The organism is Persicobacter psychrovividus, assembly GCF_036492425.1.
Taxonomy (GTDB): domain Bacteria; phylum Bacteroidota; class Bacteroidia; order Cytophagales; family Cyclobacteriaceae; genus Persicobacter; species Persicobacter psychrovividus.
This window is the reverse complement of the sequence record NZ_AP025294.1, coordinates 115,343-173,013: the sequence shown is the minus strand read 5'-3', so window position 1 is coordinate 173,013 and position 57,671 is coordinate 115,343. Positions and strand designations below refer to the sequence as shown.

29 protein-coding genes (1 of these 29 cut by a window edge) are annotated in these 57,671 nt (G+C 41.7%); 12 read left to right on the top strand and 17 right to left on the bottom strand.

Annotated features, from left to right (window positions below; genetic code table 11):
• Positions 1-273: 273 nt before the first annotated feature.
• On the bottom strand, positions 274-879 hold the full coding sequence (locus AABK40_RS17885; RefSeq protein ID WP_338398842.1) for a hypothetical protein: 606 nt from the start codon (positions 877-879) through the stop codon (positions 274-276).
• A gap of 206 nt (positions 880-1,085) precedes the next feature.
• Positions 1,086-1,661, bottom strand: coding sequence for a hypothetical protein (locus AABK40_RS17880; RefSeq protein ID WP_338398841.1), 576 nt, complete (start codon positions 1,659-1,661; stop codon positions 1,086-1,088).
• 634 nt (positions 1,662-2,295) lie between these two features.
• Here AABK40_RS17880 and AABK40_RS17875 point away from each other — a divergent pair.
• From AABK40_RS17875 to AABK40_RS17840, 8 genes are all read left to right on the top strand, one after another.
• On the top strand, positions 2,296-4,989 hold the full coding sequence (locus tag AABK40_RS17875; protein WP_338398840.1) for a GH116 family glycosyl hydrolase: 2,694 nt from the start codon (positions 2,296-2,298) through the stop codon (positions 4,987-4,989).
• 6 nt (positions 4,990-4,995) lie between these two features.
• Positions 4,996-6,369 carry a glycosyl hydrolase family 28 protein gene (locus tag AABK40_RS17870; RefSeq protein ID WP_338398839.1) on the top strand — a complete coding sequence of 458 codons (1,374 nt, stop codon included), beginning with the start codon at positions 4,996-4,998 and terminating at the stop codon, positions 6,367-6,369.
• Entirely contained in the window at positions 6,353-7,663 is a 1,311-nt protein-coding gene (locus AABK40_RS17865) for a glycosyl hydrolase family 28 protein (protein WP_338398838.1), read from the top strand. Before AABK40_RS17870 ends, AABK40_RS17865 begins: the two co-directional genes overlap by 17 nt.
• A gap of 261 nt (positions 7,664-7,924) precedes the next feature.
• Positions 7,925-12,823 (top strand): hybrid sensor histidine kinase/response regulator, encoded by a 4,899-nt coding sequence (locus AABK40_RS17860; RefSeq protein WP_338398837.1) that lies wholly within the window; start codon positions 7,925-7,927, stop codon positions 12,821-12,823.
• Positions 12,824-13,274: 451 nt separating this feature from the next.
• Positions 13,275-14,729 carry a glycoside hydrolase family 28 protein gene (locus tag AABK40_RS17855; RefSeq protein WP_338398836.1) on the top strand — a complete coding sequence of 485 codons (1,455 nt, stop codon included), beginning with the start codon at positions 13,275-13,277 and terminating at the stop codon, positions 14,727-14,729.
• Between the two features lie 26 nt (positions 14,730-14,755).
• Positions 14,756-16,126 (top strand): MFS transporter, encoded by a 1,371-nt coding sequence (locus AABK40_RS17850; RefSeq protein ID WP_338398835.1) that lies wholly within the window; start codon positions 14,756-14,758, stop codon positions 16,124-16,126.
• 203 nt (positions 16,127-16,329) lie between these two features.
• A complete protein-coding gene (bglX, locus tag AABK40_RS17845) occupies positions 16,330-18,564 on the top strand; it encodes a beta-glucosidase BglX (protein WP_338398834.1) in 2,235 nt (744 codons plus the stop codon).
• Positions 18,561-20,939: a hypothetical protein gene (locus AABK40_RS17840; RefSeq protein WP_338398833.1), complete on the top strand. Its 2,379-nt coding sequence runs from the start codon at positions 18,561-18,563 to the stop codon at positions 20,937-20,939. The genes bglX and AABK40_RS17840 overlap by 4 nt, the downstream gene beginning before the upstream one ends.
• A 505-nt stretch (positions 20,940-21,444) precedes the next feature.
• Here AABK40_RS17840 and AABK40_RS17835 read toward each other — a convergent pair.
• From AABK40_RS17835 to AABK40_RS17805, 7 genes are all read right to left on the bottom strand, one after another.
• Complete coding sequence (locus tag AABK40_RS17835; RefSeq protein WP_338398832.1) at positions 21,445-24,258, bottom strand: M14-type cytosolic carboxypeptidase; 2,814 nt, start codon at positions 24,256-24,258, stop codon at positions 21,445-21,447.
• 98 nt (positions 24,259-24,356) lie between these two features.
• Positions 24,357-26,402, bottom strand: a complete 2,046-nt coding sequence (locus tag AABK40_RS17830; protein ID WP_338398858.1) for a beta-galactosidase — start codon at positions 26,400-26,402, stop codon at positions 24,357-24,359.
• Between the two features lie 298 nt (positions 26,403-26,700).
• Positions 26,701-28,518, bottom strand: coding sequence for a glycoside hydrolase family 36 protein (locus AABK40_RS17825; RefSeq protein ID WP_338398831.1), 1,818 nt, complete (start codon positions 28,516-28,518; stop codon positions 26,701-26,703).
• Between the two features lie 111 nt (positions 28,519-28,629).
• A complete protein-coding gene (locus AABK40_RS17820) occupies positions 28,630-29,937 on the bottom strand; it encodes a glycoside hydrolase family 140 protein (RefSeq protein WP_338398830.1) in 1,308 nt (435 codons plus the stop codon).
• 4 nt (positions 29,938-29,941) lie between these two features.
• Entirely contained in the window at positions 29,942-31,564 is a 1,623-nt protein-coding gene (locus AABK40_RS17815; RefSeq protein WP_338398829.1) for a GH39 family glycosyl hydrolase, read from the bottom strand.
• A 647-nt stretch (positions 31,565-32,211) separates the two neighbouring features.
• Complete coding sequence (locus AABK40_RS17810) at positions 32,212-34,875, bottom strand: glycoside hydrolase family 2 TIM barrel-domain containing protein (protein ID WP_338398828.1); 2,664 nt, start codon at positions 34,873-34,875, stop codon at positions 32,212-32,214.
• 13 nt (positions 34,876-34,888) lie between these two features.
• Complete coding sequence (locus AABK40_RS17805) at positions 34,889-36,658, bottom strand: heparinase II/III domain-containing protein (RefSeq protein ID WP_338398827.1); 1,770 nt, start codon at positions 36,656-36,658, stop codon at positions 34,889-34,891.
• 503 nt (positions 36,659-37,161) lie between these two features.
• On the opposite strand from AABK40_RS17805, the gene AABK40_RS17800 reads away from it, so the two are divergent.
• The gene (locus tag AABK40_RS17800) at positions 37,162-37,863 is read left to right on the top strand and encodes a hypothetical protein (RefSeq protein WP_338398826.1); all 702 of its coding nucleotides are present in this window, start codon (positions 37,162-37,164) and stop codon (positions 37,861-37,863) included.
• A gap of 161 nt (positions 37,864-38,024) precedes the next feature.
• Here AABK40_RS17800 and AABK40_RS17795 read toward each other — a convergent pair whose 3' ends face one another.
• On the bottom strand, positions 38,025-42,575 hold the full coding sequence (locus AABK40_RS17795) for an Ig-like domain-containing protein (RefSeq protein ID WP_338398825.1): 4,551 nt from the start codon (positions 42,573-42,575) through the stop codon (positions 38,025-38,027).
• Between the two features lie 649 nt (positions 42,576-43,224).
• The gene (locus AABK40_RS17790; protein WP_338398824.1) at positions 43,225-43,929 is read right to left on the bottom strand and encodes a GntR family transcriptional regulator; all 705 of its coding nucleotides are present in this window, start codon (positions 43,927-43,929) and stop codon (positions 43,225-43,227) included.
• A gap of 146 nt (positions 43,930-44,075) precedes the next feature.
• On the opposite strand from AABK40_RS17790, the gene AABK40_RS17785 reads away from it, so the two are divergent.
• Genes AABK40_RS17785 through AABK40_RS17775 form a run of 3 tightly spaced genes read left to right on the top strand, consistent with a single transcriptional unit; the run spans position 44,076 to position 46,514 of the window.
• Entirely contained in the window at positions 44,076-44,936 is an 861-nt protein-coding gene (locus AABK40_RS17785) for a ketose 1,6-bisphosphate aldolase (protein ID WP_338398823.1), read from the top strand.
• Between the two features lie 5 nt (positions 44,937-44,941).
• Entirely contained in the window at positions 44,942-45,508 is a 567-nt protein-coding gene (locus AABK40_RS17780; RefSeq protein ID WP_332921739.1) for a D-lyxose/D-mannose family sugar isomerase, read from the top strand.
• 1 nt (position 45,509) lies between these two features.
• Positions 45,510-46,514 carry a carbohydrate kinase family protein gene (locus AABK40_RS17775; RefSeq protein WP_338398822.1) on the top strand — a complete coding sequence of 335 codons (1,005 nt, stop codon included), beginning with the start codon at positions 45,510-45,512 and terminating at the stop codon, positions 46,512-46,514.
• A gap of 239 nt (positions 46,515-46,753) precedes the next feature.
• Here AABK40_RS17775 and AABK40_RS17770 read toward each other — a convergent pair whose 3' ends face one another.
• From AABK40_RS17770 to AABK40_RS17745, 6 genes are all read right to left on the bottom strand, one after another.
• Positions 46,754-47,863 carry an alginate lyase family protein gene (locus tag AABK40_RS17770; protein ID WP_338398821.1) on the bottom strand — a complete coding sequence of 370 codons (1,110 nt, stop codon included), beginning with the start codon at positions 47,861-47,863 and terminating at the stop codon, positions 46,754-46,756.
• A gap of 63 nt (positions 47,864-47,926) precedes the next feature.
• Entirely contained in the window at positions 47,927-49,477 is a 1,551-nt protein-coding gene (locus AABK40_RS17765; protein WP_338398820.1) for a RagB/SusD family nutrient uptake outer membrane protein, read from the bottom strand.
• Positions 49,478-49,500: 23 nt separating this feature from the next.
• Positions 49,501-52,491 carry a SusC/RagA family TonB-linked outer membrane protein gene (locus AABK40_RS17760; protein WP_332921735.1) on the bottom strand — a complete coding sequence of 997 codons (2,991 nt, stop codon included), beginning with the start codon at positions 52,489-52,491 and terminating at the stop codon, positions 49,501-49,503.
• Between the two features lie 229 nt (positions 52,492-52,720).
• Positions 52,721-53,743, bottom strand: coding sequence for a hypothetical protein (locus AABK40_RS17755; RefSeq protein ID WP_338398819.1), 1,023 nt, complete (start codon positions 53,741-53,743; stop codon positions 52,721-52,723).
• Positions 53,744-54,315: 572 nt separating this feature from the next.
• A complete protein-coding gene (locus tag AABK40_RS17750; protein WP_338398818.1) occupies positions 54,316-56,517 on the bottom strand; it encodes a glycoside hydrolase family 2 protein in 2,202 nt (733 codons plus the stop codon).
• A gap of 145 nt (positions 56,518-56,662) precedes the next feature.
• Positions 56,663-57,671 carry the 3' end of a GH36-type glycosyl hydrolase domain-containing protein gene (locus AABK40_RS17745; protein WP_338398817.1) on the bottom strand. Its footprint extends 1,160 nt past the window's final position, so the window shows 1,009 of its 2,169 coding nt (coding positions 1,161-2,169); the start codon falls outside the window, past its right edge; the stop codon is at positions 56,663-56,665.

Genomic DNA, 57,671 nt, shown 5'->3' with positions numbered 1-57,671 from the left:
GGTAGATTTAACCTTGCATTGATCAGAACCCCACATTTCACCCGAAATAAATCATGGGGAATTTTGGGCTTAAATAAATAGCCTTACTCAAAAGAAGGTCATCGAGTGAAGGTAATCATCTCTGCAAATGGTGGCAATTGATCCACTCTTGAATGCCCGATAATAATACTTTTAATGGTAATTTGCCATGTTGTTTGATGTCGTTATGGCCTACAAGAATTTATTTCAAAAAGACCTATGAACGTTAGGCGACAATAAGTCGCTATTTTGGCCTTATTTTGTGATTCTAAAGGTAAGCCCTGCACAACAAGCCACCTCTTTAAGGTTTCTGAAATTCAATTGTGTATTGATTCCGAATTTGGGCGTAATAAACCAACGTGCTCCCAAATCCACATCACCATACCAAGACCCTCCATCGTATTTTGCGCTGAACACTTTCCAAAAACCTTTGGAGGCGTCCATACTAAATTGCATTAAATAACCTGCACCACCCCCTGCATATAAGTCAATGCTTTTGGGTAAATTTAAAAATTTTGAAAAGTGAATATTCAAACCAATATTGGTCGCCAGCTCGTGGTGGCGTACCCATTTGCTGTCAGATACTTTGCCGACCTTTTGTCCATTGAGTAATTTGAGAATTTGGGTGCCAAGCTCAACATCTTTATTAAGGAGGTCGTGCGTTTTATAGGTGTTATATTCTGTTTCGAGCGTTATGGATAGCCAATCATTCAAAAAATAGTCGTCTCCAAGATAAACAGGCATCAGGCTTTTATTGACCGCAATTCCTAAATTAAAATTATGATTTTTAATGAGTTGCGCATTCGCTACACCTCCTAAACAGCTTACGAATAAGCAAATGGTGATTAATGTTTTTTTCATGGTGTGATAAGTATAAATTATTGAATATTTAATTTGTGGGTGGCTTTTCAATATCTATACCATGAAAAAATGATGTATATAAACTTATGCGGAAATGATAAAAATTCAAATAAAAACACTATTAAGAATAAATGAGTTTCCTTTTGGCGCAGAAAAAGCACCACCCAAAGGGTAGTGCTTAAAATTATAAATGTTAAATAGCGATTTTATAAAGGACTGTGTTTTACATGCCACTTCAGCGTTCCTTTATAAGCTGTCGGATAGGTCAAGTTTGATTTTCTGCTTTCACTATAAACCATCTCACCATTCGACTTATAAATATTGTATTCTACCACCGTAGCGTATTTTATCCTTGTTTCAGAACTTTGAGTTTTTGTCTTAATATCATCCCCAGAGATAATGCCCTTGGATGTTGAAGTATTGGAGGTATTATTGGTCTGTGCGCCTTCCTGATCCATCATTATATTGGCATATACCACATAATCAACCCCTAAAATTTCTGCCAATCGCTCAGGTTCCACCTCAGCTACAGTCCTGTAATCTATATCATTTTCTTTCAGCTTTTTTTTGATCTCCATTGTGGAGCTGTACTGAAAGACTGTGGATTTCTTCTTGTATAAAGCCACAATCTCTTTTTGAACTTGTTCGGCTTTCATTTTAGGCGCTAACTGCCCATCAATGTAGAATACAGAAGGCAACACGGCCACCTTTTGCGCTTTGGTTGTCAGCACAATGCAAAATAGGATCAAAACTAATCCAACAAAAAAAACGGTCTTTTTCATACTTATCTCCTCTTTAATGATTTGTTCAACGGCTATAAATTCATTTTACAACACATTGACAAGACCTTAAGAAGCAAAAGGTGCATCCAATTGTTTTCCACAATTAATTACCAGACAAATCATCCGATTAACTACTGAGCATAAATGGTATCAGACGGATTCCCAAACTCATGCAGATGCCCTAACAAATCAATGCCCTATCGAAAATGCCTCTTTTAGAAAAACTCGCTATGTAATGGTAATATATCTCAAAGGCCCTACCAATTCCCTTTTTGCTGTTGTCTCTGTTGGCTTTCGGCAACACCTGTTCCTGTTCCACCGAATTATGGCACATTGCACTGGCGACGATTGACAACCTACTACCAAAATACTTCGGCATGCCATTCACCACTTCCTCAGATCGTCGATAGTCGACCAAGGCCTGCCTATTTATCGGGTAATAGGTGTACAACTCACGGAGAATCCCCCTGTAATAAGAGGATAAATGATCAATAAAGAGGACAAATTATCCGGCAGGGATGGTCGCGTGATAAAACTCCACTTCTTACAGTCATTATTGAACAAATAGCCTAAATGAGTGATCTAAATTTGAATCATCGATTTTTTAAGTACTCGATCCAAAAAATTGTCAAGTATGAAAAGTATGCATTTTTTTAACAAATATATCGCCATAGGCTTGTGTGCGCTGATAGGTTACTCGCAAGATTCCGTAGCTCAAAAATCGCCTATTGTGGAAAAACATTCCGTACAGAACCAGGTAAAAAGTGGCCTAACCCTTGGGGGAATCGGTGCTGGTGGTGTGGAAATCCGAAAAGATGGTCAGTTTTACAATTGGTCCATCCTTAATAATTATCCAAATGGATCGGCTCCTATCCTGCAGTTTCCCAGTCGGCCAAATTCCGGGGAAGAAAATGCCTATATGTTCTTCATGGTCAGGTATCAAATTGAGGGGCAACAGCCAAAAATCAAAGTCCTGCAGCTCAACAACGATATTGCTTATGGAGGTTTGTTAAATGAAGCACCTATCTATTACTTTCCATGGATGAGTTCAGTGGATAACATTACTTACAGTGCCCGTTTTCCTTTTGCAGACCTAACTTTTTCGGATGAGGACATGCCTTTTGAAGTCATTCTTGAAAGCTTCTCCCCATTTATTCCCCACGATGTCAAGAATTCATCCTTACCAGCGATTGATTTTAATTTTAAGATCACCTCAAAAATCGATCAGCCGGTAGATGTCAGTATTATTGCAACGCAAAGGAATCTGGTGGCCTATGATGAAGTACACAAATATTTCACCGCCTCTATTGTAGAAAAGGAAGGTGTCAAGTATTTCAAACAAAGTGTGGGTAATGTTTCTAAGCAACATGACACCTACGGGCAAATGGGGCTAGGGGCTATTGGCGGAGAAGAGGTAAGTTATTATCTGGGCTGGGCACATCGCCACCCGTTCATGGAGCGCTTGCTGACACACAAAGATTTAGGGAATATCGATGACAGCAAAAACCGAAATAAAACCAATACCGATGGCGAGAAAATCGCATGGACCGGAGGGCTCGATAATAACCAAATGTTTAAAAGCAGTATTGCGATATCCCAACGATTGGAGGGTACTCAACAGATGAAAGCTCACTTTTTTATGAACTGGTATTTCCCAAATGCGATGGGCTGGGTATCAGGGAAAAAAGAAAAAAATCGGGATGGTTTGATCACCGACCCCAAGGGATATCAGCTTCCTATCAGAAAAACATCGCGTGTGGGGCACTACTATGAGAACTATTTTGCCAATTATGATGAGGTGGCTGACTATTTTGTGAATAATGTGGAACATCTGAAAGCACGTTCCAAAGCCTTTGTTGATAACATGTACAGGTCCGATGTAGAGCAGTACCTGCTCGATCAGGTGAACTCACAACTCAATACCTTTATCACTTCATCTCAGCTTGATAAACAAGGACGTTTCGCCATTCGTGAAGGATTGACCAGTAATCAGGCGTGGGGGCCTTTTGCCACAAGCGATGTATCCTTATATGGATCAGCTTCCATTATCGCCCTTTTCCCTGAGTTGCAAAAGAACATGATGCGCTGCCATGCCCATGCGCAAACCACCGAAGGGGAGATTAACCATGGTTTAGGGGCCGATTTAGGGTTGAATCAGAATGGTACTTTCGGAGTATATGAGCGAGTAGACCTTGCGCCTAATTTTATTCAGTTGGTGCTTCGCGATTATTTGTTTACCAATGATAAAGCCTATATCGAGGAGATGTGGCCGGCGGTCAAAAAAGCGATTGATTATGTCTTGAATGAAAAAGACCTTGATGGTGATCAGATGCCCGACATGGAAGGTATTATGTGTAGTTATGATAACTTCCCAATGTACGGGTTGGCCTCCTACATTACTACACAATGGATTACCGCAATGGAAATGGCCTCGGTAGTGGCTCAGGACATGGGAGAAAAGAAGAATGCCAAGAAATACAAAAAGATTGCAGACAAAGGAGTTCAGTTAATGGACAAGCACCTGTGGAATGGAAAATATTATCGATTGGCAAATGATTACCAGGGTAAACATGGTAAAGATGAAGGCTGTCTGACTGATCAACTTTTTGGGCAATGGGTGGCGCATGAGGCCGGTATGGGACGCCTGTTTGAGAAAGAAAAGATACATGCTGCCTTGGAAAGTGTTTTAGCTTATTCGTATATCGACAATACCTACCTGAGAAATTGCACTTGGCCTGAGCACAAAGATTTCTTTCCAATGGCTGAAACAGACCTGTGGGTGGATCAGGCAAATACCCCTTGGACGGGTGTTGAGCTCGCATTTGCCTCTTTCCTGATTCGTGAAGGAATGGTGGCAGAAGGCAAACAGATTGTAAAGTCTATTGATGATCGATATCGAAAAGCAGGATTATATTGGGATCATCAGGAATTCGGAGGTCACTATTATCGTCCCATGTCAGCATGGTCAGTGTTAAACGCGCTGGCAGGATATAACCTGGTGAAGGATCAGTATTCCTTTGCTCCTAAAAATGAGTCAAATAGCTTTCAACTTTTCTTCAGTGCAAATCATGGAACAGGTACATTTCTCCGAGATCATCAAACCGTAAATATCGTCGCAAATACCGGACATTTGCGGGTAGCTGCACTTTGCCTTCCACAAGAATATTGGGACAAAAAATCCAATCTGATCAGCATAAATGATGGAGCGGTGAAGGTGAAACAATGGGAACAGAAAGACGGCATGAAAACGGCGATCTTCGAACAAGCCGTCGTGCTGAATAAAGGAGAAAGCCTCATGATAAACCCTGTGGCCATGACGCTAAAATAAAAACTTATGAAATATACATTCATTATCATGCTGGTATTGGTGGGAATGGTTTCAACCTCCCTCGCTAATGATTTGCAGTTATATCATTATCCCAAGAATACGCCTGAGCATAAAGGCTATCAGGTCAAGGTGGACCATCAGGCATGTTTTGTCTATCAGACGCCTGTAGCCGGAATCGTTTCTTTTGCTACCACGCAGGGAGAATTGGTAACCGTAGTTCCTGATTTTGAATTCAAAGCCGTGAAAATAAGGCCGTCAAATCTGAATATCAAAACAAAACGAAGTGGTAACAGCATCTCTTTTATCATGCCTGTTGATAAAAAGATAAGTTTGGAATTTGACGATAGAATTTATGATCCGCTATTCATTTTCTCTCAGAGACCTGCAAAAAAAAATCAGTCTGCAGATATTATCTATAAAGCGGGCGTTCATTATAAAATTGGGATGAAACGCGTGAAGTCTAACCAGAAAATTTGGATTCAGGGTGGAGCGGTTGTTGAAGGGAGTTTCATCATGGAAGGGGTCGAGAATGTTCACCTCTTTGGACACGGAGTAGTCGATAACCGAAATTTAGACCGTCAGCAAGGCTATTACGGCTTTGGTTGGTTTGGCGCTAAAAATTCAATCTTTGAAAACATTACCCTGATCGGGAACCCACGATGGAGTACCTCCTATTTTGGTTGCAAAAACATCACCGCCAACGATGTGCGAATTATCGGTTGGAGAAGATCCGACGATGGTATTGATATTGTTGGTTCGGAGGACATCACCATCAAGAATGCTTTTGTACGCACCAAAGATGATTGTATCGCCATCAAGTCCTCGACCTTCTGGTACAAAAAGCCTGCGCCAGAAAATATTAATTTTACCACCCCGACGGACATTGGCTGTAAACGCACCAAAAACATTGTGATTGACGGCGGCGTGTTCTGGAATGCCGACTGGGGCAATGCGATTGAAATCGGATTTGAAACCCGTGCAGATGTCATGGAGGACATTACGATTAAGAATGCCAATATCATTCGCGTAGAGGGCAATGGCGGTGTTTTCAGTATTCATAATGGCGACCGCGCGGTGGTTCAGAATGTCGTTTACAAAAATATTCACATCGAAGAGGCATACGGCTATTTATGCCATTTTCAGATTCTGCATTCGCATTATTCAAAAGACGCTGTGCGTGGTAGCGGTAAAGGGATTTACTTAGAAAATATTCAGGTGAAACAAACATTACCTTTGAATTCATTGATTACGGGCCTGAATAAAAACCACACTTATGATGGCGTGCATTTTGATAACCTGCAGATCAATGGCAGAAAGGTGATGAACTTAAAAGATGGTGGGATTTATACTGAATTTGCAGACAATGTTACATTTAAATAAAAAACTTGGGGTAGCAACACTGCTACTTTTCCTATGCCTGGGTTGCAAAATTAAGCCTAACCTATCTTTATACAGTGATCACCCAGAAATTCTGACAGACTATTACCAGGTTAGTAGTAATGGTATGCAGCTACCGGTATTCTATGGCCGGCCAGGAGGATTAATTCTTGGCCAAATAGAAGATCAAAACACCGAATTTATCATTGATTACCAAGCTGAAATTCATTCCTTTGAAACCATTCCTGAAGGGTCTGTGAGTCAAATCGATATCGATGGACAACAGGCAAGCTTTCAAGTGGACAGACCTGTAAATTTCTTCATTAGAATTAACGGTAACTATGTCTATCCTTTAATGGTCTCGGTCTCCAAGCCTGAAAAGGTCCAGCCGACCACAAATATGATCACCTTTGAAGCAGGTATTCATGATGCAGGTGTCATTACACTAAAAGACAATCAAACCTTATTCCTTAAAAAAGGAGCTTATGTCAATGGAACGATTTTGGTTGATGGAGTTGAAAATGTAAAGATCTGCGGTGAGGGCATATTGACAGGAAAAAGCTATAAAGAAGGTAGCCACCCGGCAGGAATCTTTCTGAACCATTGTCAGAATATAGAAATCACAGGGATCAGTATAATCGATGCTCCAGCGTGCGCAGTTGTCATTAATAGTGCAGAGAAGGTGTATTTGAATAACCTGAAAATTCTCGGTAACCGTGAACAACGCATGGGCGATGATGCGTTCAATATTTTCAATGCACAGCACATTACGATCAATAATGTGATGGCCAATACCCGTAATAATTCAGTGGCTTTAATGAATAATAGTGGTCAGGCCAATGAAGATATCACGGTAAAAAATGCGACCTTTTGGAAAGGGGATTATGGAAATGTCATAGAAATTGGATATAAGGCTGAAAATATGTTTTTGAAAAATTGCACCTTCAAACATATAACAATTGCCCATATTGATGCCGGTTCAATAATTAATATTACTGGTAAAAATAATATTATTGAGGATCTTTCTTATGTTGATTTTCAAACCTTCGATTGCCGATTTATGCTGTATAATGTAAAGCTGGATTCGCTAAGCAAGGTGAAAAATGTCCATTTTGAACAATTAAACTATTCAGGGCTGGTTCCTGCTTATTCGGATTTTATATTTGGAACCGCTGAAAATGCGAAAGCTTTCTGGTTTAACCATCTTCAATACAAAGGCCTAAAAGTAAAAAATATGTCTGATTTAAATGTTAAATCGACGGACTATATACCTAAAATCAATGCATTATTACCTTAAATCTTTGCTTCTCAAAATGAGAACAAAAGGATTATAGACATGGAAACAACTTCTTATCTTTTCCAATTGTACTTTTCCAATCAAGAACCCCTCTGAAGCAAAATCAAGGGCCATTCAATTTTTTGAACGGACAGAAAGTTACTTCGTGGTCTATAAAATGATTTTTCCTATTTAATTAATAATTGATATTCTTATTAGAGTTTTGTAAATTATACTACTTTTTAAAATTTCGATCTTCTTACTTTCTCCTAATTTTTTGATATGACGAAGCGATACCTATTGATTCTTTTAGCGCTCTTTCATACACTGTTAGTGTTGGCCAACAGCAATCAGTTTACCACCCTAAGCCGTAAAGACGGGCTCTCCCACTCTGTGATCAATAGTATCATCCAGGACAACACAGGATTCATGTGGTTTGGTACTCAGGATGGACTCATTCGTTATGACGGATACAAAATGAAGGTTTTTCGCCCTGACCCAAAAGATCCACATTCTATTTATGATTCATGGCTGACATCCACCTTCGTGGATTCCAAGAACCGTGTTTGGGTAAGGTTTGAAAGTGGGGGAATAAGTGTGTACGACCCGATTACGGAGAATTTTCATACGCTCATCCATAACGAAAACGACCCCTCAAGTATAAGTAATGATTTGAGTCCTAATTTGGATATTTCTGGTTTCAAAAATAGTATCGCTGAAGATTCCGACGGTTATATTTGGGTGGCAACGGTCAATGGTTTGAATAGAATTAATCCAGAAACTTTTGAAACAAAGCATTTTTTTGAGGGTAATGAGCAGGAACATGGCCTGAACTCCAGCTATGTTACCACGCTTTATTTTGATTCATCCACCAACCTGTTGTGGGTAGGCACCAATAACGGAGTTACGGCATTGAACACAAAAAATTTGAGGACTCATCAATACCAGAATGAAGGGATGAAAAATCGCTATGTCCGCGTGATCGAGAAAGACGAGTTCAATACCTTTTGGTTTGGAACCCGCTCGAACGGACTGTTGAGGTGTCAGTTTAACAGCGATGGAAAATTAGTCAGTAGCATGAGTATCCTCAATCGTATTGACCTTCCAGAAAACATCAGAGCACAAAATGTTTACGATATCAAAGTAGCCAAAACGGGTGAAATCTGGTTGGCCATGACACAAGGTTTGTTCCGTTTGAGTCAAACAGGGCAAATCATTGATATTTATTTAAATGACCAAAAAAATCCCTCTATTTCCTGCCTCGCCGAAGACAAAAATGGTGACATTTGGGCAGGTGGCGCCTCTACGAATAATGGTTTGATAAAATACAATTATTCAAATAGCGAGTTCAGGGAATTTTCTCAAAAAGACATCAAAACCAATGGCTATTCAAATAACATCATATATGATTTATTTGTCGATAAAACGGGGGTCTTGTGGGTAGGTACAGGCAAAGGCGGGGTTATCAAGCACAATACCCAGTCTAAACCTTTTTCCTCTTTTAATGGGGCAAGTTTCAACGCCAAGCGGAAGTCTGATGAGGAGGTGTACTCTATCCTTAATCATCAGGGCAGTACTTTTATAGGGACTAAAACCTCCCTTTTTGAATTCAATGAAAAAGATCAGCTAATCCGAAAATTCCCTAAGCAAAACAACAATAGTCCTTCGACGATTTCCTCAAATGTGGTGGGCTCTTTGACTCCTTCCAAAGACGGAAAATATATATGGATTGGCTATTTTGAAGGGAAGATTTCAAAATACAATTTAGCCACCCATCGTTTTATACATTATGCCAAACACGACCCTTCAGATCCTCATCTTTTCCCGGGCTGGTCGCTGCGGGCAATTTTGGTGGCAGATGATGGTACGGTCTATTTTGGCCCCATGAGTGGTGGACTACATTATCAGCTACCTAACAGTGATATTTTCGAGAATATTTCCCAAAAGATCATTGGTGAGCATGAAAAAATTGGCGCTGTGCTTTCCTTGATGCAGGATGAAACTGGAAAAATATGGATTGGTACAACAAGCCAGGGAGTATTTATTCTTGACCCTGCTACGGGTAAACTGAATCGCTTGAAAAAAGAAAGCAATGGACTGAGCCATAATGAAGTACGTACGATCACCGAGGCAAAAGACGGCACTATTTGGATAGGCACCCGTTATGGCCTTAATGCTTACTATCCTGAGCAGGAAAAAATCGACCATTTTTTTACCAAAAACGGCTTGCCATCAAATATCATTCATGGTATCCTTGAAGATGACAGAGGTAATATTTGGATGAGTACAAATAATGGCATCAGTCGTTTAAATCCGGAAGCGGCAACATTCACAAGTTTTACAGAAGAGGACGGTTTGCTCTCCAATGAATACAATGAATGTGCATTCTTCAAAGACGAAAAGGGTGTGATCTATTTCGGTGGGCCAAATGGGTTTACCAAATTTGACCCCGCTAATATTCAGATTGATAATTCTCAGCCCAATGTATACCTGTCAAAATTAAAGATTACCCCATCTAAAAGTGCCAATTCCGATGGGCAGAATGAGTATGCATTACAGGATTATGACATCAATGAGATCAAGCAATTGCAACTCCCCCACTCCTTTAATAATTTCGATATTTCATTTTCGACGCTGGACTTTCGGGTGCCCAAAAAAATTAAATATCGTTACCGCCTAAAAGGGTACGATGCGCAGTGGAATTTCACCAATTTCAATGAAACTTCTATCAATTATTCCATGGTTTCACCAGGAGTTTATGAACTTGAAATCCAAGCTACAAATCCTGACGGGAGATGGTCATCCAATATCAAGAAATTAGAAATTTCCATTATGCCTCCATGGTGGGAGACCGCTTGGTTTAAGTCATTGATAATTATGGCTATGGGTATTGTATTCCTGACAATGCTGCTTTGGTATATTAATGACTTGAAAAAACGTAAAAAAGAATTGATCCAGACGGTTGAGGAAAAAACAAGGGAACTGATTATCGTAAATCAAAACCTGCAAAGCCAAAAGGCAATGATTCTTGATCAAAATACGGAATTGCAGCAACAGCAAAGTCTGTTAAAGAAGCACCAAAAAAATATTGAGGCACTGGGCCAGATGGGGCAGAAAATCACTTCTAACGTGGAGTTGTCCTCGGTTTTCAATCAAATATTTGATTCGGTCAAGCAATTGATGATTGTCGATGAATTGATGATTGGGCAAACCTACGAAAATCATCTCAACCTCTGGGGGGTTTGTTCTAACAGCGATCAAATTTCCCGTGATCAGTTACAGCTTGATAAACAGGACCGATTATCTGCTTATGTGATCAAAACGGGTAAGATTATTCTGAGTAATGATTTGCCAAAAAGTGCACATCAGTTACTAAAATCACCCAACGCAAAATATACGAATACTGGACCTCAGGCGGGCATTTACATACCATTATATGAAACCAACAGCACAAAGGTAAAAGGGGTTTTGGTGGCCATTAGCTACCGTAAAAATGCCTATGATGAAACACATCAAGCCATTTTGAGTTCTCTTGCTTCATACATTTCCATCGCCATGGATAATGCAAATGCCTATGAGAAAATCCGTTTGCAGACGGAACAATTAATGCAGGTTGATCAAATAAAAAGTGACTTTTATACCAATGTATCCCATGAATTCAGAACACCATTGACCCTTATTCAGGGACCGATCAGTGAACTTAAACAGATTAATAAAAAAAATGGAGATGAAAAAGAGTTGCTTAATATCGTTTCCCGAAATGCGCAGCTTTTACTGGATTTGGTGGAACAAATCATGGAGCTCTCCAGAATTGATGGTGGGGCTATTCGACTGAAGATTCAGCGGCACGCCCTGTTTACACATTATAAAAGCATCCGCACCTCTTTTGAGCATTTGGCAATTCAGAAATCCATTACCTTGCATAGTTCTGAAAATATTGGGATGGTGATGGCTGACTATGACTATGACCTCATTAACAAGATCACCTATAATCTGCTCAATAATGCCATAAAATATACGCCACAAGGCGGGACGGTGGCATTCGACATGGGGGTTGAGGACCAGCAACTTAAAATAACAATCTCCGATAATGGGGAAGGTATTTCTGCCGAACAGCTCCCGTATATTTTTGATAGGTTTTACCGAATGGATACGCATGAGGAAATGGCTGTTGGTACAGGAATAGGCTTATCGTTGGTAAAGCAGCTTGTTGATTTGGCAAATGGCCAGATCAGTGTGGACAGTGTTACCAAGGTAGATAATCCCGACCATCATGGAACAACTTTCAATATTAGTATACCATTGATCAATATTCAAGAGGAGGAACAGGAAAAGCAAGAAGCACTGGCCGCAACCGATCAGGTAGTAACCAAGTCGATTGAAAAAACCGAAAAACTTGAAAAATTACTTAAAACAAAGATTTTGGTTGTGGAAGATAATGAGGACCTACGAACTTTTATTGTCAGTAGGCTCAAGCATCATTACCAAGTATTAAGTGCTGAAAATGGCCAACAGGCACTGGAAATTGCTTTACAGGAACAGCCGCATATTATTCTTTCAGATATTATGATGCCAGTGATGAATGGAATAATGATGTGTGAAAAACTGAAGCAGAATATCAGCACCAGCCACATCCCCATAATATTAATTACGGCCAAAGATGCGGAGCACGATCGTCTTGAAGGGCTGAAAGCTGGGGCTTCAGATTACATCACCAAACCATTCAAGTTTGAAGAACTGCATTGGAAGGTGGAAAATATTTTACGCCAGCGGCTTGATTTAATCGAACAGTTTAAATCCGATATATGGACTGGAATACAGGAGGTTGGTGATACAATTAGCCCTCAGGATCAGGAGTTTTTGGAACAGATTAAAAGTATCATTGAAGAGGAAATTGAAAACCCATACCTGGATATTGGATTTTTCTGCTCCAACCTTGGGGTGAGTCGCACATGGCTTTACAATAAAATGAAAGCTTTACTTGATATGTCTATGAATGAATTCATTCGAAGTTGTAGACTAAAACATGGCGCTAAGCTATTGGTAACAGAGAAAATATCTGTTTCTCAGGCAGCTTATGCGGTCGGTTTCAATGACCCTAAATATTTCACGCGCTGCTTTAAAAAAGAATTTGGGATTGGTCCTAAAGCCTATGCTAACCAACAGGAAGTAAAAGTCTGATACTAAATATATTTCTGCAATTTATAGCCCGCTATTCAAGTAAACACACTTGGCTTCGGGCTATTTGTATATCATCATTTATTCACTGAGCCGTACTTATGGATAAGATAGTAAATTCCTCCATTGGAAAATTGAATAGTCATTTAGTTCGCTGAGCGTAAATTTAAAAAGTCCGACAGCAAAAGATATAAGGCTCCTTCAATATTTGTTATCCATGGTGAGCATCCCCTTGGCCGTCGATATTTATGGCCATCTGTTAGTTACAGGCGGAAGACTCGAGAAAGGTTACGGTCACTTTAGGCGGAATAATCATCCCTTAAAGTTCAAAAATATTCAATGAAGTTTAAAAGGGTTGTCGCGTATTTTTAGAACAATTAAGAAAGATCATCCCCATGATTATGGGCAAAATATGGGATCTTGAGCTCAATATTTTTTAGCAAAAACTTTAATTATGAAATATCTTTTTTATCTGTTGATGGGAATTTTCCTGCCATTGAATGTGATGGCGCAGGCATTGAATGTTACTGACTTTGGTGCCGTAGGCGATGGTAAAACCGACAACACCGAAGCCGTTCAAAAGGCGATCGATGAAGCGAGCCGAAAAAACACCACCCTTGTTTTCCCGACAGGAACATTCATGACGGGCATGATTCACCTGAAAAGCAATGTAACCATAGAACTGCAATCAGGTAGTGTGTGGCAAGCAGTTCCTGATCTAAAATTGTTCCCTGAAATCCCTTCGAATGCGGATTTGAGCCAATCAGGTGGTTACACCATGTCACGTCGTGCGTTTATTTTTGGTGACAATTTGGAGAATGTTACTCTGACTGGCGACGGTACCATCTACCCTTCTGGCGATCACCATGAAGCCTTTCCGATGCATGAAAAAAATGGAAGCAAGCGCCCTTATGGTATTTATTTCAGAAATTGTCAGAACATCACCGTTCGCGATTTGACACTGACCAATTCCGCTTTCTGGATGCTGAGAACTTACCTTTGTGATAACGTTCGCATCCATAACATTGAGCTGTTCAACCATGCCAACACCAACAATGATGGGATGGACATTGTGGATTGTCATCGCGTGCACATCTCTGATTGTACCGTGGACTCTGCTGATGATGGTATCTGCCTGAAAACCGAAGCACCAAAAGGAACAGAAGATGTGGTGATCACCAACTGTATCGTTTCTTCCACTGCTTCTTACATCAAATTGGGAACAGGCTCATTCGGAACTTTCAAGCGCATTACGGTTTCAAACTGTGTTTTACGTCCTACCCGCGCGACTAAGATCGTTCACGGTTTGGGCTACCGCAATGGTATTACGGGCTTGTCTTTGATGTCTGTTGATGGTTGCGATATCGAAAATATCAGCTTCAACAATATCGTGATGGATGGCATGATGACACCGATTTTTATTCGTTTGTCGGATCGTCATAAAGTAACGCATACCGAATACAATGATCACCCGATTACGGCTGGAACGATCAAAAATATCTCTTACTCCAACATCACCGCCACCAATATTGGTAGCGTTCCTGTAAACATCACGGGCTACCCTGAAAACTATGTAGAAGGGGTTAGCATGCACAACTGTAAATTTGAATACAACACGGCGGGAACAGTAAAGGATTTGACGATTGAGGTGCCCGAGAATTCAAAAAATTATCCATACCCTAAAATGTATGGTACCGATTTACCTGCGTCAGGTATTTATTTCCGACATGTAAAGAACATCATTTTTGATCAGGTACAAATCGCTCCTGCTGAGGGTGATCCTCGCCCTGCGATTCACTTTGACGATGTAATTAATTACCGAGGAGAGAATGTTTTGGTTGATTATCAAGACATTAAAAAGAAGCAATTTGTGATCAAGAATTCAGGTAAGCTGAAAGCGGGTATATAATTTTTTCATCTATAAAGTTTATTGTAATGAAGCTTTCATTCAAAGAAAAATTCGGGTATAGCCTCGGAGAGTTGGCGAGTAGTGGTTTGTGGCAAACCCTTATGTTTTTCCTTCCTGCTTTTTATACTGATGTATATTTGTTACCCGCCTCAGCGACAGCCACCTTATTCCTGATTGTTAGGGTATTTGACGCGATGAACGACCCAATTATGGGTACGGTATCGGATCGAACCAACACCCGATGGGGAAAATTCAGACCCTTCCTGTTGTTGGGAGCCCTGCCGTTGGTTTTCACGGCGGTGATGATGTTTACCGTGCCCGATTTGAGCCCGAAAGGAAAACTGATTTATGCCTATGCGACTTACTTCTCCTTCTTGATCTTCTATACGATGGTAACGGTGCCTTTCAATGCTTTGATCGGCGTGATGTCGCCTGATCCTGAGCAACGCACTGCTTTGTCGTCTTTTAAATTTGTTTTTGCCTATGGTGCAAGTTTGCTCGTGCAGGGAGGTTTGATCCCGTTGGTAGAAAAATTGGGTGAAGGAGATCAGGCCAAAGGTTATCCGTTGGCGATCGCTGGATTGGGAGTTTTGTGTTTGGCGGGATTGCTTTTTGCCTTCCTGACAACCAAAGAACGCGTTCAGCCTGTGAAGCAAAGCGCGAACAGTGTGAAGGAGGATTTCAAGGATTTGAGTTCGAACCGACCATGGTTGGTCTTGTTCTTTAGTTCGATCACCCTGTTGATTTATATCGGTATCCGAAGCTCGGCGGTGATGTATTATTTTCAATATTTCGTTGGGCGTAAGGACCTTGCACCGCTCTTTATGGTGGTCGGGACTATCGCCGTATTGGCGGGTGTGGTGCCAACCAATTGGATGGCGAAAAAGATCGGCAAGGCCAAGCTGTTTATGATTTGCTTGGGAGTGATTTCCGCTTCTTTGATCTTTAATTATTTCCTTGGCCCCGATCAAATCGTTTTGATCTTCGCCGCACAGATTGTTTTCTCTTTGGCATCTGGACCTACCATGCCATTGTTATGGTCGATGCTGGCTGATTCATCGGATTATTCTGAGTGGAAAAATGGCCGTCGCGCAACAGGACTCGCTTACTCTGCCGCAACTTTCGCTCAAAAAACGGGCGTTGCTATTGGTGCCTCTGGTACTTTGGCATTGTTGAGCTGGTATGGTTATCAGCCGAATGTGGAACAGGGAGCCGATGCACTCATAGGCATAAAAAATGCCATGACGATCTATCCTGCCCTCATTGCTTTTGCCTCAATTGGCTGTTTTATGTTCTATAATTTGAGTGATCAGAAATTAGAGCAAATCAAACAAGAATTGCAATCGATCAAAGACAATGACAAATCGGAAGAGAAGTCATTGGTGAGTGCTGAATAGAAGTATTTTATAGAGGCTGTTGCTTAATTGTCCATCCCAACTATATTCCTAATAATTGAATAATCCCTTTTGAGAAAAGGATAACCCCTACCAACCGTATTTCATCTACCTTTGTGGTAAAGATGGTGTGCCTTGAAGGTGAAATTATTTAGGGATTGTGGGGAGGAAAGCAACAGCCTTTTTTATTTTTTAGATATTTAACGATGAGAACAAAGGTTACTACATTATTTTTTGGTGTTTATGCCATTTTTATACTCTTGGTTGGTATGACTGCTTGTGGTGAATCACAGGTTAAAACAGATCCTATTGACAAAAAAGTCGAAGAGATCTTGAACGGGATGACCCTTCGTCAAAAGGTCGGGCAGTTGAATCAACTCAAACACGCCAAACTCATTGCCAATAACCATAAAGAAACCGATGTCAATATTGACTCTGCCGTGATCAATGGTGATGTCGGTACATTTCTGAATGTCTGGTGGATGAAAGACAAAAGGCATTACCAAAAATTGGCGATGGAACACACTGGTATTCCCTTGATTTTTGCCCTTGATATTATTCATGGTTTCAGAACGACCTTCCCTGTACCTTTGGGTGAGGCGGCCTCATGGAACTTGCCCCTGATCGAGCGATCTGCAAGAATCATGGCGATCGAAGGAACCTCTTCGGGCAATATGTGGACCTTCGCTCCGATGGTCGATATTTCTTTTGATGCCCGTTGGGGCCGAATGATGGAAGGTGCTGGAGAAGATCCTTATTTGGGAAGTCAAATTGCTGCGGCACGAGTACATGGTTTTCAGGGCGACGACCTGAGCGCCAACAACACTATGCTTGCCTGTGCCAAGCACTTTGCCGCTTATGGACAAGTTGAGGCGGGTCGCGATTACAATCAGACGACGGTTTCGGAAAGATTCCTGCGCGAATATGTTTTGCCGCCATTTCATGCGGCTGAAAAAGCAGGTTGTCGTACGTTCATGAATGCTTTTAATGATTATGATGGCGTGCCTTGTAGTGGTAATAAATTCCTGATCCGTGATATTTTGAAAGGAGAATGGGGATTTAAAGGTGCCGTGGTTTCGGATTATAATTCTTTTGAAGAAATGGTCGATTGGCGTTATGCCAAAGACCGAAAAGAAGCAGCCCTGAAAGCGATTGAAGCAGGTTCGGACATCGATATGATGGGCTTGGTGTATATGGATCATTTGCAGGATTTGGTGGAAGAAGGGAAAGTGGATGTGGCTTTGATTGATGATGCAGTACGCCGAGTGTTGAAGCTCAAATTTGAGTTGGGGCTTTTTGATGATCCTTTCAAATATTTCACTGAAGGCCTTCAAGAAAAAGAATGGAGACGGCCTGAGTATGTGGAGCATGCCCGTAAAATTGCCCGCGAGAGCATGGTATTGCTTAAAAATGACGAGCAACTTTTGCCTTTATCCAAAACCAAATACAAGAAAATTGCCGTCATTGGACCAATCGATGCCAAGCCTGAAACCCACATGGGGACATGGTCGGCAGCAGGCCCGAAAGAAGAAGTGGTTCGTTTTACCGAAGGGATCAAAAACAAAGTGGGAAAGGCTGCGACCGTAACTTTTGAGGCAGGTTGTGCCGATGAACATACCGCAGATTCGAAAGCACTTGCTCGGGCAATCCGATTGGCCAAATCTTCGGATTTTGTGATTCTTACGCTGGGTGAAGGACAGTGGTTCTCGGGTGAAAATACCTCTTTGGTGGATATTTCCTTACCAAAACCACAGGTAGAATTAGCAAAAAAAATTAAGGCACTGAACAAACCAACCGTAGTGGTGATGGCCGATGGTCGCCCGATCTGCATGCCGTGGATTAAGGACAATATGCCGACGATTTTAGAGTCATGGCTGGCAGGATGTGAAGCTGGAAATGCTTTGGCCGATGTGTTATTTGGCGATTATAATCCTTCGGGAAAATTACCTGTAACCTTCCCTGCACACACCGGACAGGTGCCGATTTCCTATCTTAAAAAAGCGACCGGAAGACCGACCGAAAATGGAACGAGATATTTGGACGCTTCCAATGATCCGGCCTACCCTTTTGGTTTTGGATTGAGTTACACCCACTTCAAATACAGTAATCTGAAGATTTCTACCGATAGTCTCAAATTAGGACAATCCCTTCAAGTGAGTGTTGATCTTGAAAATACAGGTCAGTACGACGGCAAGGAAGTGGTTCAGCTATATATCAGTGATTTGTACGGAAGCACCAGCCGACCACTAAAAGAATTGAAGCATTTTGAATTGATCGAACTCAAAAAAGGTGAGCGCAAAACGGTGCACTTTACCATTACCGAAGAAGATCTAAAAATGTGGAATGAGCAAATGGAATTTGTGGCAGAACCTGGCGAATTTCAGGTACAGGTGGGTACCAATTCCGATGAAGTAATAACGAAAAATTTTATACTCTCATGAGAAAGACCTATTTAAATATTGGGCTTTCGTTGCTGCTCCTCTCTGCGGGTGGTTGCGCGATGAGCCCTCAGCAACAAACAAAGGACGTTGCGGCTGTACATCAAGAAAAGAAAGTTGATCAGTTGATTTTGATGCACAGCCCAATGGGGGTTCGTGCGGAATATAATATCAGCCAATCGACGATCGAGTTGTGGATCAACCCGAAGGCGGGCGAAGACAACAGCTATAAAATGCGAAACTTCTCTAATCGGGATGATCATACCAAGATTTTTGATAAAATCAGCTTCCCTGCCCTATCGGCTGCCGATTATGTTTCGACCGACTACGACCCATGGCATACGGTAGTGCATTATAAAAATCAGGATGTGCATATTGCCACCTTGGAAGATAGCCCAGTATTTTATATCTGGACATCGAAGGCGGGCATGATTGATTTCAAAACCGATAAACAGGATACGCCAATCAAGCGAGCTGAAAGAAGCTTCGTCAGCGCACACCCTGACCGTGGGTTGAACTTTGAATTTGCTGCCGTATTGAAGGGGGGAGATTTTCAGCATCAGCTCCAAATCGACCAAGGGCGAAGCACTTATTGCCGTGCCGAAATGGTACCTAACCAGCCGATTTTCATCGGAGGCGCGCTCAAAGGCGAACATATTGAACGCAAATTGCAACAATTGGCCGCCAAGGGTCAGCAAAAGCTAATGGCGGACAATGATAAGGAAGTTATTAAAGAAACCGCTTTCGGTAAATTGGTCTTGAATGATCATGATTCGCTCCAAAATTTGATTGATTTCAATAAGCGAATTTTCCTTTCGGCTCAAGACAAATCTGGAGCGATGCAGGCGGCTTTACAGAAGATCTATTATTTGATCTGGGTACGTGATGGCGGTTTGGCTTGTTCATGGATGGCGTACAGTGGATGGGCAAATCCATTGGACAAATGGACGGATTTCCAGATGGCGAACCCGACCAATATTGAGGAGAATGGACGCACGGGCCGATTCTTTGGGCAAATGGCCAATGGTAAAATCACCAAATGGCAAGAGGACGGCTTGTTCTATGCGGTATGGTCTGCTTTTACGTACTGGACACAAACCAACGATACCAAATACATCAGTAAGGACAATTTGAAACTGATGATGGAGGCTTGCGATTGGTTGGAGGATTATTGTTATGATCAAAAAGAAGGCTTATTCTACCGTCAATATTTCTGCGAAACGCCATTGTATAACAGCCGTGATTTCGGTTGGGACAATGCGGTAGGAAAACCGGTTTTGGGTTGGGATGCTCCTCCATACAAAGGCAAAAAGATTGAGCGCAGCTATGATATTTATATCAACCTGTTCAATTACAGCGTCTATCGTATGTTGCATGAGGTGTGTGAGGTACAAGGTGTCAAGAATAATTATGCCGAGAAAGCAGAAGCCTTGGTAGAAAAAATGAAGCCTTTGTTCCCTGAAGGAAAAATGCCTTACTATGGGAAAGCAGTCGCTACGGACGGCACAGTCTTGATGGCTGATGGCTATGGTTTGGACGAAACGGATTATATCTGGGCATTGACCTGTCCACCGTTCTTCCCGAAAGAATTTGATATTGACCGTTATCAAAAAACACTTTTCGATGACCTTTTGGTGAAGAAAGATGAGTATTTCTTGGCAGGATATTTCTCTATTTTGGCGACCTTGGAAATGGACGACATCAATCAGGATGATTTGAGAAAAGCCATTGATTATGCGGCCAAAGAATGTTATATCCCTTGGAAAAACATGCCGATGGCTGGTGCGATGGTGGAGATGAGTGGCTTCTACCCTGCGGGATCAAACCACCAAATCCGTCCACAGATTTTCAGTATGGGCGCTTGGTTCGGAGCGATGACCAATATTGCAGTGAAGCGTTTACCTCACGGTTTGGCATTGCAGGCAGGTAAATTGGTGAAAGAAATCAATGACTACCAATACCGTGGTAAATTGGTGGATTTCAAATTTGAAGGCGAGGGTACCTTGGACTACTTTACCGTTAATGGTAAAAAGGTTACGGCTTCCAATCAAATTCCTGATGCGTGGTTGAATAAAGACAAGAATGAAGTGGTTGGCTTCCGTTCGACCCAAAAAACGGCTGCGCCTAAGTTGTTGAGCTCAACAATCGAGTTACTGGATTTGCAAGAAGCCAAAGGTGAATTGAGCTTTACTTTCATCTCCATTGCTGAAGCGCAAATCGTCTTATCGAATTCCACTGCCGAAGCGATCGATAAATTGACGGATGCCAATGGCACAGCGATCCGTTTCCATACCAATGTTAATCCCCAAGGAAATACCGTGATCAGCTTTGACCATAAAGGAGAATTGAACCTTAAGGTGAAACAAGCTGGGGTTTAAGGAAATCTTTTAGCTATCGCGGGAGTCCTCTCTCATGATGTCTTTAGTTTAAGTGGATAATATTGGAATTTTTTGACCATGATTTACTTGATTGGAAGGATTAACATGATTATTAGATCTGTGACGGATCGTAATTCTGTAAAGGCATAATTCATTATGTCTCACGTAACAATTTGAATAAATCTTGGGGAAAATTACGGAAGGTCAGCATTGTGAGAGGAGCTGTTGCATAAACTCGGTTTGATGATGACGCACAAAATTTTATTTGGTCACTGTACGGGCTGACCTATGTGTCTGCCCTAATAACTAAAATACTGGATGGTTTGGATACACACGTAGGTGCATCCGTACAGCTAACAAAATAATCTTCTGCGTCAAATTAAGAGAATAGAGTTGTACGACAGCCCCCACTACAGGATAGCACGCTAAGACTTTACACATAATGAAAATTATAAAAAAAGGCAGCCCGAAAAGGCTGCCTTTTTTGCTATTGATCATTCCCGATTTACTTCATCATTTTTTCTACCTCAGCATAATAATCCCAAACCGCTCTAGCAACGCCTTCCCCATATTTCTGATAATCCTCAACCGTTAAATAAGGATTTTCACCTGCCAACTTAGATTGTGAAAGTTCAATTGTTCCTGATGGTGTCCCATATTTATAGTAATACGCACGCATACGCCCAGTACTCTTGACGCCAACATGTTTGATTTTCCAGTATTTACTCAAACATACGGCAAATTCTTTCAATGTATTTTCATTCGGGCAGAGAATCGTATGTTTCTGTACCTGTTGAGAATGGCTATGCACATCAAGCAACATATCAATATGGCCATGCGCATAGATGTCTTGACTGTATTTTTGCAAGGCCTGAACCTCTTTCAACTCATTGTCCATCACTTCCTGAGAGTGATCTTCACCCCAAGAAGCATTCATATCACGCATGCTCATATTATAGCGAGTCGTTCCGAAGAATACCCCGTCAGGGTTCATCATTGGGATCACTTTGAAGATGAACTTTTTACGGATTTGTGCCGCGCGAGCGTCATTCGAGATCAAGTATTTGATCAATCCTTCTGCCAAATATCCGCCACAATCCTCACCCGCATGCTGCATCGCATCGACCATGATCACCTTTTTACCTTTATCATCCACATTAGGATCGGTGATGGTAACCACTTGCAAATGACGTTTTTGTTTAGTTTTGGCGATATAATCAACCTTTACCAACGGATTGTTGAACAAAGAGAAAATCAATGCCTCCTTACGGCTGTAAGTGTATGGATGTGCATAGGCAATCCAAACATTGTCCTCCGTAAAGGTATGCGTGTATTTGAATTCGTGTGTTTCGCCGTTATATTTTACGTCTGTGATACGGTCCCAATGCTCATTGTCATAACTAAAAACGGGTTGCGTATAGTCGGTAAAGATCAAGTGCGGCATGCCACGATAGATTCCCTTCATCTCCTCCAAAACGGTGGTGATGGTTTTGCCTTTGACATTTTTCATCTGATAATAGAACCAGTAATATTGATTACCGATGCTATCTTCTTTCAACCAATGCTTGGTACGCCCCACGAAATGATTAGGAGATTTTTCATACATATAATCCAAACTTCCATGATCGAAATCTGCTGTAATAATCGTCTTGGTATCCGCCTTCACAGGGCTTTCATCCAACCATTTTTCTTGGTTCAATTCTTCCAACCATGCTGGTACTTTTCCAAGTCGGCGCTCCAATTGTGCTGCATATAAAGACTCAGGAGTAACCACTGTACCCGTTGATTCAAGTGCTTCACATTGCTCCGCCTTGAAGCTGATTGGGTTACCGTGCATCCCTGCTACGATCGGCATCACATAGAACTGATGCCTGGCATTGTAGAAATCATTTTTGTCCCAGAAAGGGTAAACCGAAGCATCGCTTCCTGTATAATGATGGTTCCAAAGCACCAATTTACCCAAATGCTGAGGGTTATAACCGCCCATTGGACCGTTCGTTCCCGCGCCTGCTTTTCTTTTGAAAGAAGATTTTACGTTGTCATACAAGTTGGCATATGGATAGGCGGCGTGAATATCCAAAGCCGTGTTGGCTTCATTCTCGCAATACCAAAATACATTACCGATCGCACTATGCGTAACGGTGAAGGCATCTTCATTCTCTTGGAAATCTTGTACTTTACCCACAAAGACATTGTTACTGTTCTGTAGGAAAATATTATGACGTCCTCGGTTATGACCGTTACCAAACATCTTCAAATCTACTACTGAACATGCGGCCAAATTGTACAAACGCATGCCCATATTATAATTACTGATGTAACAGTTTTTGATATAACTGTTCACACAAGCAGACATCATCAAAGGACTGAAACCTTTTTTCTTGATCAACAATTGGTGGTTACCAGGATAGTAGCCCTCCCAATTCCCTTTGATGTGAATACCTTCGATACCCACATTTTCAAGATGAGGAAAAGTACGAAGCTCCCAACCGTGTTTGGCAACCGCAGGAATATGTACTGGCGACTCGAAAGTAACCGTATTGCCATCAATCGCTTTGATCAAATGACGCTCGGACAACTCCATTTTGGCTTGATACCAATGGGTATTCGTTTTTTGTTCGTCCGCTTTGGTTGGAATATCATACGGCTGAGTGTAGAACAATTTCACCTGACGGTCATCGGTTGCAGGAAGCTGTAAAGTTACCCACTGTCCCACTTTCAAGTGGTTGGTGTTTGCCACCTGTACATCGAATGATCCACCCGTAATATCAGCACTGATTTTGGTGATAAAATCTGTTTTCAGCTTTAGGTTAGCATGTGAAAAGGCAGGATCATGATCGCTTACTTTCTCGAATCGGAACTTATAAATTCCCGAAGTGATTGCCTTCGCACCCGCACGTTTTTGGATTTCAATGGTCGTCTTTTCAGGCCCTTCACCTTTCAATACCACATTGGAGTGCTGAATCAGGATGTATTCATTTTGCTCTTGCAAATCGGTATTGACCAAATATTTTCCGGCAGGAAAATACACCACGCCCCCACCATTTTGCTCTGCCTTGGCAATGGCTTTTTTGATCGCCGCCTCATCCGATTTGTCATCATTGGCGATGGCACCGAAGTCGGTAACATCGAAAATATCAGTAGATGGTGCCGTAATTGCTTTTTCTCCAAATGCATATCCCGCATAAGAAAAATCAGGCAAAATAGCTTTCTCAGGCTGTTGGCTATGCTTGACAAAGTTGTCATATATTCTTGCTGTTTTGGGAGTACAAGCCCCCATAAGCAGCACAGAAAAAAATAGGGATATTGTTTTTATCATGATACAAAAGTCATATGTTCAAGTGGTTAAAATGAAAAATGCCCTTCAAATTGAAGGGCACATATTATCACAAAAACTGAACGGATCGACTTTGATTCTTACTTGCTTTCAACAATCGCTACACCCCAAGGGGCCAATTTCAGTTCGCTATTTTTCTTCACTTTTTTACCGCTCAACAACTCTTTACCCGCAGCAAATGGATATTGGATCGTTTTCTGCTCGGCGGAGTAGTTGAAAACATAATGGATGTTTTTGCCTGCTCTGTTCACTCCTTTTTTCACCGTGATTGGGAAAGTCAAGGACTGCGCATCGGACCACAAACCAGCAGATTTCACCGCCTGCTCAAGGATTTCTTCCGTCGCTTCAGGAGTTGTTTTACAAGCCACATACATCGCTTCTCCTTTACCATATTTGTTGGTCGTTACGGCCGCATATTTCCCCCAAACTGGGTGATTATAATTTGCCAATACCTTAGCCCCTTTCGCATTGACCATCTCCATCCAAGTATCTACATCGGTAGTTGCTTGATCAAATTTGATTTTGTCGGAAGTCAATTTAACCGATTTCGGCACGGTGAATTGGTTATACTGAATACCACAAGCCTCATTGATGATGCCCGGTTGCAAGCTATGGCGAACCTTCACATTTTCATCGCTAACTCCACTTCCGAAAGTATACACCACATGCCCACCTTGCTTTACATAAGCATTCAATCTTTCCAAAACAGCATCGGATGAAGCATAGAACGCAGGGACAACGATCATTTTGTATTTATTAAAATCTAAATAGGAAGGGTCGATCATATCCACCTCAACATTCAACTTATAAAGTGCATCATAATACAGGCGAAGGATGTCATTGTATTTGGTTTTAAATACCCAACTGAACTCATCGTATCCTGTTTGCGCTTCATTGCTCACCAAGAAAGCCACCTGATTGTCTTTTTTCAAACCAATCAAATCTTTGTTCAAACGCTTCAAATCTTTACCGATTGTTTGCGCCTCCATATAAGTAGGATTTGGCTCAAAATCGTGGCTCAACAAGCCTTTCCAATACGTTTCGGCAGAATTATGGATCGAGTGCCAATGCCAATAACCGACCATGCTTGCGCCTGATGCCAAATGGCTGAAGGCTTGCAATCTCAATTGACCAGGGTAAGGTAACCATTGAGGGAAACCTTGTGCTTCTGTTTCAATAACGAAATAGTTCTTGCCATTTTTAATGGAACGGGTCATGTCACCACCAAAAGCGATTTCCATTCCAGTCAAATCATCCTGCGTTGGGTGATAAATATCGACACCAGCAACATCCATTACTTTTGATGCTTCAAAGTGGTTTACACTTGGCTGCAGGCCGTAAGAATATCCCCTCCAATCGAAGTCAAAATTATGCGTAATGAATTGATCAGGCTTGGAGTATTCACGAACAATCTGTGCCTGCCAAGCCAAAAATTCCGTCACCAATCCACGTCTGAACTTCTCAAATTCGGCTCTTAAACTGGCGTTGATCGTTCCATTTACCGAAGGAAATTCTTCCCAGCTATTGATGCGGTTACTCCAGTAGTCCAAACCAAAAGCCTTGTTCATTTTGTTCAGATCAGGCCATTTTTTCTTCATGTACTCCACAAAAGCCTTCTGAACATTAGGCCCTGCGGTATTGTAATGCTTGGTTTCATTATCCAATTGGTAGCCAATGATCGCAGGATGATCTTTGATGTGCTCCATGATTTTACGGATCACGCGCTCGGCATGGAAACGGTAATGCTCATTGGTGATGTCCATCTGCTGGCGTGCTCCATACTGAAATTGCCCATTTTTGCTGATGGCCATGATATCTGGATATTTTTTGACCAACCATGGAGGGGTCGCATAGGTTGGCGTTCCAATGATCACCTTGATTCCGGCTTTATACATCGCATCCAAGACACGGTCAATATGCGAGAAATCGTAAACATTGTCCGCAGGCTCTACGGTACTCCAGGTAGATTCAGCAATACGGACAAAATTAATGCCCGCCGCTTTCATCATCTCGATGTCTTTATCCAAACGCTCAGTGGGCATATATTCATCATAATATGCGACTCCAAAGAGCAATTCATCTTGCTTGTCGTTTTGTGCTATCGCTTGATTTACAAACAATAACATCAATAAAAACACAACTCCTCTTTTCATTATCAAAAAATATATATACTAAAAATTTATTTATAACCTGATCATTAAATTAATTATTTGTGCCTGACGGTGCGGGGGTATAATCATACTTTGATATTTTACCACGAAATTAAATTTAGTCGCTGTACGGGCTGACCTATGTGTCTGCCCGAATCAATTAATTTTTTAGATGGTTTGGATACACACATAGGTGCATCCATACAGCTAACAAAGTAATATTTTGCGTTAAATTGAAAAATCCGATTTATACAATATCCCCCACAAAATAGGCTTAAACCCCTTGCTCAATATTGATCTCGATCACTCCTGAGAATGGAATTTCAAACCCGTGGAAGCCATTCACCTGCACCTCTTTTTGCTGTTCAATAAGCTTCCCTTTACAATCAAATACTTTATAATTTATCGTAGATGGACGGTTGAATTTCACAGCTATATTTCCTTGATGACTGCCATCAATTAAGGTAAGTTTTTTAACATCATTCTCCTTCAATTCTACCAAATTATTGGTATAAACAGCAGAAACCTGCTGCCCATCTTTAACGGCGGTAAGTTGGGTGAAATGTTCGGCAGGATCATCAGCAAAGAAATTTCCTCGCATCAGAACATCCTCATTTTGAGTATAAAAGTTTAACCAATAGTTAACTGCTTCCCTCTGTTCTTTATTCATATCTTTTACCTTTACACTTACCTGAGGGACAGCAAAAGCGGTATTGATAAACTGAAGGGCAAGGCTTTCGGCCGTATCATCATGGTGCCACAATATCATGTCCGCATGCACAGGTAATTTTGGGGCAAGCAATTTGATTTTTGCCGTATACACACGGTTTTCCACCTCCATATTGGCATTGTCAATCGCGCGGAACATATTGGCGTATTGTTGTGTCAGTACGTTGATGTAAGGCTGACGGAACTCAATCAACACCTCTGGATTGATCGCTCTTAATTTGGCATAAATCTCAGCGATCATCACCTCGGTGGCTTCATTGATCGATGCATAATCACGCCCATTGGCTTTGGTCATTTCCGTATCCGCATCTGGATACATCTGCGCCAAAAAGTCAAGTTTAAGACCATCCAAGCCGTAATCTTTCATCAAACGCGTAGCAGTATTGATGATGTAATTTCTAACTTCAGGATATCGAGGATCAATGATAAAGGTGTTTGATCCCTTTTTGAATCGGATATATTTGCCGTGGAATTTTTTGGCTACTTCAGAATCCTGCCCCAACATCGAAGTGGACATCCAGAGCATCACTTTCATGTCCAATTTCTGAATCGAATGGACCAAATGTTTCATTTTTGGCAGACGCAAAGGCTGATAATCTCCGATACCAGAAAAATTCAAACTGTCGTTCATCGTCATCCAACCATCATCAATAATGATCGTTTTCATGCCCATTTTTCTGGCTTTTTTACATTCAGTCAGCAATTCTTTTTCTTCAAGGAAATGGTGATAGCTGTACCATGTTGAATAGAGGGGTGCCCAAGCTCCTTTAGGAATGTATGCTGAAGGTGTATTTCCTTCTACCTTAACAACATCTAATGCTTCAGCAATTGCCTGTTCATATCTTTTTTCGGTTGCATTGAAATATATACTGAATGTAAACTCCTTTACTTTTTGGATAGGTGGCTTGTCCGTATTAATCTTCAGTTGATGTCTGAATACCGCTCCTTCCTCATCAAGATTGACCTTGATTACGGATGTTTCCAATTGCTCAGACAGCATATAAGTCAGACGGTTTTGTTGAGCCTTATTCAACATACTGATTAAAGGCATCGTGCTACCAAATCGGTTGTATTGGGTGATGTGATAATTTGATCCTCCGCTGAAAGGAGAGTCATTGAACACCGAATAGACATCCACCGAAGGAGTCTCGAAGCTGATTTTTACGGCCGGCAGCTGCTCTGGCTGAGCCGATTTCAGGTGCACACGCGCAATGACCAAATCACCTTTTTTCTCCCATCTAAGGGTCGATTTGAAATGTGGGTTCTCCACTTTCATCGACCAGTTTTTGATCAAGGAAATCGGCTGACTATATCCTAAACTGTAAGTGAGTAATAATAGAAGTAAAAGGTTTAATTTTTTCATATTAAAAAGTTAGGCGTTTTTCAAATAAAGGAGGCTGGCGCTCGGCTATTCTTGTACCTGACGGTACGGACGTTGCATGCAACGTCCCTACGATAAAAGCCATATTTTTGACTATAAACTGTTAGTATCCAAATTGATAACAATCACCGCATCTCTATTCAAGTATTTCTTAGGGAAATTGACTTTAATATGATTAGACTGTAAATGATTTTGAAGTCGCTTGCTGTTGCCCGTTTCAGGATCAAAGATGCTGATGCTCGAAGGTTTAGCCTCTATATTTGCAGAAAAATCCTTTGCTTGTTCCTGATAAATTAAAAGGTATTGATCAGATCCTAAGGTTTGAAGACTATCACCGGAAGCAGTCATTAAATGGTCAGGTTTGAGCTCATACCAATGTGTTTGTTCCATCAGCTTTTTGAGGTACTTCATCTGCCCTCCTCCTTTTGCTTTGAGCCCGTGCTTCCAATCTACTTCAACAGACGATATCGATTCACGGCCTTTTTGCCACATTTGCCAAATACCATGGTGCCCATAGGTATGTCCACATGCGCCTGCAAATACCGAACGGTAAGCCGACTGACGAATGTCCAAAGCATGGAAAAAGCCAATTTCTGGTTTCCACTGAATCGGGTGATCCTCGTAGCAAGGTTCGCCGTCCAATAGTGGACGATTGGGTTGTCTGACCTCAGCAATCAGGCTATCGGTCGGGTATCTTTTTCGCCAGTGGCCCGTTTGGAGCATGTCCAAATCCAGCCATTTGGCGTCTTTGACGATCATCGAAGCGGCATATCCCCCGCGTGGGTGATAGGTCATCATGTGTTGGCCGTTATCGTGCTCCTGAATTCCTTTAGCCATCGCATTGACGGTAGCCAACTCTTCGGGTGTTTCCATATTTCGATCACCTCCCAATACATAAATAATATTAGGCTGGTCCTTGTATCGCTCTCCAATGAATTTGCCATAAGCATAGGCATTTTCAGGATTGAAAACGACTGGCCCCGGCCCCCAAACCAATTTAATTTTATCGCCCCAAGTAGGCAAAAGTGCAATTTGAAGGTCGTGACGCTGCGCACACTGAACGACCCAATCGACCCACTTAAAGTAGGCCTCATTGGGTTTTGCCGGATCTTGATCAATCAGTGGGAGCTCCCCATTTCGGTTAGGGACCGTCAGGCCGTTAAGCTCGGCCAAAGCGACGGTCTGAATGACATTATATCCTTGAGCAGAACGTTTCTTAAAGTAGGCTTCAATCTCTTTTTTATCCAGTCGGTGGATCAATTCCCAAGCAGTGTCGCCGAGCCAAAAGAACGGTTTGCCCTGATGATCTACAAGATAAGGTTGATCTTTAGCAGGTTTTATTTGTGCAAAACCTGCTGAAAAGATCATCAAAAAAATAAATACTAAACTAACCTTTTTCATATGCTTATTCGATCAAGATTAAAGCCATGCCATGTCGAGGGATGCTTACTTTTACATGAGCATTTTGCCCATCAAAAGTCAAATCTGCTTGCTCGACCTCTTTCAATTCTCCGACCTCTTTAAGTTTAGTTACCAATTCATCAGAAACAGGCTTAGCGCCTAATTCCAACCATTTGCGGTAAGTGTTATTATGCTTGCGATCCAAACGAATCACTTTAACTTTTTTGCCTTTCAGTGTCGATGCTCCATTTTCAAGCGCAAAGTCGAAATCAGCTACTTTACTAAAGTCATCATCGGTTTCATTGAAGTTATAAGCCATCAAGGCCACACCGCTATCATCTTTAGTGGCCATACAGCCGTAGCGGTTACCCGCTTTTAGGTTTTTAACCTTCACTCGATTGTCTTTAAGTTTAGCCAGCAATTCGTAAGCAGACAAAATTGGTTTTGGTACATTTCCACGGGTCATCAGGTCTCGTGAACCACGGAAAATAGGTCCTGTTTTGGCATTGAACCAACTTCCCCAATATCCCAACAGGCTCGTTTTTAAGCCATGATTATCTTCAATCGCATATAGACAGTCCACCAACTTCACCATGAATAAGGCTGAAACTTCTGAGTTTCTGTACTCCAACTGAGGATATTCATCGACAAATTTACTATCACCATGCGATGACAAACCCCACTCATTCAAATGGAATTCTACCCCTTTCAGCGAAGGATATTGATACATCAAACGTTGCAGCCAAAGCATATCGGCAGAAAATTTGGATACCTGTGGGTAAATATCCGGAGAAGGCTTCAACCAGTAGCCCGACAGTGCATAGATGTGGTAGGATAAGAAATCTACCGGAGAACCGGTTTTTTTGGTGATATAGTTTTTGCCATGAACCACATGCTCGACGAATTGCTCCAAGAATCCCAAATGGTAACAGGCAGGTCCGCCGACTTTGAAATCATTATCATATTTTTTGACCGTATAAGCGAACAAATCATACATTTTGAAAAAGTCTTTTTGGTCCTGTCCTTTCCAACCGTCTGGCTCATTCCACACCTCAAAATACCAACTTTTTATTTCCTCTTTGCCGAATTCATCGACCAAGTTTTTCATGAAGGCATTCAGTAAATCTTCCCAAGCATTCCAATCTGCTGGCGCTCCGACCATCGCCTCGAATTCCTCATCGTTCATCTTTCGCTGTCCTTCAGAAGCAAAGCCGTCCGGGTAAAAATCGCATTCAACGATAGGTTTCATCCCTCTTTTGACATACTCTCTGAAGGTTTGATTAACAATGGAAAAATCGTAATATCGTTTACCGTTTTTGTCTGTACGAACCACCTGTCCGCCCACTTTTCCACCGGCGCGTTCATCGACCATCGACGTATTCGAGAAGGTATAATGTGCCCGGTAATACTTTACCGATTGCTTTTGTTGTGCCCTGTCCAGGAAGTATTGCCCTTCGGGTTCATTGACAATTTTAAACAAAAAATCATACCCCAATGCTTTCCAGAATTGGTGGTTTTGACCAATGGTTGTATTCAGGTCAATATTGACATTTACCTGTGGGTTAGTGGCCTGTTTTGATGTGCACGAGGTACCTATCAAAAACAGCAAAAAATATAGCTTCTTCACCTTCTCAAAAAAATTAGTTACAATTAATGCCGCTGCAAAGAAGCTATTATTGAAATAGAAAGGGTGGATAAAAACCTTTTCTATTGGTAAGAATGTTCAATTTATCACCCATGAAAATTCTGTAGGCGATAGAAATTACTGAGGTTAAGTGTTTTATGTTTTCACTGCCAAATATCCCCCACAGATATGTTAAAAGTATGATATCGATATTTTTTTGCCCATGATTTTTTATTTCTCTCATCATCAATCAGGCGCTCTCACGTAACCATAAGCTGATGTTTACCACGAAATATTATTAGGTCCCTGTATGGGCTGACCCAATGTCATTAAGTTAAGGATTCCGGGGTGGCTCAGGTCTAAATTTGAAATGCTCGTAGAGGTATTACTCTTAACGACTCACGTAACAATTTGAATAAATCTAAAAGGGAACCCATAAAATCACCATTGAATTAGACGTTAAAAATAACGTCTCTACAGGATAACGCTCTCCACTTAATGTCATTGTGGGCTGCCCCCAAGTGTCTGTCCGAATAAAAAATTGGAGGTTTGGATACACACATAGGCGCATCAATACAGTTCAAGAAATAATCTTCTGAGATAAATTTAGAAGACATAGTTGCGCAGCAGTCCTCTACATTACCTGCATATTATTCCACGGGCGTAATCTTAATCCCATTCAAAAAGGCTTGTCCGCTGAGTGCTTCCAACTGAATGCCAATTTGGCCATTTTTATCCGTCTGACAAATCACTTCTTTTTCCAGTGCCTTCAAATTACCGGCTTCTTTTCTGACATTCAGTTTCGATAAATCGACACTACCATTAATGCGAAGATTAAAAATATCCTCGGTAGTAGCAACTGATCCGTCCTGCTCGCCCCATGCGATTTCGGCCTGCGAAAGTGGTCGATTTTTTTGGGCTTTGAATGGATATGCCCAATAAAAGGTCAATTTATATTTACCTGATTTGAGCTTTAAATTGAGCGCTTCAATTCCCCAGCGGAACGTTTGATACATCGGGTCGTCGGTACTGTTGAAGACGTTTTCAGAAATACCTTCGCGTAGGCGTAATGCAGGTTTGTCTTTGTAGGCTTGGTGGTAAATATTTCCGCCTAATACTTTAAAGTTGGGATTTTCATTAAATACCGATGCAGGTAACCATCGTTCGTTGCCATTAAAGTATCGGTCTGTTTGTCCGATATTAATAGCCAATCCCTCTTTCGGTATCTCGATTCCCTGCGAATTGCTTTTGACCCTTTTCAGGAAGATCTTCCTTTCGTATCGGCAGTTGTTTCGCTCATCAATAGCTTCAATTTTATTCCATCCCTTTTGTAGATCAATATCAAATTCAACCTCCCTTTGCTTCAGTTCAAGTTCATAAAAGAATTGTTTATTGTGGCGTAATTTTACTTTGTTGCCATTACCGTAAACATGTAATTTTACTGTGAAAGTATTACCCTCGGTAACGGCCACCACGGTGTCCATTGGTGCGCCTTCGATATAAACCATGGGCTTTTTCGACCAATTTGCCTGTACAAAATAATAGGCATCTTTGGGTTGACGATCCGTTGAGATTAAGCCTTTGTTATTAACATTCGGCACGGCATCCTTACGACTGTCACGTTCAAAATCATTCAAAATCCAGATGCTATATCCGACCATCCACGGGCTGTCGTGGAGGGTGGCAAGATAGGGCTTGAGGAAATCCACCTGATAGCGATTACTGAAATCATGAATGCTTGGTTTTGCGCTCCAAATACGGGGATCAGCACCCGCTCCAAATTCTGAGAGCATGATGCACTTTTTCGGGGAGTAGGTTTTCAGGCTGTCCACATAATGATCGATGGTTTTATAAGTATCTTGATACCATCCCTGATAGACATTAAAGCCATTGATATCAGAAACGTTGAATATTTCTTCGCCCAATTCTCCTACATAATTTTTTAGGAAAGTGCCCTGAAAAGCCATGGCCGTTAAACGCGACGGATCAGTCTGCTTTGAAATTTGTTCCATGGCTTTGGCGTGCAAAACCGCCTCTTCGTGTGCCTGCCAGATCTCGTTATGATAACCCCAGATGATGACCGAAGGATGGTTATAGTTTTGATAAATCATCTCGCGCATCATCGTTCGGCTGTTGTCCAAAAAGGGCTGACCGAAAGGCACCCAGTTCACACAAGGTATCTCGCTCCAACTCACCATGCCGAGTGAATCACAGGCTTTGTAAATCTCGGGCGAATGTGGATAGTGGGAAATACGGACGAAATTCGAGCCCAAATCTTTCGCCAATACCATATCTTTTTGGTGTTGATCATCGGTTAAGGCGCTGCCCTGATGATGGTATTGCTGATGCCTTGCCACCCCTTGCAGTTTGATCGGCTTGTTATTCAAAAGTACCCCTTTTTGCTGACTGATGCTTACAGTTCTAAAGCCGATTTTCTGTTCAATCTCATCGATTACCTTATTGTCTTTAGCATCGATAATCTGACTTTTCAAGGTGTATAAATAAGGGTTGTCAATTGACCAAGGTTGAATATTATTCACCTTGCTGTCGGTTTCCCAATGGGAAATATCACCTGAATGAGTGCGTTTGGTAACCGCAGTTTTCCAGATGACTTTCTGATTTTTGTTCAATATCTGATGACGAAAAATCACCTGACGATCAAAGGGTAATTCCTGACGGTAGTGGGTGCTGATGTTGAATTGCGCTTTGTTGTTTTTCAGTCCTGTGTTCTGAAAAAACACCCCCGATGCGCCATAAAAGTTATGATCAAAATAGAGTTTGTTTTTAGTAACCAAAAAGACGTTTCGGTGAATGCCACCGAACATGCTGAAGTCACCAGCCACAGGTGGGGTAGTAAATTGCAGGTTTTCAGAATTATCCGTTTTGATGGCCAATTGGTTTTCTTCCCCAAAATTCAATAGCCCTTCGATGTCTTTGTAGAAGGCAGTATAACCGCCCAAATGTTCGCCAACATAGCGATCATTAACATAAATCTCACATTTAATGGCTACACCTTCAAAGTTCAGACTTACTTTTTTGTGTCGCCAATCCGTTGGTACCTCAAATTTTTTGCGATACCATGCTTCGCCTCGATAATATCCTATCGGATCATCAATGATGTCCTGATCATTGTAAGTATGAGGTAGGTCTACTTTTTCCCATTGATTGTCGTCAAAGTCATGCTTCAAAGGAGCATCTTTCAGACTGCCCTTATGGAATAGCCAATCGGCATTGAAATTGACTTTTTCTGGTTGTGCAAAGGCCGATACAGCCAAGGCAAGGGTCAATAAAATATTTAAAAATAAAGTTCTCATCAATCTCCAAAAATTATTCAATGATAAAAGTTAATGTGCCTGCTTCTTTGGCATTTAAGTCTATACTCAACATACTGATTTCCTTGTTCGGGCTATCCATTTCGGTGAAGTGGGGGTTCATCACCAGCGTATTAAATCGAGCGTCTTTTACGCCTTTTAATTTTATGGTCAGGGATTTTCCATTGCGTTGAAGGGTGGCTTTTTTACCATTTTTTGCAACGACTACTTTGGCTTTTGTGAAGAATCTCCAATTCAGTTCCTTGCCTAAAGATGATGAAAACTGATCGGTCATTTTCAGCTTTTCACCATCACAAAACCAGTTCCTTTTGATTGCCTGTTCCTGCGTATAAAGTGGGGAAAGATCAGCACTTACTTCAACCGTTTCGTTGCTGATTTGATTGACATCGAGGGCAACAAAACCATCGGGATTGAAGGCCTTTTGATCTACAGAAATGGTATTATGACCAAGGTTGTGATGGCGGAAAAATTCCCATCGGGGAGCTTTACTGTCATAAGTCCATACATACTTTCCAAAGCTCTCGATGTGGGTATAATTCTCCCGTCCGAGGTCCTCAAACCAACGAATGCCGTCTTTCTCATAAATAAAACTTCCCGCATCGAGGTGCCCATGACTGAGGTTTCCCTTCCCTCCTTTGATCCCCAAAAATACAGCTTTACCATCTTGCTGATGATGCCAAAAGACCACGGGGTTTTCTCCCCCACCCACAAAATAAGTTTGGTCATTCCCTACTTCTGCCGAGGAGCCGTTGCCCACCAACCATAGCAAAAACAGGGGTGCAAGCCGATCCTTGGATGATTTGACCTGTTGCTCACCGTAGTTCTCCATGAATGATTTCATCATGGCTCTTTCAGCGGTCAGGAAGTCGGGTCTCCCGTTGATTTGAGAGAGCATCGCCATGGCGGGAGAAAGTCGTGTTGTTCCTTTGCAGTCAAAATAATTATAATAGGTGTTATCACTGCCAATCGACCAGCGGTAGTAATCCCCACTTTTCCAAAATCCTGCGTATTGTTCAAAAGTGGAATAATCTAAATGATTGACCTTGAGTAAATCGTAAAGGATAAGATTAAAGGAGGTACCATAAATCCAGTAGCTTGGCCCTTCGGGGAAGTTGCCACTGATGTCATAGCTCTGAAGGCCATTTTTAATTTCCTTTTCGGCACGATGAATCAAAAAAGAAGCCTCTTTAGGGTATTGTTCTTGGCATACCAAAGCGGATGAGGTAATGCCCGCATGGCATACCGCATTCCAGTTGTTGGTACCTTTGACATAGGGACGCTCCTCCATCGAGGGAACAATGGCCAAGCGATATAGCTGATCCACCCAAGTTTTGTGCTTTGGATGTTCTTCTAAGGTATTGATTCCGATACTCACCCCCAATGCCATTTCTGCCACATCAAGGTAGTGCTTGGGATTCCAGCTTTCATAGCTCAATGCCTCATCCAACAGCTCAACGATCTTATCGGCATACTTTTGTTGATGGGTAAATTGATAGGCATAGCTGAGGTGAAAAATGTATTTTTCGAAGGTACTACAGGTATTGAGCAACCGTCGGCCAGTCATCTTTTTTTCGGGTACAGGGAGGTTACACAATTGATCTGCGGTATGGATCAAATGTTGATGAAACTGTTGATAAAGTTCATCCTGCCCGACGAGTTTTTCGATTTTATCAATCCTGTCTTTGGTGAAAAATAACTGTTGAGCACGGACTGATCCGATCGTCAGGCCAAATATTAAGACGAATAAAAAATACTTCAACTTCATGGCTAAAAAATGTTTAAGACAATGTCTTACATTTTCCATGGTATTTTGTGCATGAACCTACCTAAAAGGAGGACATTTGTAAGGGGAAGAGGCATTTTGATGTAGAGACTTTCTATTAAATAGGAAGGTGATAGATCTGCAACCCCATCGAATATTATGATTGAAATAACACTCAAGAGTGCAAGAATCTATGAGTTGATACAATTTATTTTGTGGCAAGTTTAGAGAAAATTTCCTTTCTTCTAAGTCTAATTTACAAAAATTAAAAGCCAAAAATCAGACAACACAGGTTTCCCACTTAATGAATTAGTCGATCATTTTTTCTATCTTTTTCATGGTTAAATGCAAAATATAAGCGTGTAAATTTGTAAAAATCAGGATGAATAGTAGTTTTAGTGTTGGACTGACCCGCGGAGGTTAATTTAAACGTTGTGAATGAAAGCATAACCGTCTATTGACGTGCGACATTCATATACTAAACATTGTTAGTAATGCTAAGAATTATGAATCGAATAATTATTATATCATTGTTACTTATATTTCAGACATTTACGGAAGCATTGGCTCAGAAAAAAATGCAAGTAAAATATGAAGTTGGAATAGCGCATACAGATTATGAATTAATTAACCCTCAAAACAATGTTCAAATTTTAAATAATAATCACGCTATATATGGGGTCAACCTATCATATGAATTGATTTATAACATACACGTGGAAACAGGTGTTTATAGCAAATATTACGGAGCAGATTTCTATTCAAATTCACCAGACACCACTAACTTAATTTTAGGAGTTGATAGAATTCAGATTCCAATCCGTTTAGTTTACAAGAAAAATATTTTATCAGAAAGATTCTATCTTTCGCTATTTACAGGGAGCTCTATTTTGATTGGTCATTCTCAAAGCAGTTTTATGTTTTTGTCTGATAATGAATATAAATCCATTGGAAATAAGCCGAAAAGAACTTTTGGGTTGGTTGAAATAGGTTTGGGAATGGAATATGAAATTTTCAGTAACTTTTCGCTTGGATTTAATATACGGTCATTCTTTGGGTTAAAACAGAACATCTATATTCAATACGATAATATTAATTCTGATAATTCAATAACAAATTATGACATTAAATCCAATGGGAGCTTTCAAGCATATACGGTCGCTGTTGGATATAAATTTGGAAAAAAAGCACATACCACGAATAAATAAAATTTAGAGGGATCATGAGGACCAACTAAGTATTCTCGGTTAAATGATACTTCTGAGTGCAGGGAATATCCAAGTTTAGTGGTTTTCACATAATTATCCATTCACAAAAAAAGACCCAACAAAATGCTGGGTCTCCGAACTTTTTATGCTTATCGTATTAATTATTGTTTCACGAATCGATGAACCTGTGAGGATCCATCGGAATGAATGATCGTCAATAAATATATTCCCGATGGCATCGCCGATAGGTCAATTTGCTTTTGTACATGTCCATTCATCGTTTGGTTCAAGACCAACTGCCCACTGATGCTGTTCACCCGAATGCCTGTAAAGACTTTCTGCGTTTTGATCGTCAGGCTCCCATTGGTTGGATTTGGGTAAATTGAAACCGAATACTTTCCATCCACATCCGTTGGGACTTCTGGTTCAGGTTCAACCACAGTCACCGTCAGGGTATCTGTCAATTGCTTGTCCATATTTGCAGCGGCAATGATTTGAGCTGTTCCCAGTCCAATGGCTTTAAGCATGCCATTTTCATCAATAACAGCCACTTCTTCGTCTGAACTTGTCCAAACGGCAGTCGGGTCTTCCACCACTACGGGCAGCACTCTTGCGAAAATTGCCGTGCTGTCACCGAGCGTCAATTCGATCTCTTTCTCTCCTTCGATGGAAATCGATTCCGCCTTTACTCCTGCAAAAGCGATATCATCCACCAAGATGTCCATTCTCGAATTATTGCCTACATCGGGCATGATGATGAATTGCTTCACCTTTGTCAACGATTTGCTGTCATCCCCTGCGAAGGTCATGGCTGCAATGGGAAATTCGATGGTGATCCATTCGTTTGGTCTGACGTTCGGTGTATCGACCGTACCCTCGAGGCTTCGTAATTCCTGTTCCTCTTCTTGTCCTTCTACCGTACCATATTCCACAATTTTTAACAGGCAACGCTCCATGTATTCAGTCGTTTTGACTTTCATGGTTACTTTTGCTGCTCGGCCTAAATCATATGCATTTTTCACCTGAATACCGAAACCTGCGCCTGCGTTATTCCCTGTGCGATTGAACTCAAAAACCTTTTTGGATGGGTTGGCTTCAGTAGAATCGTTGTCAATGATGTTATAGTTAAAATTCGGTTTACCATTATCAAGCGTATCCTGTGGATCATTCCAACCAAAAGAACCATACCCACTTACCCAGTCGAGTTTGATGTTTTCAAAATCAAGTACGACGCGGGTGTCATTTTCCTCCTCACATACGGCATTGGGGTCCTGTCTGAATTTAAAATCATCAAAATACATGTCATAACCTCCAGCTGCATCTTCGGGATTGGTGAAGATCACAAAGGATTTCATCAACCCATTCGCTGGGACAGGGAGACTAACCCTCGTCCATGTGGTAGCAGGTTCGACGGTAATTCTTTCTTCAATTTTATTCCCTGAAAAGGTTTCCATGGAATAAAGGACATCTGTTAAATCCTCTCCATAATACAGGAAGGTCAGTTCATTGTGTTCACACATTGAAAATGGCTCGTAGTTAGGTGATGAAAATCCAAATAATTTCCACTCACCATCGGCCTTGGTAACCTTCAATACTTTGTCCGATGTATTCAAACCCTCTTTCAGGGGGTTTTCTGCGGCTACATCCACGGCTGCATTGGTGGTGAAGATCTCTACGGCTTCATTTTGTGGGCCTTCATCATAAACGGGAATGTATTCGTCAAAATCCGCCACTACCGTGTAGGCAGCGGCATTAACCTTTACCGATAATGCGGCTGTGGCTTCTTCGTTATTGTTAGAAACGGCATGCACGGTAGTTGTCCCTTCTTTCAAAGCGACAATAAATTCGCCATCAACACCTACTATGGTTTCATCTTCCGACTCCCAGTGCCAAGTTTTATCCGTTGCATCTTCAGGAAGAATCTCTACATAAAACTTGCGGCGGGCACCTTCCAAAACTTCCAGTTGGTCTTCATCGAAATCAATTCGGATACTTGATACTGGGCGCTCTTTCAGATCGATGTTTTCTACGTCAAAAGTAGAAGCAACTGAGCCATCCAATGTCTTACAGGTAATGGTCGCGGTACCATTTCCGACTGCTGCAAGGCGACCAAATTGATCCACGGCCATCACTTCAGGGTTTGAACTTTCCCATTTCAGCGCTGCGATGGTTGCCTTTTTATTGTCAATTTCTACGCCTACAACAGCGGTCTCATTGAAATACTCAAAAGTGTGATCGGTATTCGTTAGCGTAATGTTTCCTACTTTCTGAGCGGCGGTTGCATTACTAAATTGGCGACCATTGGCTACGCCATAAGCAATCGCGGCATAGACTGTATTTTGGTGAAGTGTATTCTCCGAACTTAAAGGAGTAAATACATTGTTCACCTTTCGCTCGTGTCCAGGCCAGTTATCAACGATTGGTGTCAATGAAAAATTAAACCAATGCGAAGACCATGGGCCCTGTCCGCCTTGACGCTCGATTCCATCGTTCATGGTCCACTTTTGACCATCTACTCCTGCTCTGTCCTTATCCATATAAGTCCATGGTCCGTAAGGAATCCAACCAGGGTAAACGCCCCAGTTATCGGTAATTCTACGACCGTCCAGGTTGAATGCTTTGGTCATTGGACGAGGTCCCACGCCAGTCATCCAGGTAGTGTGGCTTGGATTCGTACCCAGGAAATAACTGGTAGTGTTATCGACCACATCCAAATAGGATTTATCTCCTGTATATCCGTAAGCAATGATATTTTCAAATACCCACGGTGTTGTTCCTTGCCCAACCAACATAGGAAAATCGAATAATCCACCCCAACGACAAGCGCGACGCTCAGCAGATACTGCCCCAAGGTTGTTGGCGGTTGATCTCATTGTTCCTTCCAGAGCAGTTTTCAATTGCTCGTCGACATTAAAATTATCTGCCAACAAATAGGAATATACTGCCCATCGTTGGTCTTCTGACAAAATCGTTGCGCCTTTCATACGATTTAATCCTTCGATGGCCTCGGCGTGATATTTGGCTTTGCCTGTCAAGCGGAACAAATTCACCGCTGCATAAGTGCGGTAGGTATATAAATCGGACAGCTCTGGGTTCTTTCCTTCGGGCTGATTTTTAGCAGCATGAGCCCAGTCCCAGCTTTCTTCTGCCTCTTTGATCAAATCCACATCATCGCGACTCATTTGGTCAAAGTCCACATTATCCAACATCTCAATAGGGAATTTTTGAGGATCGCGACCTAATTTTTTCAAAATCATCGCCAGCTGTGCTGCTTCACCTGCATATATATAGGTCATGAAGGCATCTGCTTCCGTAACCGCATAAAAGCGCTCATCTTGCCATGAAGGCTTTCCTTCATCTTCAGGATTACCTGCACCTTCACGGTGGGTAAAAGGATCGGGAGCTACACGCGCACCACCAAGACCGCCATCAGAATAGCCCTGTGCTGTGGTTTCTTTTCTTAAGCGGTAGTTGAATTTAATCAACCATGAGGCCTCATCAACAATATCAGGAATACCATTGCCGCTTTCAGGCAAATCCATTTCATCATCACCAAACATCTGAGGTAAATGTTCATAAGTCGCCATCAACAACATCGGTACGCGCTGATGCGAATAATAGCCGTCCCAGTCACCTGCGTCATGATACCAACCTGCGACATTCAACACATTGCCCTTGGCTTTGGCGATAACTTCATCACGGGCATCACCACCATCCTGACTTGTCCATTTGGCAAAAGGAACTTTGGAATATAAAATTTTATCTTTGAAACTGATTCCTCCTTCTCCTTGAACCATTGGGTTTTGGGTAGCTGGTCGGACATAAGGTGTTTTGATACCATCTCCGTTAATGTCGTATGCTTCTTCAATTCGGATACCTGAACGCTGGTGGTACAGCGCACGCATCGTTGCTCGATAAGCGGCCAACACAGGGTCATCACCGATTTTGAAAGGGAATGAACAACCCATGCCTTCGACTGATACCACATATTCACCTGGAGAACTCAGACCCGAAAAGTCGGCATCATAGACCTCAGCCCCCAAAAAGTTTTGGTTTGGGGTGTCCTGTTGCTGAGCGGTTTCTGGATTGTCCTTGCTCTTTCTGAAACTCAGGGTTCCTTCATAGGCAACAGCACCGTCCTGTGTATTCACTACCTCAAATTTCTTACCGTCATAATCGGTCAAATCGATTCCGCCCAGGGTACCTGCCCAGTGGTAGATATAGGCAAATTTTTGCTCATCAGGTCGGTAACCAAGGGTGTTTACGTGTACCGATTCAGAACGCAGTTGATGGGTGTTGAAAGTGAATGTTTGCTCGGGAGCATCAATGTTTTCGAGTGCCGAAAGGTTCAGGGTATAAGTTTTTCCTTCTTCAAATGTCTGATCAAATTTCAAATATACCCAGTGCTCGGTGATCCAGGGTTCTGTTCGTGGGTCAAAAGCTCCTCCGGCCCATTCCATTCCTGTATAAGTAAAGTGGTCTGCTTTGGCCTTTCGCCCAACTTCAATGGGTTGTAAATTATTGAAATTACCATCATCAGAGCTGCTAATGGTATAAGAGGTGGCAAGGTCGGCAAGCTCAATGTTTAATGCCGTTTTGTCGAGATCAAAGTTATTTTTGGTTTCTCGATCATAAAGGACCTCCCCCTCACTTAAATGCACCATTAAGATGTTTTGGGTAACAGGAGTAACGTACATAACTTTTTGTGCCATGGACTTACTGAAAGTCCCTATTAAAAAAAATAGAATGGCAAAAACTGTAAACCTACAATTTCTCATCGCAATATTGATTAATTAAAAAATGTTCCCTACAAATGTGTATAAGAAGGGTTGGAAAGATGTGGATTTTTCACAGGATAAAGTGAATAATTGTCCCTAAGGTAATCCTGAATGATGCTCAGGGTCGTGCTATGCCTGAATTTATTGTCACAAAAAATTCCATCTACCTTCATGCAGGAGGCGCAGAGCGATGAGCCCCATTTAGGAGCTACTGGTTGTTAAATTTATTTATCAAAAGCCATAGTCAAATCTACTATCGGTAAATATATGGCAATAAAAAAAACACAACCTATATTAAAGTTGTGTTTTATAGTAAGCCTGTATATATCCTGACTTATTCAAAATATGCAGCTTTCCCCCAAAAGTCTGCATTAAAGTAGAATACAAAATAGTCCAAATAATGACTATGTATTTTCCACCATTACTTCAAATGAATCATTTACGATTAATGATATTACAAAACAAACCTATAAATGCTGCCCGAAGGATCAAAAATCATCAGGATAAGGCCATAAATCATTTGGAACTAACAAAATCTCACGAAATTGTCAATGATCTCAACAGCAACCTCATCGCAAAGTAACTAAAACCTTCCCTGCAAGAAATAATCATTTGTTAGACAGTATATAGAGGAATAAATATTAAAGCCTATTTTGTTGGTCTCAATTTTACGCTTTAAATGCAGGGTTGCACTGCCTTCCTTGATTTTCAACTTATTGGCCAAAGATTCACTTGCGGTAATTGCCCATATTTTTTGATCTCCATTCATGGGTTTAATGGTATATTGTTCAAGTAAAATCTTAAAAAGCGATTGATTTTCGAGATCGATATCCATGAATCCCTCCAAATAAATATTCGGCAGATAGGTAACTTCCAGCAACAAGGGTTTACCTTTTATTTCCCTGATTCGCTCGAACCGGATACAACCAGCAGTAACCTCTTGTTCGCTTAATGGAAACCAAAAATTGGTAGGCCATTGTTTCAATGCAGGGCGCTCTATAAGTTTGGTATACATTTCCTCCGGAGCAAAACTTGAGCTTGTTCCCTCCAAAGAAAGAATCCCAATCCCTTTTTTCACCGCCTGCACAATACTCCCTTTGCCGTGTTGTTTCTTGATCAAGCCGTCATGTTCAAGGCTCGTCAGTGCTTTACGAACGGTCGCTCTTGTAGTGCTGAAATCACTGCAGAGCTGATTCTCAGATGGCAACAAATCCCCTGCCGCATAATCTTCCGTTTCAATTCGTTGCTTTAGCTTTATATATAAGTCTTTATAAATGGGTGTCTTCATAATATGTTGCTCAGGTATTCTTTCCCAATGGTTATTGGTGCTTACCTCAAAGGTTAAAAGTTTATACAAAAATACCAAACTAACTTGTGTACACAAGTTGTCATTCCTATATTTATCCTATCATCATTTTTTAAATAACATCAGCTATGGCTTTAGTAAGTTTGCGTGAAATAGTACAAGATGCCTATCAAAGGCAATATGCAGTGGGCGCATTTAATGTGGTAAATTTAGATTTTTTAGAAGCGATTGTTAATGCCGCTGAAGAAAAGCAATCCCCTGTGATCTTGAATATTGCAGAGGTGCATTTTCCCTTTGTAACAGTCGAACATATTGTACCGGCGATAAAAGCGGTATGTGAAAAATCAAAGATCCCATTTGCCCTTAACCTGGATCATGGATTAACTTTTGAGGCCATTATGCGAGCTGTTCGAAATGGATTTACCTCCGTGATGTTTGATGGCAGTCATTTAAGTTTTGAAGAAAACATCCGACAAACACAGAAGGTAGTGGAAATCTGCCATGCCGTTGGTGTATCCGTAGAGGGAGAACTTGGGGCTATTGGAGGTGAAGAAGGAGGAGGGCTTATCGGAGAGGCCAACCCTGATTTGTTTACCAATCCGGATTTGGCAGCTCAATATGTGGAACAAACAGGCATTGATGCTTTGGCGGTAGGTATTGGGAACGTACACGGAAAATACAAAGGAGCGCCTAATTTGGATTTTGCCCGATTAGGACAAATCAGGGAGCTGGTTAAGATACCGTTGGTACTTCATGGAGGCTCTGGCATCAGTACACCAGATTTCCAGCGAGCGATCGGTATGGGTATCAGCAAGATTAATTTCTTTACGGGAATGTCTCAAGTGGCACTTGAAACCACCGCCTCTTCGCTCCAAAAGACAGGAACAAAATACAATGACTATCCATTGATGCTGAATGAAATTAAGGGGGGAATTACGAAGGTAGTAGGTGAACAAATGGATATTTTTATGTCAACCAATAAAGCATAATTTTTATGAAACGTTCGACAATTAATAACGCAATTAAAAGCGCTACGACATTTTTTGAATCCAATGGTTGGGTGTTGCCGCATAATGCCCAATGGGATGTTACTGATTTTGGTTTGGGAGATTTTCAGGATTGCGGTTTGGTGTTGGTGAATTTGGCGGAGGAAGAAGAATATTGTGAAAAGCTGATGTATGCGCAACAAAATCAGGTAACGCCAATGCATTGCCATGCTCAAAAAAAAGAAGACATCATCGTTCGAACAGGTGTAATGGCCATCGAGATTTGGAAAGGAGTTCCAGGTAAAAACACCAGTGAAATTGAGGTAAAAATCACAGGTGAATATCAAAAAATCAGGTCAGGAGATATTGTTGAATTAAAGGCGGGAGAAAGGGTAACCCTTACCCCTGGTTTATACCATAAATTCTGGCCCACGACTGCCGAATGTATCATTGGAGAGGTTTCGACAGCCAATGATGATGTGAACGACAACTTTTTCACCAACCCAGATATCGGTCGATATTCGGAAATCGAAGAAGATGAGCAACCATTGGTTTCACTCCTAAGCGATCATTGATATGGCAAAAAGTGGAATCACGGCCGCAGGTAATTGGATCGTTGATAAGACCAAGGTAATCGACGACTTTCCGCCGCAGGATGGCCTGGCCAATATTTTATATGAAACTGCGGCGAACGGTGGGTCGCCTTATAATATTCTAAAAGACCTCTATCATTTGGGGGCTGAATTTCCATTACAGGCTATTGGCACTATTGGCAATGATGATGCGGGTCAGTTTATTTTAGAGGACTGTGCGCGACATGCTATTGATGGCCAATACCTGAAAACCGTTACTGAAACTGGTACATCTTTCACCGATGTGATGACCTCGAAGGCAACCGGTCGTAGGACATTCTTTCATTACCGTGGGGCAAATGCCGTTTTGGATCGTGAACACTTTCCAGTAGATCGATTGGACTGTAAAATTTTCCATTTGGGCTATTTGTTGTTGCTGGATAAATTAGATCAGATTGATTCGAAGGGAAAAACGGGGGCTTCCAGAATCCTTGATGCTGTTCAGCAAAAAGGAATAAAAACGGCAGTAGATATTGTCAGTGAAAATTCTGATCGCTTTCAGCAGGTGGTCAAACCATCCCTTCCTTTTATTGACTATCTGTTTGTCAATGAATATGAGGCCAGCAAGATCACCGGAATCGATGCCGACCCAGCACAGGTGGATTCACTTTTTACTGCTGCTGAAGCATTGATCGAAAGTGGAGTGAAGGAGGTCGTCTTCCTACATGCCTCAGATGGTGCAATAGCGCTAACCAAAGATGGAAAGCGGGTTATACAAGGTCGGATTCAGTATCCAAAAGAATTGATCAAAGGTGCTTCAGGGGCAGGCGATGCTTTCGCTGCCGGAGTGCTGTTTGGTTTGCATGAAGGTTTTTCGATAGAAAAATGTCTCCAATTGGGCGTAGGGGCTGCCGCTTCCTCCCTGAGTGAGCCAACTTGTTCAGACAGTGTGGTGAAGGCGCAGGAGGCTATGGCTTTAGGAGAGAAATATGATTACCTTAAATGGTAGCCTACTGTCATCATTTTTCGGACCCATTATACGTATGGCCGCGAAATGTATTCTTCCTATTTTTACTGCGCCTTGATGTATAAACTTAATGTATAAAATAGAGAACTGGTGACGACTCTTTTCACCCGCAAAAATAAAATTGATGATACCGATCACAAGACCCTACTAAGCTTGTGGTCGGTCAATCAATACACTAATCGCATCGTGTATTGACAATCTTCGCATGAAGATTTTGCTGCTTAATACCCTTGAGTTGGTTTCATTACTGCCAGTAAAACTGATTCGATACAGCTGTATTTTTTGCCGGAAGAGTCATACATCTTCACATATTGGTTGAGTTGATGGTCAAAAAATTGCGCCAGTTTCATCACTTCCACCCCACCTTCAGGATTCCACGGCCGCCCTGGCCGATAAAAATCATCTCCCGACTCCCAACGTTCACGGTCAAAAGCCACCTGAGAGTTTACCCATTGCGGGTACACCTTCTCTTTTTTCATATACGGAATCAGCAATTCTACTGACTTTTGGATTGTACCACCCTCTTGATTCTCCCACGAATAATAGCCTTGTCCTTTTTTCCCCATTGCCAAAAGCGTTGAAAGAATCGGTTTGAGACCACCACAATGATAGCTCAGGGCGTCTCGGTGGCGTAGATCAATAGTGGTACTGTCGCCAAAGAAATTACGGTTGATGTAATCTTCTACTCCATCGGCAACAAACTGCTGGTATTGCTGATCCGCGAGGAGTTGATTGCTTAAAGCCACAATTTTTATCCTTTTACTTCTCCAATTGCCTCTTTCCCCTTGAAAGCCTGCCTTGATACTTGTATCAGTTAACTTCACCAGCCATTTTTTGATGATGTCCTGCTGATTTTTGTTAGCAAAATTCACCAGAAGAGGTAAAGCCGTCAGCATGGGCGTCAATTTATTTTCATTGATAGGGTTACCTGTTGGCACATACGCCTGAACCCAAGCCAACGATAAACTAAGGGCTTTTTTCGCATAATTTGATTTGCCAGTGGCCGCATATGCATAAGTGAGTTGCTGTATGCTTTCCATTTGTTTCAACTGCTTAATCGTCTGGATACGCTCGGGATTGCTACTGATCAAACCCTCATAGTTGATGATCACCAGAGGTACAGCATCTTCCTGGAGTCGAGTATTGGCCTGCGAAATTATTGAATCAAAAAACCGCTTGGCTTCTTCATCATTTTTCAGAAGCTGCTGAAGGTGTTTACAATCATGGGCGGTTAAGGGAATGCTGGTTTTCAAATTCAGCTTGGCAGGAAACACAGGCCTGGAATAGCCAAAGAAAAGGCTAAAAATAAAGATTTTAATGATCGGTTGCATCTTGTCTTTTTTGAATAAAAAAGCCCCAAACATAGAAATGGGGCTTTTATTAAAGTGATCAATTTACTTATAATTTGGGGATTGAACCAACACCCCACCACTTTTATCTATTTCCTGTTGTGGAACAGGATAAAAAGCCCTGCCTTCAATAAACCGCGGTTCTCCGTCAATTTTAGAAACAATGGTATTTAAATCTCCCCACCGGCGTAAATCATTATAGCGGTGTCCCTCGAAACACAACTCCTTACGTCGTTCATCTTTTAGCACCTGCATCAAGGATTTGCCACCGTCCACCAATTGCTGAGTACTTTGGTGAGGCTTCACCTCTTGATCAATTGGGCTGTAAAAAGCACGGCCGCGGACCATGTCAATGTACTGCATTGCTTCAGCATCATTACTGCCAATCAAGGATTCGGCATACATCAGATAAATATCGGCCAAACGCATGATAGGAAAGCTTTCGTCATTACCATTGGGGTTATTTGCTTTGGAAGTCAGTCCTTTGGCGATTACAGGGTCTTCACTTGTAGAGACCACATAATCTCCCGCTTCCCCTCCAATAATTCTCGGGTTTCGATAATATAAGGTATCGCCTTTTTGGCGGATAAATGCTTTTAGTCGGAAATCATTGGGTTCAAAAGTCTCAATCAAATCTTCGGTTGGACGAAGATTTTGATATCCTCCAATTTTGTCTGGGTCATTACCATCCTGAACCATGGACTCCAAATATACATTTCGCTGCGTCCCTTCAGAAGAATGTAGCCCGTCATCAAACCAAAACAAGGCACCACCCACTTTATGATCATAAAGCACTTCAAAGAGATTTTCTGGACTAAAACGGTTATTTACATTCATTATATCTTCGGTATTTTGCATCAACTGAAAGCCACCATTGTCAATAATATCCTTAAACAAAGGCTGTGCTTTCTGTGGTTCACCAAAAAATAGGTGTGATTTGGCCAACAACCCTTTTGCAAACCAAATGGTAACCCTTCCTTGTTCCTCATTTTCTTTACCATTATAACTTTTCGGTAAAGCGTTTTCTGCAATAATTTCTTCCAACTCCGCCTGGAGATAAGCCAAAATTTCCTGTCTTTCCAATTGAGGAACAGCAAATAAATCCATATTATTTTCATCCCGGAATGGAACATAATCCCACTGCATGATCAGGGTAAAATAATAGTTGGCCCTGAGCAGTTTTGCTTCTGCCTTTGCCCTATCCACCAATGCCTGATTGGTGATCGTGGTAGGTACTTCCTTAATCACCGTATTGGCCCGGCGAATTCCCTTGTATAAGGACGACCAGATCCCACGAAATTCTTTACTGTCCTCGCGGAAGTTAAAATTATAATTTCCTGCAAGATCATCCTCTGTTTCAATAGTAAAAACATCATTGGTCAACAATTCACGTTGACGCCAATAATTATTGGCATACAAACGGACATCAGCCATATTTGAATAACTGGCGGACAACATCCGCATCAGGTCAAGGTCGGTCTGGAAGTAAGTATCCTTATCGATTAAGGTGGTATTTTTTACATCCAGAAAATCATCGCAGGAACTAATCAATGTCCCTGCAAATATCATTAAAAAATATATTTTTAGATTATTCATATTCCTTAAATTATTGCGGTTCATTAAAAATTCATCTGTACTCCAGCGGTATAAACTCGTGGTGTTGGTCGGGCATTGTATCCTTGCTCAATTGAGGCTCCGGAAGAAGATCCGGAATCCCACACATCAGGATTATAGCCAATATAATTGGTAAAAATATAGGCGTTTGAGATGGCGACATAGGTACGCAATCGGGTGATGGTATTTGACCGGATCAGGTTACTGAAATTATAACCCAACTGAATATTTTGAATATTCAGATAAGTACCGTTCTGTATATGTCTATCTGAAAATCGGTTAGATGCTGAAGAGGCGTTAATACTCGGATAGGCTGCATTTGGATTTTCTTCACTCCAGGTATTGCCCACCAACTCCTTCAATCTATTTTCTTTCTTATTGGTTAATGTAAAATTATAAAGGTTTTGATTGAACACTTTATAGCCTGCTTTCCCCTCCAGTAAAACACTAAGGTCAAACCCTTTATATTGGGCACTGAAATTCATTCCAAAATAATATTTTGGGATGGAACTCCCCAAATTCACGCGGTCATCATCAGATATCTCTCCATTACCACTAACATCCACAAAACGAACATCCCCCGCTTTCGCTGTTGGCTCAAGATCATTATCGCCTTGATCAGCATCATACAAACCATTGGTAGTGTAACCATAAAAATACCACATGCTCTGATCGACCTCAAGGCGCTGATACCCATCCCCTGACATAACAGGTGTATAGCGGCCATCCACCTCTACCAATTCTGTCGCCTTATTGGAAACATAAGTAAAGTTACCTCCGATAGAATAAGTGAATTCCCCTTCGAAATTGTCATAATTGAGCCCTAACTCAATCCCTTGATTTTGAATTGACCCAACATTTCGCAAGCCATTTCCAATATAGTCGCCATCCACATCTGTACCTGTTCCAATATCAGCCATTTGCTGAACTTCAAGGATCATATCTCGTGAGGTTTTCTGAAAGACTTCTCCCGTAAAACGGAGTTTATTGTCGTAAAATCCGGCGTCAATCCCCAGGTTCAGCTGTTCGCTGGTCTCCCAGCGGAGGTCTTCGGCAGGCAAGCCTGCTACAATATGTGCCGTAGTATTTGGATTATCAGCGCCACCGGCCCATGGGTAATTGATATTCGGCCACATCGATGCCACAAAACGATCTGTTAAACTTAAATCACGACCTACCTCACCATAACCAAGGCGTAATTTCAAATTGTTGATGAGGGCATTATCCTTCAAAAATGCTTCTTCTGAAATGGTCCACCCTGCCGATAGCGACCTGAACACACCCGCTCTGTTCTCAGGCTTAAACTGTGAGCTGGCATCCAAACGAATGGATCCATTAAGGGTATATTTGGCATCGTAGGTATAAATAAATCTGGCAAAGCCGGATAACATTCTTTTGGTGAATTTGTCTGCCCCATAAGTTTGCTTCGTCCCTCCAACGATGGATTCCAGTCCGTCTCGGTTACCATCTGCTGTTGCAAAGGTGAAAGATGTTTGTTCGTTTTGCACAACCCCACCAGCGGTAATTACCACATCATGTTTGTCTGCAAAGGTCTTTTTATAAGTCAAATAATTATCCCAAAAAAGCCCCAAAAACTTGGAGTAGTTTTCTGAATACCTGGACGCTACCGAAGCATACAATGCCGTACCCTGATCCATCTGAGGGTTTTTTGTCTGCTGAAAACTGCTGGAAAATGTACCGTTCAAATTGGTTTTGAATGTCAGTCCGTCGATTAATTCAACCTCTGCCCACAAACTCAGGCTGGTACCTACTGACTGTTGTTCTTTTTCTTTAATTGTCATGGTATATACAGGATTGGCCGTATTCACCGCTCCGGTAATATTGTTCGCAGGAACACCATAACCGTGACTCAATACATTTGCAGGGTCATAAAGTGGAATCTGAGGTGCTATTTGATAAACAGATGAAGGATCTCCCTGCTCAGGGGTCTGCTGCCGGTTCGACAGGTTAAACATGACCGTTTCTCCCATTCTAAATCGACCTCTTTTCATATCCGACTTAACGTTCAGATTATACCGCTGATAACCAGTATTGATTTGCATGCCCTGCTGATCGGTATAGCCCATTGAAACGCGGTAATTACCGCTCTCGCCTCCGCCTTGTGCTGAAAAATTGTATCTTGAAATAGGCGCAGGCTTGAAAACCTCCTCTGCCCAACGGGTGTTGGTGGTAATGCTCTCATCTCTCACCCAACGATTTTGTCTAATGGTCCCGTTTTTTACAAAAAGCTCATCCGCATAGGCTTTGTATTCATCAATATCCATTGCGTCATAGATATTCATGGGTGTTTGTATGCCGTATTCAGCTGAGAAATTGAACTTTGCCTCACCTTTCTTGCCACTTTTAGTAGTAATAATTACCACCCCATTGGCTCCGCGGTTACCATAAATGGCCGCCGATGCAGCATCCTTCAATACATTTAATGATTCAATATCATTAGGGTCGATATTCAACATTGAATCCGTCAATACTCCATCAATGACATATAAAGGGTCTGATTTACCCGAAACGGTTCCCACCCCACGAATGCGCACTTTAATACCACCGCCTGGGGTGGTTGAATTACTCACCTGAACCCCTGCCATACGGCCCTGCATTGCTTGTGCAGCATTAGCAGTAGGAATTTTTTGCAGTTGTTCGGACTTCACCATACCGATAGACCCAGTGATATCCCGTTCTTTTTGCTCTCCATATCCTATAACTACTACCGTTTCCAGCTCTTTGACATTCGGAGCCATGTTCACATCAATCACCGATTGGTTTCCAACCTTTACTTCCTGGGCATTGTAGCCGATGAAAGAAAAAACAAGGACCTCATCAGGTGTGGCAGCAATAGAAAATTTACCGTTTATATCCGTAACCGTTCCGATGGTTGGTTTGGATTTCAGCGTGATATTCACCCCGGGTAAGGTTGCACCGTCATTTTCTGTTACGGTTCCGCTGACCATCTTTTGAGCGAAAAGCTGACCGCTCATTGCCATTAGCACCCACAAAAAAAATAAACCAAACCGCAGGCGCGGTTTTTTAGTATTATTGCATCTCATATCAATAATGGAATTTGTAGTAGATAGAAAAAATAGGGAGTCGTTGAAAAATTATTATATCAAAGTTTCATATATAAATTTGATATTTATCATCATATAACTTCCATATATAATTTAAAAAAAGCCACCTTAATAGGTAGCTTTTCTATTCATGTTGTAATTATTTATTCATCTCAAATGAAAATGACTGCGTTTCAACATTGAAAGTCAAATGCAAGCCCTTTTCAGCACTGCCTGGGTATTTCACACGGCACCCACCTGTGTTAGGTAACATTTCGCCTTCATCATTCTCCTCTAATGGGGCATTGGTACAGGAATCAATAACTTCATTAGCGCCCTCACCATCTATTGAAAAAGACTTTACATACCACTTTCCAGCATATGTAGCATATATTTCCTCTTTTTCTTCTGCACTCTCTGGCTCAGGACCATTACCCCAATCCACATTATAAGTCCCATCGCTTTCTCCCCAAACGCCTTCAGCATTATACACTACTTTGAAGTTGTAATCTTCCAGGTGTTCATTTGGTGTTTCCGACCATGGGTTATATGCCCAAATGTCTGCTTCCCAAATCGCAGGATTTTCCTCTGATTGCGTCATTGCAACACCTTTACTCCAAGGGCTTTCAGGAGGGCCATCCGGTGTGGTATTGACCACTCCAATCATCCAGAGAATTTTTTTGTTACCCGCAGCATCTTTATGATCCCAGTTGAAGTCAATACAGGTTACTTGATCGACTACCTCAATATCATACGTCTTTTTATCTGCATGAACGTTTACCGCCGCTACTTTACTTGCTTCATTTTTCACCATGATAGCGTCCCAATCTTCGCCACATTCCTCTCCTTTTACCTGAAGATCACCAGAAAGCTCTTCTCCCTTATCTGCCATTGCTCCAAAAGTAAAGGCGCCGTCTTCAGTAGAAAAAGAAAATTCCGAATCACCACTCTCGCCTAAAAGCACACGCTTGTCAAATTCGCCTAAATCGGCCCCTTCATTCATAAGGATTTTAGTGTCACCTTTCATTAAAAGAAAGGTTTCCGGCGAACTTACATTACACTCCTCAACGGGTGGAACAGGTGGCTTATCAGGCTCATCAGTCTCTGTAGCACAAGCTGATAAAAATACAATTGGCAGAGCGAAAGCAAATGCTTTCAAGGTCATTGTGTTAAATACTTTCATCTTAAAAATAAGTATAGTAAAAAAATTAATTTCGAATTAACGGTGGCTGCTATGAGCTGGTTTGTTAATCATTTGATAGTTCCAAGTTGGTGCCTGAACAAAAATTTAAGGTGGATTAACCTTCAATTATTAGTGGAATTTTATTCCATAAACAGCTCAAACAGCCTATCAGGGGCATCTCATTCCTTTCTAAACATTTCTCCTCTTTTAAAAGGATCATTTATCAACTTCTTCTATTTCATTCCTTTGAAATACTTATTCTTTGTCCGAACGCTACGATAAAATAAACTTTGTGAGATTACTCATCATCTACTCAGACTGACGATCTTGTTGATGCTGTGAACTCATCCGCCTCACGCACCATAAAAAAAGGTCGAGGTTAAATACCCCGACCTGACTATAATTTATTACGACTAACTATTATTTTTCTATTTTGGTCTGTCTTATCAATATCCTTCAGAAAATAATTTGGAGAGACCAAAGCCGTCAACATTGATAATGACCAATTTTATCTGAGCTTTTTAATTTTCCTAAAACATGAAAGTTAAAATACAAGGCAGAACACGAATAACTCAAATATTCAACACGGCCACGGCATCCTTCCACTTTACCATTTGCTTAACCACTAAGTCATAGGTGCTATCCAGGGAAGAATGGTTTTCCACCGATAATTTTATGTTAAATAAACCTTGGTGATTCTGTGGAATCTTCACTCGCAAGCGTGGCCCTACCGTATTTTCGTATGGTTTTACGGCGATACCATTCCAATATTGTTGCTGACATTCTTCCCCAAAGCAAACCGTAACGGTCATATTCAGGCCGTCAAACTGCTGCTGACCATCGTTGAGCATCCACAAATCCATTTCCATCCATTCGCCTGCATCATAAGAGAAACGCTGGAATTGTGCACTGGCCAAAACCGGGCGAAGAGCGTCTTTGATGCTGTAGAATGCGGGCTTGATCTGATTGTCATAATCAACAATAGAATTGTTGGCCGCTGTTGGCCAAGGTTCATTGAAACACCAATTCAGGGCCATGCTACAATATGGCTGTTTCTGACGTGCTGTTTCAAAAATACACTGATACCCAATCTTTTGCAGCTGCTGGCCACGCGCTACCAGCGTAGATAAATCTTCACTTTTACCGAAATATTTTTCGATGATGTGTGCATTTAACCACGTTTGCTCGGTCCATGCGCCGTAGGCGTGATGGGCTTTCCAAGCCTCGGTTGGCCTTGGAGGAAATTGTTCCTCTACAGGAATGATCTTTTGGATGGTATTTTCGAAAGCCGGAGACGGCATTCCAAATTCTGAGTAAGCGGTACAATCTGCCGAGAACATCCACTCGAAAACATCCTGCTGGGTGTCTTCATCGAAGAAAGCATAATGCCCATGCCCCATTCCCATTACTGGAGCCGTAGGCAAAAACGGTGTATTTGGATCATGCTCAAAACAAATGCTATTCAATAGGCGCAAAGCATGCGACTGATCAGTCATGCCCGACCAGCTGTTGAACAACTCATTTCCCCCACACCAAAGAACGGTTGAGGCAAATTGCTTCAGTCGCTTAACAATCGCTGTAGCCTCAGATTTCAATACCTTCAGGTATTGTTTTTCGTTGGGGTGATCGTTACAAGCCAATGGGAATTCCTGCCAAACCAACATTCCTTTCTCATCACAATAATGATGGAAAGCGTCTTTATTGACGATTCCTCCGCCCCAAACACGCAAAATGTTCATATTCGCCTCCAATGCCAAATCAATCAATTCATGGTAACGGGCATCGGTGATGGTCCCCGGGAAAATCTCAGGATTTACCCAATTGGTTCCTTTCAGAAAGATTTTTTGCCCGTTCAATTCCATCTGTACCGGAGGACAACTGCGGGATTTTGGGAACGTATTGGTACGCTCATAAGCGCCTTCGTTCATTACCAAGGCCACCTGACGGAAAGCTACTTTGCGGCTGATCTGCTGCTCGGTCTCCAGGTCGGTCAATACAAAATCATACTGGAATGCCTCACCATGGCCAACACACCACCACAATTTAAGATCGGTTAGCTCGAAGTTGGTATAATAACCTTTGAATGGTAACTCTTTGACACATTTGTCTTGGTCCATCACCTGCAGCAAATATGATCCACCAACCAAATTTCCACCCCAGAAATCAAGCTCAAGATTTACCTTTGCAGCATGTTGCTCTAAATTCAGATCATAATCAACAACCATGCTTTTGACCGCTTGTGACGCTGTAACGATACAAACCGCCTCATCCCAAATCCCCGAAGGAACCAATCGTGGGTGCCAATCCCATCCGTAACTCACGGCAGGCTTGGCTGAAAGGACTGCCTGTGTACGGTCATAGGAGTTGTGATGCGATTTTGGAATAGGAAAAACCACCACCTTCAACAGGTTATTTTCTTTCTTCAGGTAGGGTGTCAGCAAAACCTTGACCTCACTAAACATACCAATATGGTGAGTAAGCAAATGATCATTAAGGTAAATTTCACACTCATAATCAATGCCTTTGGCCTGAAAATAAACGGCCTGACCTTCGATTGATGTTGGGATATCCAAAGCCGTTTGGTAAGTCCAATAGCAATCTTCCATCCATACCCATTGCTTGTAATTATCCGCAAAATGATAATCAGCATAGTCATTTGCTCGCGCCCAATCCAATTGCGCATTGCCTGGAACATTCCCTTCTACCCAAGCGGATGGCATCTGCTCTTTTTCAGCATGATGCCCCAGCGTCCAGTTCATTTCTATATTTTTCATTCGTTATTATTTCAAAGTTCTTGATCAAATTAAATAGACTTCCTATAAATATTTGATCCAAGCGAGACGCTTGAACCAAATGTCATATTCTTAAAATAATCTGTGTAAATCTGTGGACAAATCAACACCTCACATACTTACCTATCTATTTTTCCAGTTCCTTCAATCGGTAATAAGTATAAAGCGGATAAGCATGCGCATGAGCATTGTAAGGCATGTTATAGGCATGTCCCTGCGTTTCAGAAATCGAACTGTTGATATAATCTGATGCGGTCCATTGCCCCAACCAAAAATCTGGGAAGGCCTGCCCGATATGCTGGAGGCTCATTCGGTCAAAAAGTTCCCAAGCCAAGTTTAAATCCACCTGCGCCACACCGATAACATACTGGGCATAAGGAGCAAACCAAAAGGCGCCATTCTCCCCACAGCCGTCTTTACAATAATGTTCCTTTACAAATGGCAAAGGTCCTTCCATCAGTCGCCCACCCGCTTTTTCGGGGAACACCAATCGCTCATTGACCACCTCAATCATTTTCGCCTTCCGCTCAACATCCAAATATGGAATCTGCAAACCAAAGGCCTGTGGCCACATATAAACTTCCTCATTCCCGATCGGCTGATCCACCCAATAGAAACGCTTGAAAAACGAAGCTCCCCCAAGGTCCTTCCTTATATTTTCATACAAAACCGTCGCCTGCGTTTGGGCAATGGATTTCAGCATATCAATCTGATAGGTATATTCATCAGCGGGCTTCAAGGAGGAAAGATTTTGAACAAATTGCTGATACATCACAATGGCCATGGTCGTATTTAAATGCGATTCTGACTTTTCATACATTCGGTTGAAAGGCTCATTGGCCAACACAAAGTGAAGGTCATCATTCCAATCCGAATTCAGCAATCGCACCAAACCTCGTGGCCCCAGGCCTATTTCATCACGAAGAAACAAAACCATTTTTTCGATATGATCGAGCACCGTCCCTTCGGCTTTGCTTTCCAAAGGATAATAAGGAAGCACCTCATACAAAAATTCGCTATCGCCCGTAATGCGCAAATATTCATTGATCGCATGCAATAAAAACAATTGATTATCAGACTGTATGTAAACATCATCGGTCTGATAACCAAATCCTTTCTCCATAATCGGCACCTGC

Excerpts from the sequence above, each read along its gene's own strand:
- AABK40_RS17855 (WP_338398836.1), top strand. The coding sequence starts at position 13,275 with ATGAAATATCTTTTTTATCTGTTGATGGGAATTTTCCTGCCATTGAAT.
- AABK40_RS17800 (WP_338398826.1), top strand. The coding sequence starts at position 37,162 with ATGAATCGAATAATTATTATATCATTGTTACTTATATTTCAGACATTT.
- AABK40_RS17885 (WP_338398842.1), bottom strand. The coding sequence starts at position 879 with ATGAAAAAAACATTAATCACCATTTGCTTATTCGTAAGCTGTTTAGGA.
- AABK40_RS17785 (WP_338398823.1), top strand. The coding sequence starts at position 44,076 with ATGGCTTTAGTAAGTTTGCGTGAAATAGTACAAGATGCCTATCAAAGG.
- AABK40_RS17880 (WP_338398841.1), bottom strand. The coding sequence starts at position 1,661 with ATGAAAAAGACCGTTTTTTTTGTTGGATTAGTTTTGATCCTATTTTGC.
- AABK40_RS17825 (WP_338398831.1), bottom strand. The coding sequence starts at position 28,518 with ATGAAAAAATTAAACCTTTTACTTCTATTATTACTCACTTACAGTTTA.
- AABK40_RS17790 (WP_338398824.1), bottom strand. The coding sequence starts at position 43,929 with ATGAAGACACCCATTTATAAAGACTTATATATAAAGCTAAAGCAACGA.
- AABK40_RS17875 (WP_338398840.1), top strand. The coding sequence starts at position 2,296 with ATGAAAAGTATGCATTTTTTTAACAAATATATCGCCATAGGCTTGTGT.
- AABK40_RS17820 (WP_338398830.1), bottom strand. The coding sequence starts at position 29,937 with ATGAAAAAGGTTAGTTTAGTATTTATTTTTTTGATGATCTTTTCAGCA.
- AABK40_RS17770 (WP_338398821.1), bottom strand. The coding sequence starts at position 47,863 with ATGCAACCGATCATTAAAATCTTTATTTTTAGCCTTTTCTTTGGCTAT.
- AABK40_RS17780 (WP_332921739.1), top strand. The coding sequence starts at position 44,942 with ATGAAACGTTCGACAATTAATAACGCAATTAAAAGCGCTACGACATTT.
- AABK40_RS17840 (WP_338398833.1), top strand. The coding sequence starts at position 18,561 with ATGAGAAAGACCTATTTAAATATTGGGCTTTCGTTGCTGCTCCTCTCT.
- AABK40_RS17775 (WP_338398822.1), top strand. The coding sequence starts at position 45,510 with ATGGCAAAAAGTGGAATCACGGCCGCAGGTAATTGGATCGTTGATAAG.
- AABK40_RS17830 (WP_338398858.1), bottom strand. The coding sequence starts at position 26,402 with ATGTTATTGTTTGTAAATCAAGCGATAGCACAAAACGACAAGCAAGAT.
- AABK40_RS17865 (WP_338398838.1), top strand. The coding sequence starts at position 6,353 with ATGTTACATTTAAATAAAAAACTTGGGGTAGCAACACTGCTACTTTTC.
- AABK40_RS17755 (WP_338398819.1), bottom strand. The coding sequence starts at position 53,743 with ATGAAAGTATTTAACACAATGACCTTGAAAGCATTTGCTTTCGCTCTG.
- AABK40_RS17750 (WP_338398818.1), bottom strand. The coding sequence starts at position 56,517 with ATGAAAAATATAGAAATGAACTGGACGCTGGGGCATCATGCTGAAAAA.
- AABK40_RS17870 (WP_338398839.1), top strand. The coding sequence starts at position 4,996 with ATGAAATATACATTCATTATCATGCTGGTATTGGTGGGAATGGTTTCA.
- bglX (WP_338398834.1), top strand. The coding sequence starts at position 16,330 with ATGAGAACAAAGGTTACTACATTATTTTTTGGTGTTTATGCCATTTTT.
- AABK40_RS17760 (WP_332921735.1), bottom strand. The coding sequence starts at position 52,491 with ATGAGCGGTCAGCTTTTCGCTCAAAAGATGGTCAGCGGAACCGTAACA.
- AABK40_RS17810 (WP_338398828.1), bottom strand. The coding sequence starts at position 34,875 with ATGAGAACTTTATTTTTAAATATTTTATTGACCCTTGCCTTGGCTGTA.
- AABK40_RS17765 (WP_338398820.1), bottom strand. The coding sequence starts at position 49,477 with ATGAATAATCTAAAAATATATTTTTTAATGATATTTGCAGGGACATTG.
- AABK40_RS17805 (WP_338398827.1), bottom strand. The coding sequence starts at position 36,658 with ATGAAGTTGAAGTATTTTTTATTCGTCTTAATATTTGGCCTGACGATC.
- AABK40_RS17860 (WP_338398837.1), top strand. The coding sequence starts at position 7,925 with ATGACGAAGCGATACCTATTGATTCTTTTAGCGCTCTTTCATACACTG.
- AABK40_RS17795 (WP_338398825.1), bottom strand. The coding sequence starts at position 42,575 with ATGGCACAAAAAGTTATGTACGTTACTCCTGTTACCCAAAACATCTTA.
- AABK40_RS17835 (WP_338398832.1), bottom strand. The coding sequence starts at position 24,258 with ATGATAAAAACAATATCCCTATTTTTTTCTGTGCTGCTTATGGGGGCT.
- AABK40_RS17850 (WP_338398835.1), top strand. The coding sequence starts at position 14,756 with ATGAAGCTTTCATTCAAAGAAAAATTCGGGTATAGCCTCGGAGAGTTG.